Annotated in this window: 68 protein-coding genes and 11 pseudogenes (2 of these 79 only partly in view); 56 read left to right on the top strand and 23 right to left on the bottom strand. The window is 52.4% G+C overall.

The window, feature by feature from the left end; genetic code table 11:
• On the bottom strand, nt 1-469 hold the 5' portion of the coding sequence (locus KB892_RS30680) for a transglycosylase SLT domain-containing protein (RefSeq protein ID WP_014343495.1). 17 nt of this gene lie to the left of the window's left edge; the window shows 469 of its 486 coding nt (coding positions 1-469); the start codon lies at nt 467-469; its stop codon lies off the left edge, out of view.
• A 390-nt stretch (nt 470-859) separates the two neighbouring features.
• Here KB892_RS30680 and traM (KB892_RS30675) point away from each other — a divergent pair, with 390 nt between their 5' ends.
• Nucleotides 860-1,276: a conjugal transfer relaxosome DNA-binding protein TraM gene (traM, locus tag KB892_RS30675; protein WP_014343494.1), complete on the top strand. Its 417-nt coding sequence runs from the start codon at nt 860-862 to the stop codon at nt 1,274-1,276.
• A gap of 199 nt (nt 1,277-1,475) precedes the next feature.
• Nucleotides 1,476-1,833, top strand: a pseudogene (locus tag KB892_RS30670) (conjugal transfer protein TrbJ); the annotation flags it as partial.
• Here KB892_RS30670 and KB892_RS31610 read toward each other — a convergent pair.
• Nucleotides 1,791-1,994 carry a hypothetical protein gene (locus KB892_RS31610; protein ID WP_323129908.1) on the bottom strand — a complete coding sequence of 68 codons (204 nt, stop codon included), beginning with the start codon at nt 1,992-1,994 and terminating at the stop codon, nt 1,791-1,793. The pseudogene KB892_RS30670 and the gene KB892_RS31610 overlap by 43 nt on opposite strands.
• Nucleotides 1,976-2,956, bottom strand: a complete 981-nt coding sequence (locus KB892_RS30665; RefSeq protein WP_000019445.1) for an IS5-like element ISKpn26 family transposase — start codon at nt 2,954-2,956, stop codon at nt 1,976-1,978. The genes KB892_RS31610 and KB892_RS30665 overlap by 19 nt, the downstream gene beginning before the upstream one ends.
• A gap of 68 nt (nt 2,957-3,024) precedes the next feature.
• On the opposite strand from KB892_RS30665, the pseudogene KB892_RS30660 reads away from it, so the two are divergent.
• The 3 genes and pseudogenes from KB892_RS30660 to KB892_RS30650 all read left to right on the top strand — a co-directional run.
• Nucleotides 3,025-3,417 (top strand): annotated as a pseudogene (locus tag KB892_RS30660) (3'-5' exonuclease); the annotation flags it as partial.
• A gap of 52 nt (nt 3,418-3,469) precedes the next feature.
• Nucleotides 3,470-3,865 carry a hypothetical protein gene (locus tag KB892_RS30655; RefSeq protein ID WP_015493087.1) on the top strand — a complete coding sequence of 132 codons (396 nt, stop codon included), beginning with the start codon at nt 3,470-3,472 and terminating at the stop codon, nt 3,863-3,865.
• Nucleotides 3,862-4,473 carry a DUF2913 family protein gene (locus tag KB892_RS30650; RefSeq protein WP_015493086.1) on the top strand — a complete coding sequence of 204 codons (612 nt, stop codon included), beginning with the start codon at nt 3,862-3,864 and terminating at the stop codon, nt 4,471-4,473. Before KB892_RS30655 ends, KB892_RS30650 begins: the two co-directional genes overlap by 4 nt.
• Here KB892_RS30650 and KB892_RS30645 read toward each other — a convergent pair.
• The 3 genes from KB892_RS30645 to KB892_RS30635 form a co-directional block, all read right to left on the bottom strand.
• Nucleotides 4,470-5,420 (bottom strand): Rpn family recombination-promoting nuclease/putative transposase, encoded by a 951-nt coding sequence (locus KB892_RS30645; protein ID WP_015493085.1) that lies wholly within the window; start codon nt 5,418-5,420, stop codon nt 4,470-4,472. The genes KB892_RS30650 and KB892_RS30645 overlap by 4 nt on opposite strands.
• A gap of 146 nt (nt 5,421-5,566) precedes the next feature.
• A complete protein-coding gene (locus KB892_RS30640; RefSeq protein ID WP_040219232.1) occupies nt 5,567-5,767 on the bottom strand; it encodes a hypothetical protein in 201 nt (66 codons plus the stop codon).
• Between the two features lie 53 nt (nt 5,768-5,820).
• Nucleotides 5,821-6,453 carry a recombinase family protein gene (locus KB892_RS30635; protein ID WP_022652286.1) on the bottom strand — a complete coding sequence of 211 codons (633 nt, stop codon included), beginning with the start codon at nt 6,451-6,453 and terminating at the stop codon, nt 5,821-5,823.
• A gap of 362 nt (nt 6,454-6,815) precedes the next feature.
• Here KB892_RS30635 and KB892_RS30630 point away from each other — a divergent pair, with 362 nt between their 5' ends.
• Both KB892_RS30630 and KB892_RS30625 read left to right on the top strand, forming a co-directional pair.
• Nucleotides 6,816-8,021, top strand: a complete 1,206-nt coding sequence (locus KB892_RS30630) for an AAA family ATPase (protein ID WP_015493083.1) — start codon at nt 6,816-6,818, stop codon at nt 8,019-8,021.
• The gene (locus KB892_RS30625; protein ID WP_016479949.1) at nt 8,018-8,989 is read left to right on the top strand and encodes a ParB family protein; all 972 of its coding nucleotides are present in this window, start codon (nt 8,018-8,020) and stop codon (nt 8,987-8,989) included. Before KB892_RS30630 ends, KB892_RS30625 begins: the two co-directional genes overlap by 4 nt.
• Nucleotides 8,990-9,124: 135 nt before the next feature.
• Here KB892_RS30625 and KB892_RS30620 read toward each other — a convergent pair whose 3' ends face one another.
• The 3 genes from KB892_RS30620 to KB892_RS30610 all read right to left on the bottom strand — a co-directional run bounded on the left by KB892_RS30620 (nt 9,125) and on the right by KB892_RS30610 (nt 11,669).
• Nucleotides 9,125-10,396 carry a Y-family DNA polymerase gene (locus KB892_RS30620; RefSeq protein WP_015493081.1) on the bottom strand — a complete coding sequence of 424 codons (1,272 nt, stop codon included), beginning with the start codon at nt 10,394-10,396 and terminating at the stop codon, nt 9,125-9,127.
• A complete protein-coding gene (gene umuD, locus KB892_RS30615) occupies nt 10,396-10,818 on the bottom strand; it encodes a translesion error-prone DNA polymerase V autoproteolytic subunit (RefSeq protein ID WP_015493080.1) in 423 nt (140 codons plus the stop codon). The genes KB892_RS30620 and umuD (KB892_RS30615) overlap by 1 nt, the downstream gene beginning before the upstream one ends.
• Before the next feature lie 179 nt (nt 10,819-10,997).
• A complete protein-coding gene (locus KB892_RS30610) occupies nt 10,998-11,669 on the bottom strand; it encodes an SOS response-associated peptidase family protein (protein ID WP_015493079.1) in 672 nt (223 codons plus the stop codon).
• 358 nt (nt 11,670-12,027) lie between these two features.
• Between KB892_RS30610 and KB892_RS30605 the strand changes: the two genes are divergently transcribed.
• The 8 genes and pseudogenes from KB892_RS30605 (at nt 12,028) to KB892_RS30570 (ending at nt 16,133) form a co-directional block, all read left to right on the top strand.
• Nucleotides 12,028-12,705, top strand: coding sequence for a DNA methylase (locus KB892_RS30605; protein WP_002211749.1), 678 nt, complete (start codon nt 12,028-12,030; stop codon nt 12,703-12,705).
• On the top strand, nt 12,705-12,926 hold the full coding sequence (locus tag KB892_RS30600) for a hypothetical protein (RefSeq protein WP_015493077.1): 222 nt from the start codon (nt 12,705-12,707) through the stop codon (nt 12,924-12,926). Before KB892_RS30605 ends, KB892_RS30600 begins: the two co-directional genes overlap by 1 nt.
• Nucleotides 12,927-12,936: 10 nt before the next feature.
• A complete protein-coding gene (locus KB892_RS30595) occupies nt 12,937-13,356 on the top strand; it encodes a DUF1380 family protein (RefSeq protein WP_015493076.1) in 420 nt (139 codons plus the stop codon).
• A 53-nt stretch (nt 13,357-13,409) separates the two neighbouring features.
• Complete coding sequence (locus tag KB892_RS30590; protein ID WP_015493075.1) at nt 13,410-14,189, top strand: hypothetical protein; 780 nt, start codon at nt 13,410-13,412, stop codon at nt 14,187-14,189.
• 404 nt (nt 14,190-14,593) lie between these two features.
• A complete protein-coding gene (locus KB892_RS30585; RefSeq protein WP_015493074.1) occupies nt 14,594-15,100 on the top strand; it encodes an antirestriction protein ArdA in 507 nt (168 codons plus the stop codon).
• A gap of 42 nt (nt 15,101-15,142) precedes the next feature.
• Complete coding sequence (locus KB892_RS30580) at nt 15,143-15,334, top strand: hypothetical protein (protein WP_015493073.1); 192 nt, start codon at nt 15,143-15,145, stop codon at nt 15,332-15,334.
• Nucleotides 15,335-15,526: 192 nt separating this feature from the next.
• The gene (locus tag KB892_RS30575) at nt 15,527-15,781 is read left to right on the top strand and encodes a DNA polymerase III subunit theta (protein WP_015493072.1); all 255 of its coding nucleotides are present in this window, start codon (nt 15,527-15,529) and stop codon (nt 15,779-15,781) included.
• A gap of 34 nt (nt 15,782-15,815) precedes the next feature.
• Nucleotides 15,816-16,133, top strand: a pseudogene (locus KB892_RS30570) (hypothetical protein).
• Nucleotides 16,134-16,250: 117 nt separating this feature from the next.
• Here the strand turns inward: KB892_RS30570 and KB892_RS31775 are convergent.
• Nucleotides 16,251-16,474, bottom strand: a pseudogene (locus KB892_RS31775) (hypothetical protein); the annotation flags it as partial.
• A gap of 284 nt (nt 16,475-16,758) precedes the next feature.
• Here KB892_RS31775 and KB892_RS30565 point away from each other — a divergent pair.
• The 8 genes and pseudogenes from KB892_RS30565 (at nt 16,759) to KB892_RS30530 (ending at nt 22,839) form a co-directional block, all read left to right on the top strand.
• Entirely contained in the window at nt 16,759-16,989 is a 231-nt protein-coding gene (locus KB892_RS30565) for a DUF905 domain-containing protein (protein WP_015493071.1), read from the top strand.
• Nucleotides 16,990-17,059: 70 nt separating this feature from the next.
• Nucleotides 17,060-19,069, top strand: a pseudogene (locus KB892_RS30560) (ParB/RepB/Spo0J family partition protein).
• Between the two features lie 42 nt (nt 19,070-19,111).
• Nucleotides 19,112-19,543, top strand: coding sequence for a conjugation system SOS inhibitor PsiB (gene psiB / locus KB892_RS30555; RefSeq protein WP_008324186.1), 432 nt, complete (start codon nt 19,112-19,114; stop codon nt 19,541-19,543).
• Nucleotides 19,540-20,268 carry a plasmid SOS inhibition protein A gene (locus KB892_RS30550; RefSeq protein ID WP_008324185.1) on the top strand — a complete coding sequence of 243 codons (729 nt, stop codon included), beginning with the start codon at nt 19,540-19,542 and terminating at the stop codon, nt 20,266-20,268. The genes psiB and KB892_RS30550 overlap by 4 nt, the downstream gene beginning before the upstream one ends.
• Nucleotides 20,265-20,588, top strand: coding sequence for a hypothetical protein (locus tag KB892_RS30545; RefSeq protein WP_008324183.1), 324 nt, complete (start codon nt 20,265-20,267; stop codon nt 20,586-20,588). The genes KB892_RS30550 and KB892_RS30545 overlap by 4 nt, the downstream gene beginning before the upstream one ends.
• Nucleotides 20,589-20,649: 61 nt before the next feature.
• Nucleotides 20,650-21,009, top strand: a complete 360-nt coding sequence (locus tag KB892_RS30540; RefSeq protein ID WP_015493069.1) for a hypothetical protein — start codon at nt 20,650-20,652, stop codon at nt 21,007-21,009.
• A 625-nt stretch (nt 21,010-21,634) separates the two neighbouring features.
• A complete protein-coding gene (locus KB892_RS30535; protein WP_008324180.1) occupies nt 21,635-22,009 on the top strand; it encodes a hypothetical protein in 375 nt (124 codons plus the stop codon).
• A gap of 125 nt (nt 22,010-22,134) precedes the next feature.
• Nucleotides 22,135-22,839: an IS6-like element IS26 family transposase gene (locus KB892_RS30530; protein ID WP_001067855.1), complete on the top strand. Its 705-nt coding sequence runs from the start codon at nt 22,135-22,137 to the stop codon at nt 22,837-22,839.
• Nucleotides 22,840-22,971: 132 nt separating this feature from the next.
• Here KB892_RS30530 and KB892_RS30525 read toward each other — a convergent pair whose 3' ends face one another.
• Both KB892_RS30525 and KB892_RS30520 read right to left on the bottom strand, forming a co-directional pair.
• The gene (locus KB892_RS30525; protein ID WP_001011939.1) at nt 22,972-23,613 is read right to left on the bottom strand and encodes a type A-2 chloramphenicol O-acetyltransferase CatII; all 642 of its coding nucleotides are present in this window, start codon (nt 23,611-23,613) and stop codon (nt 22,972-22,974) included.
• Between the two features lie 149 nt (nt 23,614-23,762).
• Nucleotides 23,763-24,263, bottom strand: a complete 501-nt coding sequence (locus KB892_RS30520; protein WP_001239317.1) for a hypothetical protein — start codon at nt 24,261-24,263, stop codon at nt 23,763-23,765.
• Nucleotides 24,264-24,342: 79 nt separating this feature from the next.
• On the opposite strand from KB892_RS30520, the gene KB892_RS30515 reads away from it, so the two are divergent.
• From KB892_RS30515 to KB892_RS31375, 5 genes and pseudogenes are all read left to right on the top strand, one after another.
• Nucleotides 24,343-25,047: an IS6-like element IS26 family transposase gene (locus KB892_RS30515; RefSeq protein ID WP_001067855.1), complete on the top strand. Its 705-nt coding sequence runs from the start codon at nt 24,343-24,345 to the stop codon at nt 25,045-25,047.
• A gap of 5 nt (nt 25,048-25,052) precedes the next feature.
• Entirely contained in the window at nt 25,053-25,193 is a 141-nt protein-coding gene (locus KB892_RS30510) for a hypothetical protein (protein ID WP_001044210.1), read from the top strand.
• Nucleotides 25,194-25,678: 485 nt separating this feature from the next.
• Nucleotides 25,679-26,416 (top strand): recombinase family protein, encoded by a 738-nt coding sequence (locus KB892_RS30505; protein ID WP_001446887.1) that lies wholly within the window; start codon nt 25,679-25,681, stop codon nt 26,414-26,416.
• On the top strand, nt 26,413-26,637 hold the full coding sequence (locus KB892_RS30500) for a hypothetical protein (protein ID WP_000743213.1): 225 nt from the start codon (nt 26,413-26,415) through the stop codon (nt 26,635-26,637). The genes KB892_RS30505 and KB892_RS30500 overlap by 4 nt, the downstream gene beginning before the upstream one ends.
• A gap of 121 nt (nt 26,638-26,758) precedes the next feature.
• Nucleotides 26,759-26,863: pseudogene (locus KB892_RS31375) on the top strand (Arm DNA-binding domain-containing protein); the annotation flags it as partial.
• A gap of 253 nt (nt 26,864-27,116) precedes the next feature.
• On the opposite strand, the pseudogene KB892_RS30490 reads toward KB892_RS31375, so the two are convergent.
• Nucleotides 27,117-27,877: pseudogene (locus tag KB892_RS30490) on the bottom strand (IS110 family transposase); the annotation flags it as partial.
• Between KB892_RS30490 and KB892_RS30485 the strand changes: the two are divergent.
• The 3 genes and pseudogenes from KB892_RS30485 to KB892_RS30475 form a co-directional block, all read left to right on the top strand.
• Nucleotides 27,877-28,164, top strand: a pseudogene (locus KB892_RS30485) (plasmid SOS inhibition protein A); the annotation flags it as partial. The pseudogenes KB892_RS30490 and KB892_RS30485 overlap by 1 nt on opposite strands.
• Nucleotides 28,161-28,487, top strand: a complete 327-nt coding sequence (locus KB892_RS30480) for a hypothetical protein (RefSeq protein WP_013023807.1) — start codon at nt 28,161-28,163, stop codon at nt 28,485-28,487. The pseudogene KB892_RS30485 and the gene KB892_RS30480, both read left to right, overlap by 4 nt.
• Before the next feature lie 55 nt (nt 28,488-28,542).
• A complete protein-coding gene (locus KB892_RS30475; protein ID WP_014343510.1) occupies nt 28,543-28,917 on the top strand; it encodes a hypothetical protein in 375 nt (124 codons plus the stop codon).
• A 183-nt stretch (nt 28,918-29,100) separates the two neighbouring features.
• Here KB892_RS30475 and KB892_RS30470 read toward each other — a convergent pair whose 3' ends face one another.
• Complete coding sequence (locus tag KB892_RS30470) at nt 29,101-30,174, bottom strand: IS481-like element ISKpn28 family transposase (protein ID WP_211778031.1); 1,074 nt, start codon at nt 30,172-30,174, stop codon at nt 29,101-29,103.
• A gap of 110 nt (nt 30,175-30,284) precedes the next feature.
• Between KB892_RS30470 and KB892_RS30465 the strand changes: the two genes are divergently transcribed.
• The 12 genes and pseudogenes from KB892_RS30465 (at nt 30,285) to KB892_RS30415 (ending at nt 36,541) form a co-directional block, all read left to right on the top strand.
• Nucleotides 30,285-30,404 (top strand): type I toxin-antitoxin system Hok family toxin, encoded by a 120-nt coding sequence (locus KB892_RS30465; RefSeq protein ID WP_159376494.1) that lies wholly within the window; start codon nt 30,285-30,287, stop codon nt 30,402-30,404.
• Nucleotides 30,405-31,096: 692 nt separating this feature from the next.
• Nucleotides 31,097-31,369, top strand: coding sequence for a hypothetical protein (locus KB892_RS30460; protein ID WP_040245921.1), 273 nt, complete (start codon nt 31,097-31,099; stop codon nt 31,367-31,369).
• Nucleotides 31,366-31,716 (top strand): hypothetical protein, encoded by a 351-nt coding sequence (locus KB892_RS30455; protein WP_040245917.1) that lies wholly within the window; start codon nt 31,366-31,368, stop codon nt 31,714-31,716. The genes KB892_RS30460 and KB892_RS30455 overlap by 4 nt, the downstream gene beginning before the upstream one ends.
• Nucleotides 31,717-31,730: 14 nt before the next feature.
• Nucleotides 31,731-32,048, top strand: a complete 318-nt coding sequence (locus KB892_RS30450) for a hypothetical protein (protein ID WP_014343505.1) — start codon at nt 31,731-31,733, stop codon at nt 32,046-32,048.
• A gap of 840 nt (nt 32,049-32,888) precedes the next feature.
• On the top strand, nt 32,889-33,245 hold the full coding sequence (locus KB892_RS30445) for a hypothetical protein (RefSeq protein ID WP_014343501.1): 357 nt from the start codon (nt 32,889-32,891) through the stop codon (nt 33,243-33,245).
• Nucleotides 33,246-33,305: 60 nt separating this feature from the next.
• Nucleotides 33,306-33,518 carry a hypothetical protein gene (locus KB892_RS30440; RefSeq protein ID WP_014343500.1) on the top strand — a complete coding sequence of 71 codons (213 nt, stop codon included), beginning with the start codon at nt 33,306-33,308 and terminating at the stop codon, nt 33,516-33,518.
• A 10-nt stretch (nt 33,519-33,528) separates the two neighbouring features.
• Nucleotides 33,529-33,753: a hypothetical protein gene (locus tag KB892_RS30435; RefSeq protein WP_014343499.1), complete on the top strand. Its 225-nt coding sequence runs from the start codon at nt 33,529-33,531 to the stop codon at nt 33,751-33,753.
• Nucleotides 33,754-33,833: 80 nt separating this feature from the next.
• The gene (locus tag KB892_RS30430; protein WP_014343498.1) at nt 33,834-34,154 is read left to right on the top strand and encodes a type II toxin-antitoxin system RelE/ParE family toxin; all 321 of its coding nucleotides are present in this window, start codon (nt 33,834-33,836) and stop codon (nt 34,152-34,154) included.
• Nucleotides 34,144-34,422 carry a helix-turn-helix domain-containing protein gene (locus KB892_RS30425; protein WP_004152721.1) on the top strand — a complete coding sequence of 93 codons (279 nt, stop codon included), beginning with the start codon at nt 34,144-34,146 and terminating at the stop codon, nt 34,420-34,422. Before KB892_RS30430 ends, KB892_RS30425 begins: the two co-directional genes overlap by 11 nt.
• Before the next feature lie 3 nt (nt 34,423-34,425).
• Nucleotides 34,426-34,530, top strand: a pseudogene (locus KB892_RS31365) (transcriptional regulator); the annotation flags it as partial.
• A gap of 827 nt (nt 34,531-35,357) precedes the next feature.
• Nucleotides 35,358-36,179 carry a DUF932 domain-containing protein gene (locus KB892_RS30420; protein WP_004152492.1) on the top strand — a complete coding sequence of 274 codons (822 nt, stop codon included), beginning with the start codon at nt 35,358-35,360 and terminating at the stop codon, nt 36,177-36,179.
• 32 nt (nt 36,180-36,211) lie between these two features.
• Nucleotides 36,212-36,541, top strand: coding sequence for a DUF5983 family protein (locus KB892_RS30415; RefSeq protein WP_013214015.1), 330 nt, complete (start codon nt 36,212-36,214; stop codon nt 36,539-36,541).
• A gap of 32 nt (nt 36,542-36,573) precedes the next feature.
• On the opposite strand, the gene KB892_RS30410 is transcribed toward KB892_RS30415, so the two are convergent.
• Complete coding sequence (locus KB892_RS30410) at nt 36,574-37,059, bottom strand: transglycosylase SLT domain-containing protein (RefSeq protein WP_014343495.1); 486 nt, start codon at nt 37,057-37,059, stop codon at nt 36,574-36,576.
• A gap of 390 nt (nt 37,060-37,449) precedes the next feature.
• Here KB892_RS30410 and traM (KB892_RS30405) point away from each other — a divergent pair, with 390 nt between their 5' ends.
• The gene (gene traM / locus KB892_RS30405; protein WP_014343494.1) at nt 37,450-37,866 is read left to right on the top strand and encodes a conjugal transfer relaxosome DNA-binding protein TraM; all 417 of its coding nucleotides are present in this window, start codon (nt 37,450-37,452) and stop codon (nt 37,864-37,866) included.
• Between the two features lie 199 nt (nt 37,867-38,065).
• Nucleotides 38,066-38,423 (top strand): annotated as a pseudogene (locus KB892_RS30400) (conjugal transfer protein TrbJ); the annotation flags it as partial.
• Here the strand turns inward: KB892_RS30400 and KB892_RS31605 are convergent.
• Both KB892_RS31605 and KB892_RS30395 read right to left on the bottom strand, forming a co-directional pair.
• Nucleotides 38,381-38,584, bottom strand: coding sequence for a hypothetical protein (locus tag KB892_RS31605; RefSeq protein WP_323129908.1), 204 nt, complete (start codon nt 38,582-38,584; stop codon nt 38,381-38,383). The pseudogene KB892_RS30400 and the gene KB892_RS31605 sit on opposite strands and share 43 nt — an antisense overlap.
• Nucleotides 38,566-39,546 (bottom strand): IS5-like element ISKpn26 family transposase, encoded by a 981-nt coding sequence (locus tag KB892_RS30395; protein WP_211778030.1) that lies wholly within the window; start codon nt 39,544-39,546, stop codon nt 38,566-38,568. The genes KB892_RS31605 and KB892_RS30395 overlap by 19 nt, the downstream gene beginning before the upstream one ends.
• 68 nt (nt 39,547-39,614) lie before the next feature.
• Here KB892_RS30395 and KB892_RS30390 point away from each other — a divergent pair.
• From KB892_RS30390 to KB892_RS30380, 3 genes and pseudogenes are all read left to right on the top strand, one after another.
• Nucleotides 39,615-40,007: pseudogene (locus KB892_RS30390) on the top strand (3'-5' exonuclease); the annotation flags it as partial.
• Nucleotides 40,008-40,059: 52 nt separating this feature from the next.
• Nucleotides 40,060-40,455 (top strand): hypothetical protein, encoded by a 396-nt coding sequence (locus tag KB892_RS30385; RefSeq protein ID WP_015493087.1) that lies wholly within the window; start codon nt 40,060-40,062, stop codon nt 40,453-40,455.
• Nucleotides 40,452-41,063: a DUF2913 family protein gene (locus KB892_RS30380; RefSeq protein ID WP_015493086.1), complete on the top strand. Its 612-nt coding sequence runs from the start codon at nt 40,452-40,454 to the stop codon at nt 41,061-41,063. Before KB892_RS30385 ends, KB892_RS30380 begins: the two co-directional genes overlap by 4 nt.
• Here the strand turns inward: KB892_RS30380 and KB892_RS30375 are convergent.
• From KB892_RS30375 to KB892_RS30365, 3 genes are all read right to left on the bottom strand, one after another.
• Nucleotides 41,060-42,010, bottom strand: a complete 951-nt coding sequence (locus tag KB892_RS30375) for an Rpn family recombination-promoting nuclease/putative transposase (RefSeq protein WP_015493085.1) — start codon at nt 42,008-42,010, stop codon at nt 41,060-41,062. The two genes, KB892_RS30380 and KB892_RS30375, sit on opposite strands and share 4 nt — an antisense overlap.
• Before the next feature lie 146 nt (nt 42,011-42,156).
• Nucleotides 42,157-42,357: a hypothetical protein gene (locus KB892_RS30370; RefSeq protein WP_040219232.1), complete on the bottom strand. Its 201-nt coding sequence runs from the start codon at nt 42,355-42,357 to the stop codon at nt 42,157-42,159.
• Between the two features lie 53 nt (nt 42,358-42,410).
• Nucleotides 42,411-43,043, bottom strand: coding sequence for a recombinase family protein (locus tag KB892_RS30365; RefSeq protein WP_022652286.1), 633 nt, complete (start codon nt 43,041-43,043; stop codon nt 42,411-42,413).
• 362 nt (nt 43,044-43,405) lie between these two features.
• Here KB892_RS30365 and KB892_RS30360 point away from each other — a divergent pair, with 362 nt between their 5' ends.
• Complete coding sequence (locus KB892_RS30360; protein WP_015493083.1) at nt 43,406-44,611, top strand: AAA family ATPase; 1,206 nt, start codon at nt 43,406-43,408, stop codon at nt 44,609-44,611.
• Nucleotides 44,608-45,579 carry a ParB family protein gene (locus tag KB892_RS30355; RefSeq protein WP_016479949.1) on the top strand — a complete coding sequence of 324 codons (972 nt, stop codon included), beginning with the start codon at nt 44,608-44,610 and terminating at the stop codon, nt 45,577-45,579. Before KB892_RS30360 ends, KB892_RS30355 begins: the two co-directional genes overlap by 4 nt.
• A gap of 135 nt (nt 45,580-45,714) precedes the next feature.
• Here the strand turns inward: KB892_RS30355 and KB892_RS30350 are convergent, their stop codons facing one another.
• From KB892_RS30350 to KB892_RS30340, 3 genes are all read right to left on the bottom strand, one after another.
• Nucleotides 45,715-46,986, bottom strand: coding sequence for a Y-family DNA polymerase (locus KB892_RS30350; RefSeq protein WP_015493081.1), 1,272 nt, complete (start codon nt 46,984-46,986; stop codon nt 45,715-45,717).
• The gene (umuD, locus tag KB892_RS30345; RefSeq protein ID WP_015493080.1) at nt 46,986-47,408 is read right to left on the bottom strand and encodes a translesion error-prone DNA polymerase V autoproteolytic subunit; all 423 of its coding nucleotides are present in this window, start codon (nt 47,406-47,408) and stop codon (nt 46,986-46,988) included. The genes KB892_RS30350 and umuD (KB892_RS30345) overlap by 1 nt, the downstream gene beginning before the upstream one ends.
• A 179-nt stretch (nt 47,409-47,587) precedes the next feature.
• Nucleotides 47,588-48,259 carry an SOS response-associated peptidase family protein gene (locus KB892_RS30340; protein ID WP_015493079.1) on the bottom strand — a complete coding sequence of 224 codons (672 nt, stop codon included), beginning with the start codon at nt 48,257-48,259 and terminating at the stop codon, nt 47,588-47,590.
• Nucleotides 48,260-48,617: 358 nt separating this feature from the next.
• On the opposite strand from KB892_RS30340, the gene KB892_RS30335 reads away from it, so the two are divergent.
• The 6 genes from KB892_RS30335 to KB892_RS30310 all read left to right on the top strand — a co-directional run.
• Nucleotides 48,618-49,295 (top strand): DNA methylase, encoded by a 678-nt coding sequence (locus KB892_RS30335; protein ID WP_002211749.1) that lies wholly within the window; start codon nt 48,618-48,620, stop codon nt 49,293-49,295.
• Nucleotides 49,295-49,516, top strand: a complete 222-nt coding sequence (locus KB892_RS30330; RefSeq protein ID WP_015493077.1) for a hypothetical protein — start codon at nt 49,295-49,297, stop codon at nt 49,514-49,516. Before KB892_RS30335 ends, KB892_RS30330 begins: the two co-directional genes overlap by 1 nt.
• A gap of 10 nt (nt 49,517-49,526) precedes the next feature.
• A complete protein-coding gene (locus KB892_RS30325) occupies nt 49,527-49,946 on the top strand; it encodes a DUF1380 family protein (protein ID WP_015493076.1) in 420 nt (139 codons plus the stop codon).
• A gap of 53 nt (nt 49,947-49,999) precedes the next feature.
• Nucleotides 50,000-50,779, top strand: a complete 780-nt coding sequence (locus KB892_RS30320; protein WP_015493075.1) for a hypothetical protein — start codon at nt 50,000-50,002, stop codon at nt 50,777-50,779.
• A 404-nt stretch (nt 50,780-51,183) separates the two neighbouring features.
• Entirely contained in the window at nt 51,184-51,690 is a 507-nt protein-coding gene (locus KB892_RS30315) for an antirestriction protein ArdA (RefSeq protein ID WP_015493074.1), read from the top strand.
• Nucleotides 51,691-51,732: 42 nt separating this feature from the next.
• Nucleotides 51,733-51,913 carry the 5' portion of a hypothetical protein gene (locus KB892_RS30310; RefSeq protein WP_015493073.1) on the top strand. It continues 11 nt past the right edge of the window, so only the first 181 of its 192 coding nucleotides appear in the window; it begins with the start codon at nt 51,733-51,735; its stop codon lies beyond the right edge, outside the window.

The following is a 51,913-nucleotide window of genomic DNA, read 5'->3' as shown; positions in this document are numbered from 1 at the left end:
TCTGATCTTTAGAAGAAGTTCGTTTGCTTGCTTTGATAGCCGTGTAGTAGTAATGGATCTTCTTCGCATACTCGTAACGTCTTGCTGCCTGGCGCGGGGTCTTTTTGAAGCCTGCATTGTATGCCCCGACTGCATCCCACGAAACGCCCCACTTTTTAAACGCCTGAGCCAGATAATAGGCTCCGGTGTAGATGTTAAGACAAGCATCGCTAAGAAGATGATCCGGTTTTATTCCATATCGCGACAGTTCGTTGAAATGCTGCGAGTCAATTTGCATCAAGCCTGATCCATAACCCGTAACAGGATTACGCCCAATCGCATCAATTTTAAATCCTGATTCTTGCCATGATATAGCACGCAGGAGATCCGGATCAATTTTGTAATCCCTGCCAGCCATATCAAAGCAGTCTGCTGCCATTGATGACAATGGTATTAAAGACAGGATGATACCAAACGCTACTCCCTTCATGAATTCCCCTCCGTGCCAAATCCCGGAATAACCTTAACCCATCCAAGACCGAGACTCAACATATATGCACTCCTCACCACAAAATCACCACACACTACGCAAAATTAAAATTTTGCAGATTTCACTTTAGCTTCAGTGGCTTAACTGTAGTTATATTACATTATGTTATTTTTCTTTATATATATGTGAGTTGCCGGTGAGTCAGTAGTAAGTCGTCGGTAAGTCTATAGCGACTCGTTTATGACTCACTCTTTTATAATCATATATTTAAAGCGACTTAACTCTAGACTTAAGTCGCCATATGACTCGTAATGCAACTTTCTTAGACTCTAGACTTAAGTTTAGAGTTGTAAAGAAGGTAAACTCGCGTTATCTTCTCGCCATAATAACTTGTTTGATGCTGTTTTTAATAAAGGAACCGATATGGCCAGGGTACAAGCTTATGCTAGTGATGAAGTTGCAGAGAAAATTAATGCAATAGTGGAAAAGCGAAGGGCTGAAGGGGCAAAGGAAAAGGATGTCAGTTTTTCAAGTGTCGCTTCGATGCTCCTTGAATTAGGGCTTAGGGTTTATGAGGCTCAAATGGAAAGAAAAGATTCAGGGTTTAACCAAACTGAGTTTAATAAGATTTTGCTTGAGAATGTCATGAAGACTCAGTTTACCGTATCCAAACTTTTGGCTATTGGCTCTCTAAGCCCTCATGTTACAGGTGATGAACGATTCGAGTTCCGCAGCATGGTGAGTAACATTCGAGAAGATGCAAAAGATGTTATTTCTCACTTCTTCCCCGAGCAGGAAGAAGAGTAAGAACTGGTGTGTGTTTATGGTGGTTTGTAATTAATTCAGCAGTAAAAAAAGAATAATGATCTAGCTTTAAAAAGTGACATGGAAGTATAAGGAATATAGAATACTTACAGGGTTGTACTAAAATTTGTTGAAGCGTTGACGTCCGGGGCTTGTCCCCCCGAACGTCAACTATCCATAGTGTCCTTTCCAGGAGGCGCCTATGTGTGCGAAGGATCGTAGTCATATTGCTGTGCGCAGTCAAACAGATTCCATTCATTCTATGCGCGAGATGCTTAATATTTCATCTTGCCCTGCTTTTATTCGTGATTCCCGGGGCGAAGTAATTCACACCAGCCCAACCTTTGACAAAATTTTCTTAACATCTGGTGGAACTGGAGCATTTGATACACCCAGAGCACCGGGAAGCTGGTTTCTGGATCTCTCCCTGGAGATCAAACTGGAACTGATGCAGTCAGAACTGAAATCGTTTTCAGAAGGTTCTGCTGTACTTGTTAAAAATATTTGGTTGGCAGGTTCACTTTGGACTGTTTTTATTGAAACGTTCTCGATTAAGGAAAGTGCGAATAAGCAGGTCATTTCTTCCCAAGCTGACTCGTTGATTAAAATTTCGCGGATCTGGGCCGATTTTTTTCCCGCAAACACATCGAATCAGCCTATTTAGGCTATTTTTTCCACCATTTCTGGCGTTATTTCCGGTTTTTACTGAGATCTCTCCCACTGACGTATCATTTGGTCCACCCGAAACAGGTTGGCCAGGGTGAATAACATCGCCAGTTGGTTATCGTTTTTCAGCAGCCCCTTGTATCTGGCTTTCACGAAGCCGAACTGCCGCTTGATGATGCGAAACGGGTGCTCCACCCTGGCACGGATGCTGGCTTTCATGTATTCGATGTTGATGGCCGTTTTGTTCTTGCGCGGATGCTGCTTCAAGGTTTTTACCTTGCCGGGACGCTCGGCGATCAGCCAGTCCACATCCACCTCGGCCAGCTCCTCGCGCTGTGGCGCTCCTTGGTAGCCGGCATCGGCTGAGACAAATTGCTCCTCTCCATGCAGCAGATTACCCAGCTGATTGAGGTCATGCTCGTTGGCCGCGGTGGTGACCAGGCTGTGGGTCAGGCCACTCTTGGCATCGACACCAATGTGGGCCTTCATGCCAAAGTGCCACTGATTGCCTTTCTTGGTCTGATGCATCTCCGGATCGCGTTGCTGCTCTTTGTTCTTGGTAGAGCTGGGTGCCTCAATGATGGTGGCATCCACCAAAGTGCCTTGGGTCATCATGACGCCTGCTTCGGCCAGCCAGCGATTGATGGTCTTGAACAATTGACGGGCCAGTTGATGCTGCTCGAGCAGGTGGCGGAAATTCATGATGGTGGTGCGATCCGGCAGGGCGCTATCCAGGGATAATCGGGCAAACAGGCGCATGGAGGCGATTTCGTACAGGGCATCTTCCATGGCACCGTCGCTCAGGTTGTACCAATGCTGCATGCAGTGAATACGCAGCATGGTCTCCAGCGGATAGGGCCGTCGGCCATTGCCCGCCTTGGGATAAAACGGCTCGATGACAGCGGTCATATTCTGCCATGGCAGAATCTGCTCCATGCGGGAGAGGAAAATCTCTTTTCGGGTCTGACGGCGCTTAGTGCTGAATTCACTATCGGCGAAGGTGAGTTGATGGCTCATGATGTCCCTCTGGGATGCGCTCCGGATGAATATGATGATCTCATATCAGGAACTTGTTCGCACCTTCCATCAGTGACGATGATCTGGTCAGTGCGCCATCGTGGCCCGATATTGCGCAGCAGCTGCAGCACCATATCGGCCGGCGCCCGCTGGTTATTTTCAATGCTGAGTTTGATACGCGCATTCTGAAGCAGACAGCGGCAGCGCATAACGACCGTGCCAGCTGGCTGGACTCTCTGACGGTGTACTGCGCCATGCGACTTGCAGCGGGGTATTACGGCCCCACCAATCGCTACGGTACCATATCGCTTTCCGGCGCTGTCAGTCAGGCTGGGCTGAGCTGGGCCGGGGAGGCACACTCCGCCGTCACTGACGCAGTTATGACGGCTCGGGTGGTAAACAATATTGCCGGATACTGGCGTGAGATCCAGTGTGAAATGAATGATGGCGCAGGGAGATAACGCTGCTCTCTGGCTGGTCAGACAGCTGCAGGTATTAATTCAGGAGTCTGGAATGGAAAATATGATGAAAACTATGCGTGAGCATTTTCCCACGAGAACAGTGGTGATCGAGCAGTCTCTGGATATGTTTGGCGTCAAACGAAATGAGGACGGGACGTTACTCTTCCCCCGTCACTCCGATAAACGTTTTCCCATTGCACGTATCCGTAAGCGACTGGCGGCTTATGGCTGGCGAGGCGAACGTCTGAATAAGGAGGTAGCGCGTATCGTCGCGGGCCCTGATATTTACGCTGAGAGAAATGAATACAACATTATTTTCCCTTACGGATGGGAGAAGAAGCAGCTGACGCGTGAGATGCGGCGAATGTTTCCCCGTAAGACGGGCCGACGTGTGCTGATTATGCTGGATGAATTACATCATTTTTCTGACTTGCGGGAGAAGCCGTGACGCTGACAGAAAAATCGGGCCATCTGGCATGGTGTGCCCTGGTGGCGCTTGCGCTGGCCAGGCAGGAGGGTGGCGTTCTCTCGCCGGCACAGGAAAATCTCTTTCTCATCCGCTGGCTGGCGACTGCGCTGAAGCAACGGCGTTTCCCCCGGGAGATAAATCCGGACATCGAGTGGCTGTTGAAACAGAGGCGCCAGCTGGGCGTCAGCGCGAAGCTGGCCAGCAAGCTGAATTACCTCTGGCGTTCCTGCACCGGCGAGTTGTCCGAGCAGAACGACCTGTTCCGGCTGACGTATGCTCTGGAAACAGCGAAAGATATGCACTGGAACTACCGTCTGCTGAGCGATCGGGAATGGTCAGGCCGAAATGCTGTGGCGCTCAGTGCGGGCGTGAACGGCATTTATCTCTCACGGGCCAACCTCGATGTCGCTTTTGACGACAGCGGCCGACAGATAAATCCGCTTACAGCACGTCTGACGGGTAACGTAGTGGGGGTGATGAAGGTGTTTAATCGCTGTGGCTGGCAGGCAGAGCCTGAGTCTGGTGCCTCCCTGCCCCACCAGTATTCTCTGATGGCCGGACAGGGAGTGCCAGGAAAGGGGGATTAGTGGCGGATCTGCGCTAGTTCGTCTTCAGTCAGACCGGTCATTTTCATGACGGTATTGCGGTCAATTCCGTTCTGCAGCATGGTTCGTGCAATTTTAAGGGTGGCTTCGCGCTCGCCTTTTTCAATACCGCGTTGTTCACCTAACTGCAGGCCCTGCTGCAGACCCTGCTGCAGGCCCTTCTCGATGCCAATCTGTTCAAGCTGTTGTGCGATGGTCATCAGTTCATCCTCGTGTTGCGGCAGACGCTCTGCCAGCGCCCGCATAAATTCAGGTGCAGGCGCTTCACCTGCATTTACCATGTAGTTTATCAGAACGCGCACCTGTTCGGGGGAAATCCATTCCACCATTACCCGGGGTAGCCTGTCCAGCAGTTCCATCATGTCCCGCTGGCGGATATGTTTCATCAGCAGGGTCAGTGCGGCCATCCGTCTGTGGTTCATTATCTCATCATCATCGATGACGGTGACATCAACCAGCGGGAATCCTGTCGTGTATACTTTTCCGGCCTGTTCCGGGTTACTGAAACAATCCAGCCAGTTCGTGGAGAACGGGTACGGACTCCGGCTGCCGTGGTAAAACAGAACCGGGATGACCAGCGGCAGTTTTTTATGACCCGCTTCAAGATGACGTTGCATGGCGGCGACAGCATATCTGAGCTGACGAAAGGCCATATTTTTATCCGCCGAACTCTGGTGTTCCAGAAGCAGATGGATGTACCCGTCATCGCCGGTGGTGGTTTTCATGCTCCAGAGAATGTCGCTGACGTACTGACGTAAGTCGTCCTCAACGAAGGTACCGGACTCCAGCTTCAGCGTGGTCAAATCGCACAGCGCGCGTAATTCAGCCGGGAGATGTAACATCATGAAGTCACGGGCGACATCGGGATTCGCCAGGAACTGGCGAAATGTCGCGTCATGGGGTGTGGGTGTACCTGGTTTCTTCTTCATCAGTCCTGGGCTCTGAAAAATGACCCGGAGATGTTATCACAGCCCGGGAAAAGCTAATATTGGCGGTGAACGGAATTGCCATTCCTTCAGGGGACCGTTCCGGGGTGGTTCGGTCCCCTTCCTAAACCATCTTTACTCATCATCAATTACTGCCTTAGCAACTTTCTTCCCTCTCTCAGATATTCTAAAGCCTCTTCTCTCCGTCCTTCTGTGGCAGCTGTATATAATGTCGCGATACCGCTGACAGCCTGATGGTGGGTTATACTGCCTTTACTGAAATCATCCAGAACAGTACAAAGGAATTCCTCCAACAACTCCTGTTCTCTTTGAGATATTCTTTCAGCCATATTCGCTCCATAAGCTTAATTGTTTGTTCTGAACCTAACGTGAATAAGTATCGTCAATCAGTATCCTGCTTATGATTGCCGTTACAGACCCTGATTACTGTCATCTTTGATACGCCAGCCAGGCGGGCTGTTTCACGCAGTGATTTTCCGTGGGCCAGACGCAGAGTACGTATCAGTTCATGTTTCTGTGCATCGGCCACCCTGCCCCGGTATTTTCCTTCAGTTTTCGCTTTACAGATTCCCTCTGCCTGGCGACGTCGACGGTCTTCGTAGTCTTTTCTGGCAATAGCGGCGAGCATATCCAGCATCATGCCATTTACGGCCTTCAGCATGCTTCGGGTGAAGTCATCACTTACTGTGCTGGATAGCGCCAGATGGCTGGTTGGTAAATCAAGACTGACGATGGCCAGCTGCTTGTCGGTGATTTGCTTTCTGAGTGTCTCCCAGCCTGCATCATCCAGTCGAGTAAGCCTGTCGACCTGTTCAATGAGAATCACATCACCAGGTTCCGCATCACCAAGAAGCCTGATCAGTTCAGGACGGTTCATTGTCGTACCGGAGACATTGTCGATATACCAGCCAGCAATACGGTGGCCATTTTGGTTTGCAAATGCCTTCAGTGCATTTTTTGCCCGGCTGGCATTCTGCTCTGAAGTGGATGCCCGGAGGTAACCAAAAACGAACATATTTTGTCCTTCTGGTAACTTTTAAGTGGTCTTGCTTATGATGGTATCACTTATGTGGTAACAATAATATTCGCCGGTATTTTTTCGGGTGGTATATATAGAGCATACCCCAATGTGACAGGCTGACGCGCCCACGGAGCTTGTCCAACCCCTCGCCTGCTCAGATGCAAGCTCTGAACAGACTCACGGTTTTTTCTTTGAGTACAGCCTCAGTTGTCTTTTTGAGCTACGTGATAGGTAGGTATTAACGTACAATAATTTAATGTCGTATCATTATATGTTGTACGTTATTATTTATTGTGTACAATGGCGTGAGCTTCTACGCCATCAATGTGCAAGGATTCCATCTTTAGGGGACAAAAATGAAACGCGATTACGGTAGTGTGGGTACCATAGCTCTTAGAGCAAGCGCTTTACTTCAGGCTATGAGTAGGGATATTGAGGAACAAAGGAAAGAATTTAATCTGACAGATTATCATCAGACATATACTCGTAACGCTGTCGCAAAACTACCAAAGCTGAGCCGGCGTATCGTAGAACTGGCCATGAAAGAAATGGAAGAAGACGGCTATATATTTAATAAAAAGCAGATTGGTAACGTCGAACAATATGCTCTGACGATAAAGAATGTTATCGATATCTACGCCCACCGACAGATACCTAAATATCGCGATATCCATAAAGAACCCTACGTTATTTTCGTTGTAAACCTTAAAGGTGGTGTATCAAAAACAGTCAGTACAGTTACTCTTGCACATGCGTTGCGTGTACATCAGGACCTGCTGCGGCATGATCTTCGCATCCTTGTAATAGACCTCGACCCACAGGCCTCCAGTACTATGTTCCTGGATCACACCCATAGCATTGGTACAGTCCTTGAAACAGCTGCTCAGGCAATGCTGAATGATCTCGATGTTGAAACATTGCGAGAAGCAGTTATTCGCCCCACCATTATTCCTGGTGTTGATGTCATCCCTGCTTCTATTGATGACGGCTTTGTGGCGAGCCAGTGGGAGTCTTTAGTAGCAGAACATTTACCAGGACTTAAACCTTCTGAAGTCCTCAGGAAAACAATTATTGACCGTATCGCTGGTGACTATGATTTTGTCTTCATAGATACTGGCCCCCATCTTGATCCGTTCCTTCTGAATGGTCTGGCAGCGAGTGATTTGCTTCTGACCCCTACTCCACCGGCACAGGTTGATTTCCATTCAACCCTTAAATATCTGACACGTTTGCCTGAAATGCTGGAGCGTCTTGAAGACGAAGGTGTGGAACCACGCCTGAGCGCGAGTATCGGTTTCATGTCAAAAATGACTAATAAGCGTGATCACGAAACTTCGCATAGCCTGGCCCGCGAAGTGTATGCAAGTAATATTCTGGACTCGTCACTGCCACGTTTGGATGGATTCGAACGATGTGGTGAATCTTTTGACACTATTATTAGTGCTAACCCTGTTTCATACCCTGGTAGTGCTGAAGCGTTGAAAAAGGCACGTACTGAAGCAGAACGGTTTACGAAAGCAGTTTTTGACCGCATTGAATACATCCGGGGAGAGTCTAAATGAAAAAGGTTTTAGCTCGTGGGCGAGTTCTCGGTAATAGCAATTCAGAGTTTGCCCGTATGCTTGAAGGTGACGGAGATGTCAAAACGTTTACTCTTAAATCCGGCAAGCAGGCCAAATTTGTCAAAACGGTTGTATTAAGCGGAGAGATTGAATCAAAGACGTTCGTTGATGCATCGGTCAATGGACGAGATCAGGCTATGCTTACGCGTGAGTCCGTTAGTGATATTTCCCGGACGATAAAGCTGCAGCAATTCTTCCCGGCTATTGGACGGGAGGTTAATGGACGAATTGAGATATTAGATGGGACCCGACGCCGTGCCGCCTGCATATTTAATAACGTTAAATTCGAAATCCTAGTAACTAAAGATGATATATCACTCGCCGATGCACGGCAGTTAGCGCAAGATATCCAGACAGCTAGAGAACATAGCCTTCGAGAGTTGGGGAAACGACTTGAAGTCACCTATGGAACTAGCATGACGAAAGAAGAGATTGCGTTGAAAGAGAATCTCTCTCCGGCGAAAGTGACTCGCGCGTTTCAGGCCGCAGCAGTGCCAGATGAAATGGTTGCAGTATTCCCGGTGATAAATGATATTTCTTTGTCGGATTATCAGTTTTTGCTAAAACTGGCTGAAGAAGCAAACAACAAGCAAACATCCGTAACAGAACTGATGGAAAAAGTTCAACATCGGTTGAAGACCATGCCAGATTATCCGGCAATTGATAAAAGCAAAATTCTGGCGGCTATCAGGGTTGAGAGCAAATCGTTGACAACCCGCCCTACCAGAACGGTTCAAACTGAGAAGCTGAGAGAATTTTCAGATCGCAATCAGTTTGCCAGAAAGAAAACTGATTCAAAGAAGCGACTGGTTGTTTATGAGTTTTCCCGCATTTCCGCTGAGGCACAGTCGGAGATTGATGATGCAATAAAACGTATTCTGAAAAGACTTCCTGAGTCAAGTGAGTAAGGGAAAAGGATGCCGGAGAGCATCCTTTTTTTATGTTTTTCACCATGCCGATTTCAATGTTATTATTATGATTGTAAAGGAAAATTTTAAATTCTTTCACACTGAAATCACCAAGTTTTTCAACCTTTTCGTGACTCATAATTTCGCTACTGGCAGTTCAGACCAGCGAGTTGTATAGGCCGGTGAAAGCATCTCCCGTTTCATTTGCCACTCAGGTGCGATACCTCGTCCCGCAAACCATACTTTCCCCAGACCGGAATGGTTAATACCGTCCATGACTTTCATCAGCTGATTACTGTTGCTTCGGGGCTGAGTATCATCGAACAGGTTCAACTGCGAAACCCCGGTAGGAGTGAAATCATTGAGCATGCAACCCGCTTTTGCATATCGATGGCCATTCACCCAGATCCGATCCAGTGCTTTCACCGCTGCGGCTATGATGTCCCTGGTATCCTGCGTGGGAGTCATCAACTTCTCACTGGCCACATTCCCGTAATACGGTTCGTTCACCGCGAACGGTGACGTCTTCACAAATACAGCAATGTGCCTGCAGAACTGTCGCTCGCCGCGCAGTTTTTCAGCTGCACGCTCAGCATACTGACAAACTGCCTGGCGCATGGCTTCATACGTCGTGACACGCTCCCCAAAGGACCGGCTGCAGACAATCTGCTGTTTTGGCGGCGGCGCTTCTTCAAGCGAAATACAGCTTTCTCCGTTGAGTTCACGGACGGTTCTCTCCAGCACAACGCTGAAATTCTTCCTGATAAATACAGGGTTCGCGCGCGCCAGCTGCAGTGCCGTAGTGATGCCCATCGTATTAAGCGTTTTTGAGATCCTGCGACCTACTCCCCAGATTTCTTCCACCGGCTGTCGTGAGAGCAGTTTATCCGTTCGCTTTGGATTGCCTGAAGTCAGAGCAAGCACGCCCCCAAACTGCCGCCATTCCTTAGACGCCCATTGTGCGCTTTTAGCCAGCGTTTTGGTCGGCCCCATCCCGACGCCGATTGTCAGCCCCGTACCGGAGCGCACGTGCTCGCGCAGCTGCCGGCCGAAGTCCTCATAATTGATGCAGCTGTCTATACCGCGGATATCCAGAAACATCTCGTCGATGCTGTACTGCTCCACGCGCGGCGCCAGTTCTTCGAGATGAGACATAACTCTGTTCGACATAGACGCATAGAGCTCGTAATTGCACGAGAACGTGATGACCGGCTCCGGGAATTGTGCCGTCTTCAGCTGGAACCAGGGGACGCCCATTTTAATACCCAGCCGTTTCGCTTCGGCACTGCGCGCGATGACGCAGCCATCATTGTTACTGAGCACCACAACGGGCCTGTTACGCAGGTCCGGACGAAATACTTTCTCACAGCTGGCGTAGAAGCTGTTGACGTCAGCCAAAGCGAACATCAATTCGTACCCCGCGTCTTATGTATGAATGCCATCACCACGCCGAATATCTGCAGTTCTTCCGGATAAAGAGTGGGGTAGGCGGGATTCATCGGCAGCAGGGCGATACGGGGTTTAAGCTGCAGGCGCTTAACGGTGAATTCGCCATCTGTTTCCGCGATGACAATATCCCCCTGCATGGGTTTTTCAGCTTTGTCGACAACCATGAGATCGCCGGAGTGCAGGCCCATATCTTTCATCGAATCGCCAATGGCCCGGACAAAGTAGGTCGCGCTGGGGCGACGGATACAGTAGGCGTTCAGATCCAGTTCGTCTTCGGTATAGTCCGCGGCCGGTGACGGAAAACCAGCCGGACAGCGCTCTGTGAAAAGTGGTGCGGTGGACAGTGCTGGCTCTGATGCGGGAGTGACAAAAAGGATCATGGCATACCTCTTAAAATACCTGTTTTTACATACAGTGTTATTTAAGATATTTCCCGTCCTGCAAGGAGAATTTTTCCTGTTCCTGCCAGGTTATTGTTCTGGCAGATAAAACAGGCAGTGGGTTATCCACAGAAACGGTGCATAACCCTGTGAGTCGATGCCGGGTATCTCACCGTCTGCTAAGTCAGTGGCTCTATAAGTTCCCGGCCCTGGTTCCCGGGATTGCCAACAGCCCGGCTGACGGGGTGCCATGTGAAATCTTCGGCGGGAAGACTGCCCTCACGGGCAATGTCTTCCGCCTCTTTACCGGTTGTGTTTTCGCTGAGCCATTTACGTGCGGCATCCGGTGAGTACACGAGTGGTCGCCGGTCGTGAATGTCCAGCAGTTCCTCATCCGCAGCGGCCGTGACGATCAGGAATCCTTCCTGGTCATTGCCGTTCTCAAAAGGTGGTTTCCCGATGGCAGCGAGCAGGAGCGGATTTCCGTCCTTACGGTAAATGAAAAACGGCTGTTTCACGCCGTTTTGCTGTTTCCACTCAAACCAGCCGTCAGCAAAAACAATGGCCCGTCCGTGCTCCCAGAGTGGCCTGAACATCCGGCTGCCGGCCGCAGTTTCACTTCTGGCGTTGATGAGAGCGGGCTTGTTCCACCACTCCGGCGCATAACCCCAGTGAACAGGATCAAGATGCAGCTGCGAGCGGCGTTCACTCAGCAGTAATACACGGGTTCCGGGCGCAACGTTGTAGCGGCCGACGGGCTCCGGATCATACGGGATGTCCCGTTCTGCTTCTTCTCCGAGAAAGGCCAGGTACTCCTCGCGGGAGTTGTACTGCGTAAACCGACCGCACATTATCGTTTCTCCGGTGTAGATTTCGCATGCGAAATCTGTGTTTTCATCAGTTCAGAAAATAGGCCGTTTTTCAGGTTCCTGCCATCGTGTGGCCGCCGTGCCGCTACTGTAGCCGGGCCGCTTCGAATGCAAGGGTTCGCTCTGCCGGTGTCCTCACCCGGTCGCAGTTTATTTCAAAGGCTTTACCCGCTGTCTTCCCGTCGTTTTCCGTCTCAATTTTCGCCGTCAAACCGTCCAGCCAGCGTGGGCTTTTTCACTGCGCTGCGGCTTGCGGCACCGCCCCTGCATTCTCCACTTTTCGCCCGGCTGTCGTATCGGCACGGCGTAACTGGCGCCGCTTTGAGAAAGGAGAACTACTATGTCCCGATTTATCCAGGGTAATTGCGTCCATATCATGTCCGGCTTTCCGGATAATGCTGTCGATTTCATTCTCACCGACCCGCCATATCTCGTCGGTTTTCGTGACCGTCAGGGGCGTACCATCGCCGGCGATAAAACTGATGAATGGCTGCAACCCGCCTGCCATGAGATGTATCGCGTGCTGAAAAAAGACGCGCTGATGGTGAGCTTCTACGGCTGGAACCGCGTCGATCGCTTTATGGCCGCCTGGAAAAATGCGGGATTCAGCGTTGTCGGCCACCTGGTGTTTACCAAAACCTACACATCGAAGGCCGCATATGTGGGCTATCGCCACGAATGCGCCTACATCCTTGCAAAAGGCCGTCCGCCCCTGCCGCAAAACCCGTTGAATGACGTAATTGCGTGGAAATATTCAGGCAACCGGCACCACCCGACCGAAAAACCCGTAACCAGCCTGCAACCGTTGATTGAGTCCTTCACACATCCCGGCGCGATTGTGCTCGACCCCTTTGCCGGCAGTGGCTCCACCTGCGTGGCCGCCCTCCAGGCTGGCCGTCGTTACATCGGTATTGAATTGCTTGAGCAGTATCACCGGGCCGGACAGCAGCGTCTGGCCGCCGTCCGGCGCGCCATGCAGTACCCGGCCGCTAACGACGAGTTCCCGGAGGCCGCGTAATGAACTATGCAGGACACGAAAAACTCCGCGCAGAAGTGGCGGAAGTCGCCAACAGCATGTGTGACCTGCGGGCGACGCTGAACGGGATGGAGCACCGCTATCGCTTTGACTCTGATGTGCTGGCCGAACGCCTGACCCGTCAGACCCTTTTTCGCATCAATGCCCTGTTTATGGCGGCATACAACGAAATGCTTGAGCTGGATGCCTGCTTTAAGGACTAAGGAGAAAAACATGTACGGAACCTGTGAAACCCTCTGCCGCTTGTTGCGTGAGCAGTATCCCGCAGAAACCCCTTTGAACCTCATTGTCTGGTCCCCGGCGGATATCGAAGCACTGGCCGACGGAATGGAATATGCCGTTTCGGAGCAGGACACAAGGGCGGTACTGGCGCGTATGGACGCCATTCCGGAGGAACAACGGCTTGAGTCGGGCGTGTCTGCCGGTGCGGTGATGGATCTGATTGAACAGGTGAAAGAGGCCGTTCCGGCGGTGATGGTGCCGGCGGACCTGCTTGAAACCCTGCTGACCACTGCCGAACAGGCGTTATGGCACAGAGAATGGACCGCCCGTGACTGCAATCATCCGGTCCCGGAAAGCGTTACCCGTCGCCTGGCTGATGCGGCGAAAGTTCGCGCCTTACTGAAAAAATGAAATCAACACGCCGCCCGGGCGGCGTGTACTGACCCCGTTCAGAGGAACCCATTATGCAGGAAACCACCACGTTAAACGCCCTTGTTATGCGCCGTGCGCGCGATTTGATTGCTGATTATGGATGGCCTGACCATACCGATGTTGATCAGCGTGATCCGGTCAATAAACCGGGCTGGATAAGCATTTATGTCCGTCTGGATGCGGCAAATATTGTTCATCTGCTGCCTTTGCTTTGTACCGGTGACGTACCCGCAGATCTGCAAAGTGCCATGACAAAAATATCCGGGACGCCAGCGCAGATTATTTTATCCGGCAGCCGCTATGCCGACGCGCCGCAGCTTCCGGAGGACGGAACACAGATAGCTTTCCCCTGGGCCGGGGAATGGCTGACGGAGCCGGAGATTCAGGCTGTAACGGATTGCCTGTCCCGCGCCGTGCGGGATGTATCCCGGCAGGTATGGGAGGATGCGCGCCGGATAAAGGCGGCACTGAACACGCGCGGGGAAACGCTGTTTTATCGCCAGACCCGAAACTTCCGTCTGGTTGTGAAGGAAAATGATATGCCCTGCTGGCTGGACGATGATGACAATTTGCCGGTGGTGCTCGATGCCATCCTGAACAAAGGGGCACGCTACAGTAGCGTCGAGTTCTTTGTTATCAGCGACAAAGTGGATCAAATCCTGGCATGTGGCCAGATGTGCGATGTGCTGCGTATTCCGGGCGAGCCTCCGCGCCGGTGGATGGATTTAACCCTGTTACATGAGGTCATGGCAGAAGCGCGTGCAGAAATCAGTCTTGTCCGCAATGCCCTGTCAGCAATCCGGCCAGTTTAGCGAACAGCAGGGGGCGGCGGCCCCCTGAATCTGGCACGAAGGATAAGGATGTCGCCGGCTCCGCTTTTACGGCTCTTCCTCCACGTTGTTCCGGCTTCGCGTTGAGTAACGTCCCGTGCGGCCTGCGGCAAACGCCGTGCCTCTACTGTAGCCGGGCCGCGGCTGATGCAAGGGAAGCGTAAACGCCGTCACCTTCACCCGGTCGCAGTTTATTTCATACGTTATCCGCCGTCTTCCCGTCGTTTTCCGGCTCAGTTTTCGCCGTCAAACCGTCCAGCCTGCTCCTGCTTTTTTACTGCGCTGCGGCTTCGGTGACGCCCTTGCATCCTCCGCTTTTCGCCCGGCTGTCGTGTCGGCACGGCGTAAGCCGGAACTCAGACGACATCGACTAGGGAGGATTTTTTATGCGCACTACAACCACCACACCCGCTGTTTACGTGGGCACGTATCACAAATACAACTGCGGCAGCATTTTCGGCAAATGGTTTGATCTGACGGAATTTGACGGCAGGGAGGATTTTTACGAGGCCTGTCAGGCGCTGCATGCCGATGAATGGGATGCCGAGTTTATGTTTCAGGACTGGGAAGGTATCCCGTCGCAGTTCGTCTCTGAATGCTCCATTGACTGGGATTTTATCGCCGCTTACAAACGCGCCGAAGAAGAGGGCAGGGAAGCCGCTTTTATCGCCTGGGCGGAGTATACCGGCGAATGTGACTATGACGCGTTTGATGATGCGTACCGCGGCGAGGCGGAAAGCGAGGAAGACTATGCGCGGGAGATGGTGGAGGACAACGGCCTGTTAAATGAGGTGCCGGAGCCGTTGCGCAGCTATTTCGATTTTGAAGCCTGGGCGCGTGACCTGTTCAGCAGCGGTTATGTGTTCCATGACGGCTATGTCTTCAGCAACTGATTAATGTCCGGCGGGCAAACCCGCCGGTTAAGGAGAAAACGTATGAAACTTGCACCGGAAACCCGCGAGATCCTGCGACAGTACAAAGCCCTGATTAATGCCCGCCGACGTGATGCCGGTCAGCGGGAACTGACCACCGCGCAGGTGATGGATGAAATCTGCGAATACATGACCTGTCAGTGTGCCGTGTACATCGGCGGTCATTTCATCTTACAGGGTGGAAAAGGCCAGTAAGTATGATGGCAGGCGTCCGGGCCGGAGGGCGCCTGTCAGCCCGCGCGAAAAACCGGGCAGGCTGCGCCTGCCGGAGAGAAACTTCGCCGCGCCTGCGGCGCCGCGCACTCTCCTCTCCATTGTCAGTCGCTGTTGCCCGGGAATGTGCGTATTATCAGGGATATCTTCCTGTAAAGCAGACCGGTGATGCATATGTCGAAGTGGAATATCGCCTCTTTCTCAAAAGAAGATCAGGATAAGGTCTCGGTCGATAAAGTCGCCGCTGCCGTTGCCTGGCAGGAAAGGATGAACAGGCCCGTGGTGCCGGAGCTGGCTGAACGGGAACAGCCTGAACATCTTCGCCAGTATTTCCGTGAACGGCTTGACGTTCATCGGCAGAACAGTCAGCAGCTGCCGCGCGCAAATGCGCCCGAATATCATAAACCCGGAGATGAGCAGCAGAAGTGATTCTTATAGTCAGTGTGTCCAGGGAGGAAATTTTATGCGTATGTCTCTGATGTTTGCGGCCGTGACTCTTTTAACCGGTATTAACCTGTTGTTTATTCCGTTTCAGCCTGTACCGGCTCTATGGGGGGGAATCTTGGCCGTTGCTTTTATCCTGATTAATGTCGCGGCGGATAAACTGCGTCTCTGAGGTGGCGTTGCATGGATTATCGTTGCCGGCATCATCATAATGTTGATGCTGAAGGGGAAGGAACCGGGGGACGAATTAAGAGTGCTGATCACCGTTTTTGCTTTCCTGGCTTCGGCCTGGTATAGCGTTGTGCAGTACAGAAAAGAAAAGCATTTTCGCTCCTGATGTTCCCGGCTGGCATCAAGCTGGATGATCGTCAGCCATCATTTTAGCCGCATGTAATCCATTCTTATCCTCCCGTTTTCTGTTTTCTGCCCGTTCCCGTTTTCATTGCGGGCGTCCGGGCGGGCTGTCGTGAACGGAGCCGGTAAACCGTCTCCGCCCTTCGGGCTTCCATCCCATGACGCAACACCAGGGCTTGCAGCATCCTTATCAGGATGCGCCGCCTCTGTCGCGCCGTGGCCTGCGCTCCCTGCACCCCGGCGAAAATCAACGGCCGCCGGGCTGTAAGGGGCAACGCCGTTTCGCGCCCGCGCTTTCCGTCGTTGCGGCGGGTTCCTGCTCATTCCTTGCCTGGTTTTTTCACCCTTTTGAGTCCTTTCGCCGGGGCTGAGACAAGCACAGCCGCTGTCAGCTGTCCAGGGTAAATGGCACGCGGTAAACCGCGCCCCGGACATCCGCCATCGCCCGCGCTGGTTTACGCCCCTGCGGCGAACGGCTCTCAAACGGGTGAAGGTAACAACCAGCGTGGGCGTTCAGCAGGTCCCCGCAAAACGTCAAAACCGCGGCCCCGGCAACTCAACGGGTGATGGTTTTTTAAAAGCAAAACAGGTTCAGAAGGAGGGGCAACATGAGCGAGGCGCTGGCGGTTTTACCCGACGACACCTTTACCCGCGAACAGGCTGAGGTCGTTGCGGCGCAGTACACCAACGTGGCAATTGAGGACGATCAGGGTACACATTTTCGTCTGGTCGTTCGTCAGAACGGCGTAATGGTCTGGCGCGCGTGGAATTTTGAAGCGGATACCGGGAAATGGCTCAACCGTTACATCGAACGTTACGGTATTCGTAAACAGCAGTAAATAAGAAGGTGCCCTGCCGGAGCGGTAACTCCGCAGGGCCGGACAATCATCAATCAGTGAGGTATCAACTATGTCAGTAACCGATGTTAAAGCAAAAGCACCCAAAAAAGCGAGCAGCAAAAAAATTACGAAGGCACAGGAGGCTGCCCTGAAGATCGCCCTTGAGGCCGCTGCGGTCGAGTACGTTCCGCTGTCCGATCTCGTTAAATCCCCGCTGAACGTGCGCTCCATCCCCTATTCCGTGGACAGCGTTCGCGGTCTGGCCGACTCCATCGAGACGCTCGGACTGCTGCAGAACCTTATTGTTCACACCCTCGCGGACGGACAATCCGGCGTGGCCGCAGGTGGCCGCCGATTAACTGCCCTGCAACTGCTGGCGCAGGAAGGGCGTCTCGCTGCTGACCATACCGTTATGGTGAAGCGTGTTTCCGACGACATTGCCGCCCTTGCCTCCGTCGCCGAGAACGAGCAGCGCGCCGCCATGCATCCCGCCGAGCAGATTGCAGGTTTCCGTACGCTGGCAGGGCAGGGCAAAACCCCCGCGCAGACTGGCGACGCGCTCGGCTTCGGCTCCCGTCACGTGCAGCGCATGCTGAAGCTGGCAAACCTCGCCCCCTCCCTGATGGAGAAGCTTGCACAGGACGAACTGACCGTTGAGCAGTGTCAGGCGCTCTGTCTCGAGGACGATCCTGCCCGTCAGGTCGAGGTATTCGAAAACGTGAAGGCCAGCTAGTCAAACGCGCCCGCACACCTGATTAAACGCGCTATTACCGAAACCGAGATGCGCACCGACAACGCCAAATTTCGTTTTATCGGGCGCGATGCCTACGAGGCGGCAGGGGGTTACGTCCGTGAAGATCTGTTCAGCCAGGACGAGGGCGACGGTACGGCTGACAGCGTGCTGGTTGAGCGTCTGGTGCAGGAAAAGCTGGAGCGTATCGCGCAGGACATTCAGCAGCGGGAGGGCTGGGCATGGAGTCGCGGACGCGCAGCCCGCATCTGGTACCACGGCGAAGACGGTAAGGAGTTCGTGCAGCCTGCTGAACCCGATCCGGTGTACACCCCTGAGCAGCAGCAGCGTCTTGGTGCGCTGCGGGAGCAGTACGATACATATGACAGCGTTTGCGACGAGTCAGATGCGATCGAAGCGGACATCCTCGCCATTCAGGCGGCGGCAGAAGCCAGCGCGTGGACTGACGACATGAAGTCAGGCGCGGGAGTGATGGTCAGCCTGTACGAAGGGCAGGTGTACGTGCAGCGCGGTGTGCGCCTGAAAGCGGATATGCCTGAAGAAACCGTAACCAGCAGCGTAACGGTGCCATTCACCTCACACCAGCCCGACGCCGCAGAGGGGATCAGTGTTCCGCTGCTCACGAAAATGACCTCCGAACGTACGCTGGCAGTCCAGGCGGCGCTGATGCAGCAGCCCGAAAAGGCGGTGGCGCTGATGGTCTGGCGCATGTGTACCTGCGTCTTCTCGGGCTGCCTGACCACGACGCATCCGTTCCGTATCAGCCTCACTGTATCTCACGGCAGCCTGACGGAGAACGCCCCGTCCGGTAAGGATGGCGCAGCGTTTAACATCCTGATGACCGAACGGGCAAGGCTGAAAGCCCTGCTGCCGGAAGGGTGGGAGAAGGACTTCACCACCTTCTTTGCCCTTGACGGCGGGGTGTTGATGTCGCTGATGGCCTTCTGCACGGCCTGTTCCGTTGACGGGGTGCAGACCCGCGATATGGGGCACACCTCGCGCAGTACCCTCGATGCGGTCGAGGCGGCAATCGGCTTCCACCTGCGCGACTGGTGGCAGCCGACGAAGGACAACTACTTCGGCAGCCTGAAACATCCGCAGATTGTCGCCTCCCTGAAAGAGGCGGGGCTGACGGGCGCGGCGGGTGACGCGGAGAAGATGAAGAAGGGCGATGCTGCAGCGCATGCGGAGCACTTTATGCAGCACACCCGCTGGGTTCCGGCATGGCTCAAAGGACCGGAGTCAGCGGGTGAATCCGGTGCAGACGACGCGGCTTCAGATACCGACAGCCCTGACAACGACACCACCAACACGGCACACGCCGCCTGATAACGGAGCGCCGCCCTGCGGGGCGGCGATAAGGAGATACCCATGCGCACTATTCTGACCCCCGATGTACTGAAAACGATGTCCTGTGATGAGTTTGAGGACTGGCGGGACAGCGGCGAAGACTTCCGCCGCGAACTGACCCACGCCGTCATGCGTGACCTGTCCTGCCCTGAAAACTGGGATGTGAACGGCGAGTACCGCAGCGAGTTCGGCGGCTTCTTCCCCGTACAGATACGCTTTACCCCCTCGCACGGCAATTACCATATTGCGGTGTGCAGTCCTGGTGCCATCAGTCCGGCGTGGATGGTGGTGTTCGTGCCCGCCAGCGGTCGCCCGTTCTCCGTCATTCGTACCCTGAGCGGCTACCAGCCGGAGCTTGTCAGCCACACCGTCAGCCTGACGGCGCGTCTCGATGCGGACGGATACAGTCAGGCCAGCATCATCAGTATTCTGGCAGCGGAGGGCGCGGCATGATACCTGCAAACCTGTCACTGGTTCCCTTCAGCCCTGAGCGACGCGCCGCGATGGAGGCCATCGCGGAGGTTGAACGCCGGCGGTCGCGCGGCGCGGTGTCCACGATGTATCCGTATGCCAGCGCCTTTTTCCGGCGGCTCACGGGCAGCACGCGCATCACTATCAGGGAAATCCATCATTTTGCGCCGGTGCTGACGGCGCGGGAGCTGCGGGGCAGCAGGGACAGCTGGCTCAGTGCCATCGATGCGCTGATTGAAAGTCGCGGGACGCGTTGCTGGCTGCCGCTTCCCGTTGGTGCGGGTCAGCGCCTCTTTCCGGAGGTGGCCTTTCAGCAGACCGAGCGGGTTCGCTGTCAGGACGCCCTGCGGGATGAAAAATACACCCGACAGCGTCACAAAGAACGGTGCCAGCGTGAGCAGGCGTACCAGGCGCTGGCGGGGCAGGCGGAGATTGAGCTGGCATTCCATACGCCTGAAACGGTCAGCAGCTGGAGCGCACGCTGGTCGGGGACTGAACTGCGCCAGTACGACCTGGAAGAGATGTTCTGGCGCTGGAGCGAGCGTTTCCCGTCACTGGAGCCAATGGAGCGCTGGACGATGGAGAGTCAGCCTTTCTGGACGGTGATGGCTGAAACGAATGCGCTGGCAAGGGAAAGTCCGGGATCTGTCCGGCAGCTGGAGCGCTGGATGGTACCCAACAAGCTGACAGCGCGGAGTCAGGTATGAAGTGGCGTTACTCGCTGCGCTGGAAGCGTCCCGGTCCCTGTCCCGGTGAACCTGAACTGGCGTCAGAAGTGGTGGAGGCCGGGAAGCCAGCCCCTGAGTCCGTGATGTCACTGTGGGTGGCAGGAGCCGGATATGCTGTCTGCGTTGATTTTCTGTATGAACGGCCGATCAGGCGCTGGAGCGATGAGCGAAAGGCGGCCACGCGGCGACGGAATCTGGCGCGTCGTGTTAACAGGATCGCGCCCCTGTTTGCAGATGAACTCATTGAGCGGGAACTGACGGTGCGACCGGATTATTTTCGGGGAAAGTCGCCTCACTGAGTCTGATATCATATCCTGCCAGAATACGGTCGGCAGGGTGCTTAAAAGGGATAATTTAGAGATGAGATACTGGATACTGGTCGCGCTGTTAAATGGCCTGTTTACGCTGGTCATACATTACGCGGCGCCGGAGATGTTGGGAGGCACGGCGTACTATGCCGGGGTGGCAATCTGTGCCCTGATTGCGCTGGTTATCACCTGGCGCGATCCGCCAGGTATGCTGGACAACGTGCTCTTGTTTCTCCTTAAGTGGGGAATTGTGGCTTCAGGTCTGGCGTTTTTTATCTGGGGTATCGGATACAAGCTGGAATTCTGGGGAGATCATAACCCCGATGAAATTGGCGGTGCTGAGCGGTGTTCTGCTTCTGGTCAGTGGCTGGGTGTACTGGAGGCGAAGGTAACAAACTATACGCCAGCGTGAGGCAGGAAAGTAAAAAGAGCGGTTATGCCTGCGGTATAACTGCTCTTTTATATGGTCCTCACGCTTTGTAATTTCCTGCTGTGAATCACCTCTGAAGAACGAACGCTGCGAATTATGGTGGCAGTTGTCTGTATCATCTTTTCAAATTTGCCTGCTGTCTGACGGGGTCACTGGCCATGACTGCGGGCGACCTCCCTGACGGGAACCGGGGCTGTCGTAAACGGAGCCGGTAAACCGTCTCCGCCCTGACGGGCTTCCATCCCACTGTCGCAACGTCAACACCGGCTCGCAGTGACCGTTCCGGTCACGCCGCTTTCACCATGCCGGCGATAAAGCCGCCGGCACTCAGGTGACGCCACGTCGTTCCGCCGTGTCGGGTGTGTTCATCCTCTCCCCGTACCTCTGGCGAGCCCTCTCCCGTTAAGTCCCCGGGCGGAGGGCTTGTCGTAGCACCGTCGTGTCGTCATCCGAAGGGTGAAATGCACTCCGCCAAAACTTTTTGCGAGGGACCGCAAAAACTTTAGTCTCCGCCCTTCTCCTGCCGCCCCGCCGTTGCTCCTTTGCCCTTTGCCGCCAGGGAACTCACCGAGAGATGGATAAACCACCAGACAGGAGGAAAAGCAGGATGAACACACAGAACGTCAACGTCAAAACCGCCACCAAAGAATCTTCCGAAAGATGGGTGAAAACCTCGTCCCTGCGTACTGATGGCTTTGTGCGCAATATCCATTCCCGTAACCCGTTCGATGTTATTCGCGCGGACGTGGTGCTGGCCCGTATGGAAATACAGGCTAACCGGGGATGTGGCCTGCACTACGAGATTTATGAGTCCCGTCTGCTGGGTATGGCTATGCATTACCTGGCAGAACTGCCACTGAAAGACCGTCCGGCGTTTATGGGGGCGGCAGCGAAACGGGGTTACATGCTGACGACTGCGGAAGAAGAACGTGCCGATGGTGAATGTGCTGACCTGATGATCGAGCTGGCGGCGGATTACTGATTACTTAACCGGCTGGCGGCAGGGGATGCCGCCAGTCACACCGGAGAAACATTATGAGCAACGGCACTGTTGCAAATAGTCGGTGGTGATAAACTTATCATCCCCTTTTGCTGATGGAGCTGCACATGAACCCATTCAAAGGCCGGCATTTTCAGCGTGACATCATTCTGTGGGCCGTACGCTGGTACTGCAAATACGGCATCAGTTACCGTGAGCTGCAGGAGATGCTGGCTGAACGCGGAGTGAATGTCGATCACTCCACGATTTACCGCTGGGTTCAGCGTTATGCGCCTGAAATGGAAAAACGGCTGCGCTGGTACTGGCGTAACCCTTCCGATCTTTGCCCGTGGCACATGGATGAAACCTACGTGAAGGTCAATGGCCGCTGGGCGTATCTGTACCGGGCCGTCGACAGCCGGGGCCGCACTGTCGATTTTTATCTCTCCTCCCGTCGTAACAGCAAAGCTGCATACCGGTTTCTGGGTAAAATCCTCAACAACGTGAAGAAGTGGCAGATCCCGCGATTCATCAACACGGATAAAGCGCCCGCCTATGGTCGCGCGCTTGCTCTGCTCAAACGCGAAGGCCGGTGCCCGTCTGACGTTGAACACCGACAGATTAAGTACCGGAACAACGTGATTGAATGCGATCATGGCAAACTGAAACGGATAATCGGCGCCACGCTGGGATTTAAATCCATGAAGACGGCTTACGCCACCATCAAAGGTATTGAGGTGATGCGTGCACTACGCAAAGGCCAGGCCTCAGCATTTTATTATGGTGATCCACTGGGCGAAATGCGCCTGGTAAGCAGAGTTTTTGAAATGTAAGGCCTTTGAATAAGACAAAAGGCTGCCTCATCGCTAACTTTGCAACAGTGCCAATTACAGATTACGGTTAAAATATAAAAAAAAGCCACCAATCCTGCCGGATACGGTGGCTTAAATACAGAATTAATTAATTTATTTCAGTATGTTATCACACATCAGCTGAAGTGTATTGATAAACCTTGCTGCATGAAAACCATCACAGACTGCATGATGAACCTGTACAGAAACAGGTAATAGTACGCGGTCACCTTCCTGCTGAAACTTTGCCATTGTAAAAACCGGGGAAAAATAATCATCATTTCCGGTGATATTCAGATTAAATCCGTCAAAACTCACCCAGGGTAACGATGATATATTCAGGTGATTCTCCGGTAAATTTCCCTGCGGAAACAACCTGGTATCATGCTGATATTCTGCTGTTACCGCGTTATAACCCGCCATAAACTCACTGAGATCCGGAAAATAACGGCAGGACAGTGCGGAGAATGTTTCGGTTTCTTTATGAAAGACAGTAAAGACCGGGTCTGACTGTTCCCAGTAAATCAGTTCATTATCTTTCATTGCCATCCGGAACTCCGGAAACTGATTAACAGCCCGGGAGATCAGGTAAATCATCAGCGGATAAAACTTATAACCGGTTTTCGCCAGTGCAGTACGCAAAGCGGTAATATCGAGTTTGGTGGTCAGGCTGAATCCGCATTTAATCTGCTGACGATAAAGGGCAAAATGTTCCCTGCGATTCCAGGTATTCAGGTCAATCCGGGTAAAATTCATGGTTATTCCTTCTGATTAATAGTGAAAAATATTAATAATCAGAAGGCAGTCTGGTTGTCTCAATGGGTAACATTCCGTCCTCCGTAAGCTGTCTGGTATTCAGTAATAATACCCGATACGGGCTTAATCTGTATTAAGCCCGGTTTTATTTATTCCGGCCACTCATCCGCAAATACATAGCGGATCAGTTCTGCGGATTCACGGGGCGGTGCTCTCAGCACATCCGCCATTAAATCAATTTCCATCTGACAGGTTTGCAGCTTGTCTTCCGCCAGCACATACGGATCATCCGTCAGGAAACTATCGCCGTATTTATCCACCGACCCCTGTATTTGTGCCGAAAATAATGACTGAATTTCATCAGCGGAATAATGCGCAACCGGAGCCCCTTCACCGGCTGAATTCACCAGATCCAGCAACGCTCTGTTACCGATAATAAAGTCACGGTACCCGGCGGAAGCCTTTTTCATATCCGGCGGGCCAGACACTTCCGGATGCAGCACACGAAAGCAGAAGTCACCGGAGGTATCCTGCGCCAGTGCTTTCTGCAAAAATTCCAGCCGCATTTTCCCGTAATTAATCACCGCGTCATCCCCCGCGAGATAAAGCAGTTTTTTAATATTTTCGGTGGCCCACTGTTGCAGGCGCATATAGTACTCTAAACAGGGCACTGTTGCAAATAGTCGGTGGTGATAAACTTATCATCCCCTTTTGCTGATGGAGCTGCACATGAACCCATTCAAAGGCCGGCATTTTCAGCGTGACATCATTCTGTGGGCCGTACGCTGGTACTGCAAATACGGCATCAGTTACCGTGAGCTGCAGGAGATGCTGGCTGAACGCGGAGTGAATGTCGATCACTCCACGATTTACCGCTGGGTTCAGCGTTATGCGCCTGAAATGGAAAAACGGCTGCGCTGGTACTGGCGTAACCCTTCCGATCTTTGCCCGTGGCACATGGATGAAACCTACGTGAAGGTCAATGGCCGCTGGGCGTATCTGTACCGGGCCGTCGACAGCCGGGGCCGCACTGTCGATTTTTATCTCTCCTCCCGTCGTAACAGCAAAGCTGCATACCGGTTTCTGGGTAAAATCCTCAACAACGTGAAGAAGTGGCAGATCCCGCGATTCATCAACACGGATAAAGCGCCCGCCTATGGTCGCGCGCTTGCTCTGCTCAAACGCGAAGGCCGGTGCCCGTCTGACGTTGAACACCGACAGATTAAGTACCGGAACAACGTGATTGAATGCGATCATGGCAAACTGAAACGGATAATCGGCGCCACGCTGGGATTTAAATCCATGAAGACGGCTTACGCCACCATCAAAGGTATTGAGGTGATGCGTGCACTACGCAAAGGCCAGGCCTCAGCATTTTATTATGGTGATCCACTGGGCGAAATGCGCCTGGTAAGCAGAGTTTTTGAAATGTAAGGCCTTTGAATAAGACAAAAGGCTGCCTCATCGCTAACTTTGCAACAGTGCCGCGCGACGAGCAGCAGCACCAGGAGCAGAAGCACGTCGAGAAAAAGCAACAGCAGATCGAGCAGCGCCCACGGCGGGCCGCTCGCATCGGATAAGTCGAAAAATCCGGCTAAAGTGGCCGAGCTGCACATCAGGCCGCGCGGTTTTCCTCCCTGATCGCCGGCGCGGTTTCTTCCTCCCTGAACCGCATGCAGACTTGCCGCCTCGGACACCCCGAGGCGGTTTTTTTTCGCCTCGCTCGAGCATCGCCGCATCCGACGATGCCGAGACGACCAGGCCGCGCACGTCGAGCTGCAGCATCGCCATTGCCGACGATGGCACCAGGTCGCCGGCGGTGGCCACCGACCTCGAGCTCGCATCGCCACATCCGACGATGCGCGCCGGCGTCGACCATCGCCAGGTCTGACGATGGCGGCCGCCCTGCCCTGGATCTCGCATCGCCATTTCTGGCGATGAGATCCACGGAGCGGCCATTTAGACCCGCCAATAACGACCCGGCCAAGATAAATCGCATGACGGCCTTTTTGGCCGGGGGTAGCATGACCGGACACTTTGCGTATGCCCAAAGGAGCCCGCAAGTATGCGCAGGACGAAGCCAGTAGCCGCGCCGATGGTGGCGCGGGTCTATCTGCGCGTCAGCACCGACGCGCAGGACTTGGAACGCCAAGAGGCGATCACTACGGCCGCGAAGGCCGCCGGCTACTACGTCGCCGGCATCTACCGTGAGAAGGCATCCGGCGCACGCGCCGACCGGCCTGAGCTGCTGCGCATGATCGGCGACCTACAGCCCGGCGAGGTGGTCATTGCCGAGAAGATCGACCGCATCAGCCGCCTACCTTTGCCCGAGGCCGAGCGCCTGGTGGCCTCGATACAGGCCAAAGGCGCAAGCCTGGCCGTCCCTGGCGTGGTCGATCTATCCGACCTGGCGGCCGAGGCCCAGGGCGTCGCCAAGATCGTGCTGGAAGCCGTGCAGATCATGCTTTTTCGCCTGGCCTTGCAGATGGCCCGCGACGACTACGAGGACAGGCGCGAACGCCAGCGCCAAGGCATTGAGTTGGCCCGCCAGGCCGGGCGGTACAAGGGCCGCCGTGCTGATCCGAAGCGCCGCGCCCAAGTTGTCGCGCTGCGCAAGTCCGGCTACAGCATCAACAAGACCGCCGAGCTGGCCGGGTACAGTGCGGCCCAGGTGAAACGGATATGGGCCGAGGTCAGCCAGGCCGAAGCGAAGCAGCACGGCGCGTTCGTGGAGGACGCATTGACGGAAGCCGATGCCCTGGCCGCTGTCGGCCAGGATGAGCGCCAGGAGGAAAGGGCATGAAGAAGCCGAACCAAGACGACGAGCCGTTTTTCATCACCGAGGAGATTGCGGCCGAAATGATCGCCGGCGGCTATGAGTTCGAGCTGCCGCCCATTCCTTGCACCATCCGCCTACGCGACGTGCTGGAGCGCATGACCGATGCTGAGCTAGCATTGCAGCCGGGCGAGATCGCCGACCAGGAGCGTGAACGCTGCCGGCGCAAGCCGTGTTCAACCTCATGATCTGGTCATGGTATTTTTCATGGCACTGAGCCTGATAGTTCTTGCAAATTGTTGTCACTAAAGGGTTTTGTGTGCTTGTTTACAATCGAGTGGGTATCGGAGACGAAGAAGGACAAGGTACATGCTGACCGATACCAAGCTGCGCAATCTCAAGCCCAGGGACAAACTCTACAAAGTGAATGACCGGGAAGGTCTCTATGTGGGGGTCGCCTCAGAAAACGGAATCTATGGTCACTCCCGTTTTTGCAACACCGATTTTGACGACAAGTTGGCTTGCTTGAATCTATCCGGCGTCTGAATGGGATTTTATTCCCGCGCCTCGATGAGTTCCGCGCCTGATGAACCTCCAGAAAATATACGGCTTCAATGAGCCTTTCCGTTTTACAGGTTCCTCAACAGGCCGGTGGGCCGTTAGTATCATCAATATCAGTATTCGCAAAACCAGATGAATGATTGTTTAAACTGGTGTATTTCTGCCTTTATGCTTCGTAAGTTTGCTGTCGCGCCGTCAGTGCCCAGGCTATTCTGGCCAGCTTGTTTGCCAGAGCACAGGTGACGACAAAGTTGCTTTTCCGACACAACAACTCCCTGACCCAGTCGGCCAACTTGCCAGACTGGTGTTCCAGTTTTTGTATGAATACCCTGGCACACTGAACCAACAAAGTTCGGATCTTTTTGTTGCCCCGCTTGCTAATCCCTAACAATGTCGTCCGACCTCCCGTGCTGTACTGTCGGGGTACCAGCCCTGTTGCCGCCGCAAAGTCACGGCTGCTGGCGTACTGCTTCCCGTCGCCAATCTCAGTTGAAATAGTACTGGCAGTCAGCGTTCCAACGCAGGGAATACTCAGCAAGCGCTGTCCAACCTCATCTTCGTCCAACTTTCGTTTCAACTGAGATTCCAGATCTTTAATCTGCTCAACAAGATAGTGATAATGCTGTTGTAATTTCAGCAGTAACTGGCTGAGATAAAGAGGCAAACTACTGTCCTCAAGAAGGGTACTCAGTCGACTAATAACGGCAGCACCTCGCGGAACGCTGATACCAAATTCCAGCAGAAAAGCATGCATCTGATTAGTTGTTTTCACCTTATCCTGAACCAGGGATTCACGGACACGATGCAGAGCTCGCATTGCCTGCTGAGATTCGGTTCTGGGCTGCACGAAACGCATAGATGGACGTGATTCTTAAGCTACGGAATGCTTTTAACGAATGGGCGGACAAATTGCGGTGATATCAGCTTTGGAAAAGGCTGTCACAGAACTGAATTTTCAGTCACCGGAAACCGTCTGCACCTGGTACACCCGGTGGAGCGACGAGTTTGACGCGGCAGAGCTTGCAGCACCGTTCTGGCGCTGGCAGTCGCGATTCACATCGCTGAAGGAACTGGACTGGCTTCGCATCAGCGGTGAGCCGCTGTATGCAGTGATGTACGAAATTCCGTTAATTGTCCGGGAAACACCTGAGCATATTCGTGTTGCTGAACGCTGGCAGGTGCCAAATAAGCTGGCTGATCGGAGTGGTGTATGAAGTGGCGCTATTCTCTGCGCTGGAAACTGCCGCACAGGCCCTGCCCGGGTCCACGGGAACTGATTTCCGTTGTCGTGGAGGCTGGGCAGGCGGCACCTGAAGAGGTGATGTCACGCTGGGTGGCTGGCTCAGGTTACGCTGTATGCGTGGATTTTCACGGCCAGAAACAGATCCAACGCTGGAGCGATGAACGGAAAGCTGCGGTGAGAAGGCGCAACATGCAGGCTCGTATTCATCGTGTTGCCCCTTTGTTTGCCGACGAGTTAATCGAGCGTGAACTGGCTGCGCGTCCGGAGTATTTCAATGGCAAGTCCGCCCGATGAATAAGTACAATGCTGTCTGACAACTCAGATGGCCAAATACAAGGAAAGCAGAACTATGAGGTACTGGTTGCTCGTTATCTTAATGAACGTGCTGTTCTGGTTGATCGTGAAGCATGTTGCTCCGGAATGGTATGGTTCCCCTTGTTATTATGCAGGCCAGATTATCTGCACACTAATAGCTGCGGTCATCACATGGCGTGATCCGCCTGACTGGTTAGATGGAATCCTGCTCGGCGTTATAGAATTCGGCGTTCTGATTGCCGGGATTATATTCTTTGTCTGGGGCATCGGGTACAAGCTGGCATTCTGGGGGCAACATGATCCTAATACCATATATGCAAGTGCAAACGATGTGATTTTGCCTAATCTTGCGCTGGGCACGGGCGTCTTGATTGCGGGATGGGTATACATTAGATATTTAAAGCGCTAAGCAGCATAAAGCGTGGATATACCTGGTAAGAAATAGCACCGTCCCGGTATAATCGACGTGGCGCTTGAGGCTTTTTGCCTCATGACGTGAAGGTGGTTTGTTACCGTGTTGTGTGGCAAAAAGCAGAAAGCCCCGTAGTTAATTTTCATTAACCCACGAGGCCACCTGTATGCCTAGACAACATCAGGATAGCCTCTTAGATGCCGCAAGGCAAGGAGATGTATGGGTCCACCACATATTGCAATTTTTACTCTCACGTAAAATATAGTCCACTGGCGTCATCAGTTCGAGTGATTTATGTGGCCTTTTGCTGTTATACAGCACCAGATATTCAGCCATTCTTTGATTAAACAAATTCAGGTCCTCAAAAAGCAACAATTCATTGAATTCAATAAATTGTTCTCTAAGTGTCCGGTTAAATCGCTCACAGGTCGCATTCATTTTCGGTGTGTACGGATAGGTCCAGATGTGTTTAATCGAGGCTTCCTGTAGCGTTTTATCAAAGTTACCGAGGAACTCCTTACCGTTGTCAGTGACAACTTGTCTGATAGCGACAGGAAAGAGCTTTGTGGCCTTGCTGAAGAAATGGCTGGTAATATCGCTGTTGAGTGAAGGGACCGCCAGGGCCAGCGCATAGTCGCTGTGCTCGTCGATCATGGTAATGATATAGCGGCGTAGGTCCCCCATCCTGAGTTCAATCGCGTCCATCCCTATGAGTTCGCCTGTTTTTACCGGGCGGTATTGTTTTGGTCTTCTGGGCTTCACTGAGCGTTTTTTTATCAACCGGGCTTTGCCCCTGGCGCTGAGGCGTACGGGGATCATCCGCATTTTATCGTGAGCACCAGCAATGATTCTTCCAATGGTTGACGTGCTGGGACAGGTAAAATGCCGCGCTTCACACCATGGTTTCAGCCTGACAAAAATCTGCTCTTTGCCGAGATTGGGTAACTCAGTTCTCAGACGCCTGATCTCCTTGAGTACATCAGGATGCCAGTGCCTTGAACGGCGAACCAGAGGGGCTTTGCTTCTTGGAATTAGTGCTTCTGGACCACCGGTGCGCAGTAACCGGCGCCACCAGTAGAGTGTTCGCGTTGATACGTCAAAAGCATCAGCTGCGGCACGGATCCAGTGCTTATCCCAGAAGTTCAGAGCCTTCATTCTTAACATCGCAATCTCGGGCATAAGAGAGTGTTTCATCGCATAAGCAGTTGCTCGGTAATACCCAAAATAGCCGACACCGATATGCTGCATCAACATCTGGCAATCCCTCCTTTAGTGTTCTGAGGCACTTGCAATATCTGTGTGAACTTACACAGGAGAAGAAGGCCATGAAACTGCCGCGAAACACTCTGCTCGGGTGCGTATTAATAGTGTGCCTCACACTGCTGATATTCACTTACCTCACCCGGAAATCACTTTGTGAAATCCGGTACAGGGACACGAACAGGGAGGTGGCGGCTTTTCTGGCTTACGAATCCGCTAAGTAGCTAACCCCGGCGGGGGGAAGCCCCCGCCATTCAGGGGAGATGATGTCTGACAAGCCTGAAGCGCCTTTATGAAGGGGTTACCGTTCACCGGTAGCCCCTTTTTCCTGCTTACAGGAAAAAAAGCCCGCACGACAGGCGGGCAAAAATCTTTCATCTACCTACAACACAGATTCAATGAATCGCAAGTCACATTAACATCCTTCATTCACCGTAACACCCTGTCATCAGTCTGAAAAAAAAGTGATTGATTGTGAACATTTGGGTTCTGGTGATAAGTTCTCTCTGTAGCGTAGCCCTCTTTACGGAGGGGTGGAAACAGCAACGGCAGAGTTAAAAGACCACGAGTCAGTGAGGCTGTCCAAAGGCTCCCCGGGGAAACCCGGCGCTACATCAGGTTGCATAGCACTTAACCCGCCCGCCTGCCGGGTTTTCCTTCCGGAAAAGTGCTGCTATAACTTATTCGTGCAATGCGCGGTATCCGCTTTCCTGGTAAATCAGTCGCCCGGTCTGCCAGGTGATACTGCAGTTCATTCCTTATATGATACAGTGATGTTCGCCTGCTTTTTAAGCAGGCTTTTTTTGTTGATTATGTATGACATCTGTCATACAGTTGATTGCGTAATGAACAGAAATTGTTCCACTTAACTCAGTGAGGCGAAGCGCAGTCGCGGGTGAGCCAAAGGAGAGCCAGCATGAACTTCACGATAAAATCCCGTAAAACCGGCGAAATTTTCAGTTTTTACGCACCCGACAGTGGTGGTTATGTTCACCTGGAGTCCCCGGGGCACCCTGGTAACACCGGCGCCCAGATTTGCCGTGGTGGAGGGTTTATGGGGAGTACGCTTTCCTGTGGCGCTTCTGAGGACGATCTGGCCAGTGTTGCCCGTAAATGGTACCGACAGTTCGTGAGGGAGCGGCGCAAATTCTTAATTATGTCGGGCCAGTATTCTGAGGATAACCAGTGAAAAAAGAGATCTCCCGCAACCCCTCTTTCACACCTTCGCCTAAGCTGCGAGCACATCTGAACTCCCACAGGGAAGGGGTGACTGAACGGCTGAATAATATCTTTGATCGCTATGCGCATCTGGTTCGCGCCTGTGCCCTTCCTCTCGATGACGACGAAACACAGGTTCTGCTTAATGTTCTGAATGGCTCCGTTGTGGAACCCGCCTTTATTGAATATCTGGCTCAGGAAATTCGGGACTCGGATGATTATCTGGAAGGGATACCCGCAGCTAAATCACTGTACGAAAAGTGTCAGTCAGCGACCTATCCGCAATTGCTGGCCACCGTCGAACGGCTCGATCGCTGAAGAAGGTAAATCCGATGAGTGACGTACTTTCCTGCAGACAACTTACGGCTAATCTTAAGATGATTGCCGGGGCGATTGGCTGCCTCAACAGGAACGATGTTGCACAAATTATCAGCCTGGGCGGTGTTCCATGTTCAAAAAGCCGGGCCGACTCGATAATCCGCAGTGCCGGGGCGGAAAAAAATGCATCCGGTAATTCTCATCTTCGCGGAGCCAGAATAAAACGATCCGCAGATGTCACACCGGAAGAATTCAATGCGTTTTGTGCAGGGCTGAAAACATTTCTTGTCTCGTTTGAAACGAATAATGTGAGTGAAAACAATGATAAGTAAGCTCCTGACCTGTCTGTGCTCCGGACAAATGCAGTTTCAGGAATTAATAAATCCCTATATATGGCAGCGTTAATTTTGTGACGCGGATTATTACATCCAGCCCGCTTATTGAGCTGTAGATATTGATTTATGTTGATTGTTCTCGATTCGTCCATTGGATCAGCCCGTTATTTCTCTGCGGGCTTTTGTTCTTATATTCCTCCGTTCCTTCCTGTGATGGCTTTATTTCCTGCTGTGTCCCTTTTTAAAACTGAAAAGGATTAAAAGCACACCCACACTGGACACCTTCGGCTCCTGGCCAGCTGCGCTGTCCAGTCGTCGAGCCACACTCCGCCAGGGCAGCTGCTTCGCACCCGCCGGGCTCCGCCGAACCCGCAAGCGGTTTCGGGCCTGACGGCTAGTGTCTGATGTCTGAGGTCAGGGTCAACGGCAGCGCTTGCTGCGACCGTTCCGGCCGCGCCGCTTTCACCGTGCCGGCGATAAAGCTGCCGGCACTCTGCAGGGCAACGCCGTTTCGCGCCCGCGCTCTTCGTCGTTGCGGCGGATGCCTGCTCCTTTCCCCTGGCGCCGTATCACCCGTTTGAGTCCATTCGCCGGGGCTGAGACAAGCACAGTCGCCATCATCCGTCCAGGGTAAATGGCACGCGGTAAACCGCGCCCTGGACAGCTGCTGTCGCCCGTGCTCGTTTACGCCCTCGCGGCGAACGGCTCTCAAACGGGTGAAGGTTTTATCCAGGGGGCAGGTTCAGCAGGTCCCCGCACAAAGTCAAAACCGCGGCCCCGGCAACTCAACGGGTGATGGTTTTAAAAGGCAGAAAAACAGACAAAGGAGAAAGCTGGATGAGCACACAAAACGTCAACGTAAAACCCTCCACCAAAGAAAGCACAACCCTCCGGACTGACGGTTTTGTGCGCAACATTCATTCCCGAAACCCGTTCGATGTTATCCGCGCCGATGTAGTGCTGGAACGTATCGAGAAAGAGGCTGGTTGGTGCTGCGGGATGCATTACGAGCTGTATCAGGCCCATCTGCTGGGTGGTGCGCTGGATTATCTGGATGCGCTGCCGTTGAAAGACCGTCCGGTGTTAATGGGCGCTGCGGCAAAGCGCGGCTATCTGCTGACGCTAGCCGAAGAGGAACGCGCGCTGGAAGCACGGGATGTACTGATGAGTGAACTGGCGGCAAACGACTGCTGAGAAATAAACACGGATGGCGGCGTATCGCTGCCATCCCTTAAAGACCAGAGGTAACGCAAAATGAAAGTATACGGCCATCAACACTCATCAGAGGTTTTCTCCCGGGAAACTTCCCCATCCTGTTTTGAACCAAAAGCGGAAAAGTTGATCGCTTTTCATGGAAAGGATGCCAGTTACGCCTATAACGTGCTGGCCGATCTGAAAGCCGCAGGTGCTTCATATACGCGCCGGAATATCATCGCCGATATGTTCCGCCGTCTGGGTGTGGAATGAGGTCTGGGCAATGGAACACGTGAAAAGACAAATCCAGCAGGGGGCAGGGAACGCCTATTATGCGGGGATGCAGTGGCGCGGTATTACACTCGGACACGCCGATGCTGCAGCGCTTAATCAGTTTGATATCGATATCAGCAAAGCTCAGGCACCCGAAGCACGCACCTGGTTGCTTCAGAACAAAGCGGAATTCATAGCTCTTATGCTGGGTATTGAGATTGTAAAGATCGGGTAGTGAGAAGTTAGCTAACTTAGCTCTTGAGCTAAGTTAGCTTTTAAGCTAAAGTATACACATACGGACCAGAGATTACATTCATGTTCACAGTCATCTTTCATGATGAGGCTGAAAAAGAGTTTACGGCTCTGCCTGCTGCCATTCGTGCAAAAATGGCCAGGCTACTCATGAAGCTGGAAGCAAACCCTCGCCAGCTACGCGAGCCAGATACCAAGCCGCTTGGAAACGGCCTTTTCGAAATACGTACAATGGGGGCAGATATCGCCCGCGGAATCTGGGTATATCAGAGTGGTGAACGTATTTTTCTACTTCGGATCTTTATCAAAAAATCGCCAAAAACGCCCCCGGCAGAAATAGATCTGGCACTTCGCAGACTGGAGGAAATGCAGAATGAAATATAAAACCCTTAGCCAGGTTCATACCGAAGCAATGAACGATCATGAGTACAGCGCGGCATTCGAGGCAGAAGAAGCCTCGGAGCTACTTCGGGAAACCTTAGCAACATGGAGAAAAGAAGCGGGTTTGACGTCGGCACAGGTTGCAGAACGTATGGGCATCAAAGCGCCTACTATCTCACGTATGGAGAAGAACGCTTCGCGAATGAGTATTCAGACGCTGGTTCGGTACGCCAGAGCCTGCGGTGTTAACTTTAAAATTCAGCAGGTTTGAATGTCACTCGTCAGCCGGATCCTCAGTGGTGAACGCAGTCTGACCCTCGATCACATGCGGGCGCTGGCAAATCGATTTCAAATCCCGGTCTCGATGTTTGTTGACTGATTCGGGAACAGAGCAGGCGAAGGGGGCATCTGTCCCCGTCTGGCCGCGCCTCGAAAGGCCGCGCGCCTGCGGCGCCGGGAAAACCGGGCCGCGCTGACGCGCCGCCCGCATTTCCTTTCCGCGTCTTCCCGGTTTGCTGCCTGCTGTCTGTCTGCTTCCTCTTCTTCTCCCTGCTGTGATGCCTCTTTTTAACCCTTAAAGGCTTTAAAAGCACACCCATACTGGACACCTTCGGCTCCTGGCCAGCTACGCTGTCCAGTCGTCGAGCCACACTCCGCTAACCGCGAAAAGACGCGGTAAGCTCCGCCGAACCCGCAAGCGGTTTCGGGCCTGACGGCTAGTGTCTGATGTCTGAAGTCAAGGTCAACGGCAGCGCTTGCTGCGACCGTCCCGGTCGCGCCGCTTTCACCGTGCCGGCGAAGGACTGCCGGCACTCTGCAGGGCAACGCCGTTTCGCGCCCGCGCTCTTCGTCGTTGCGGCGGGTGCCTGCTCCTTTCCCCTGGTACCCGTATCACCCGTTTGAGTCCATTCGCCGGGGCTGAGACAAGCACAACCCGTCTTGCTGTCCAGGGGACGGCAGAGCCTTTCGCAATAAATTTTTCCCGGCCATTCCGCTGCGCTTCATTAGACCGAAAAAAATTTCCCGCTCACCCCCGGACATCTGCACCGGGCCGTGCTCGTTTACGCCCTCGCGGCGAACGGCTCTCAAACGGGTGAAGGTTATATCCAGGGGCAGGTTCAGCAGGTCCCCGCACAAAGTCAAAACCGCGGCCCCGGCAACTCAACGGGTGATGGTTAAAAAATTAAACAGGTGAAGGAGAATAATATGCGTTTAGCATCCCGATTTGGACTTACTCATTCCATTCGTCAGGAACGCCCACTGACTAACGATGAATTAGTCAAGGTTGTACCTTCTGTGTTTTCAGAAGAAAAGCATAATTCACGTAGTGATCGCTATACCTATATTCCAACCATTACACTGCTGGATAAATTACGTGAAGAAGGTTTCCAGCCATTTTTTGCCTGTCAGTCACGAGTAAGGGATGAGGATAAACGGGGGCATACTAAGCATATGGTAAGACTTCGCCGTGAAGGGGCCAATAAAGGAACAGAAGTACCCGAAATCATTCTTCTTAACTCGCATGATGGATCGTCCAGTTATCAAATGATCCCGGGTATGTTCCGTTTTGTATGCACAAATGGCCTTGTGTGCGGTACGTCGTTTGGTGAGATTCGTGTACCTCATAAAGGTGATATTGTTGGAAGGGTTATCGAAGGTGCTTACGAAGTTCTGGGAATTTTCGATAAAATAACTGAAGGCGTTGATGTCATGAAGTCTATTGCCTTAACCAAGGAAGAACAGCGTCTGTTTGGACAAGCTGCATTAACCTACCGATATGAAGATGAAAATAAATCTCCGGTCAGTATTGAACAGATAATTCATCCGCGCCGTTATGAAGATAAAAAAGATGACATCTGGACTACATATCAAAGGGTCCAGGAAAATCTGATTAAAGGCGGTTTGCCTGGCCGAACTGAAAAAGGGAAAAGAACAACAACCCGGCCAGTAAAAGCAATCGATGGTGATGTTAAACTCAATAAGGCATTGTGGTTAATTGCGGAGAAATTCCGCACTCTTAAAGGCTAATTATAAGCGCCGGGCAGCTGTCCGGCGTTTTGATGGTGGGAATACTTATGTTTGAATTTAAAGCTGTCTGTATCAGTATTTCACATATGGAAGAAGGTGATATCAGAGTTCTTCAGGTGCTTTCATCAACAACCAATTATCTAACTTGCGATAGTTACTTAGAGTGGATACATGATACACCTTATGGTTGTGTTATAAGGATGTATGATTTCAAACGCCATCTTCTGGCGCTAAAAAGAGGTGGGGTGTCAAAATTTTTACGCAAAACTCTTATACTAATGCACCGGGAGGGTGGGTATCTGCTTTTTCATTTTGATAGTGATGCCGATTATTATCCAGGTATAGATGCCGTAGATTTTTAAGAAATTCAAGCCTTCTTATATCAGAAGGCTTTTTAGTTCATGGCGATTTTCTGATCTTTAGAAGAAGTTCGTTTGCTTGCTTTGATAGCCGTGTAGTAGTAATGGATCTTCTTCGCATACTCGTAACGTCTTGCTGCCTGGCGCGGGGTCTTTTTGAAGCCTGCATTGTATGCCCCGACTGCATCCCACGAAACGCCCCACTTTTTAAACGCCTGAGCCAGATAATAGGCTCCGGTGTAGATGTTAAGACAAGCATCGCTAAGAAGATGATCCGGTTTTATTCCATATCGCGACAGTTCGTTGAAATGCTGCGAGTCAATTTGCATCAAGCCTGATCCATAACCCGTAACAGGATTACGCCCAATCGCATCAATTTTAAATCCTGATTCTTGCCATGATATAGCACGCAGGAGATCCGGATCAATTTTGTAATCCCTGCCAGCCATATCAAAGCAGTCTGCTGCCATTGATGACAATGGTATTAAAGACAGGATGATACCAAACGCTACTCCCTTCATGAATTCCCCTCCGTGCCAAATCCCGGAATAACCTTAACCCATCCAAGACCGAGACTCAACATATATGCACTCCTCACCACAAAATCACCACACACTACGCAAAATTAAAATTTTGCAGATTTCACTTTAGCTTCAGTGGCTTAACTGTAGTTATATTACATTATGTTATTTTTCTTTATATATATGTGAGTTGCCGGTGAGTCAGTAGTAAGTCGTCGGTAAGTCTATAGCGACTCGTTTATGACTCACTCTTTTATAATCATATATTTAAAGCGACTTAACTCTAGACTTAAGTCGCCATATGACTCGTAATGCAACTTTCTTAGACTCTAGACTTAAGTTTAGAGTTGTAAAGAAGGTAAACTCGCGTTATCTTCTCGCCATAATAACTTGTTTGATGCTGTTTTTAATAAAGGAACCGATATGGCCAGGGTACAAGCTTATGCTAGTGATGAAGTTGCAGAGAAAATTAATGCAATAGTGGAAAAGCGAAGGGCTGAAGGGGCAAAGGAAAAGGATGTCAGTTTTTCAAGTGTCGCTTCGATGCTCCTTGAATTAGGGCTTAGGGTTTATGAGGCTCAAATGGAAAGAAAAGATTCAGGGTTTAACCAAACTGAGTTTAATAAGATTTTGCTTGAGAATGTCATGAAGACTCAGTTTACCGTATCCAAACTTTTGGCTATTGGCTCTCTAAGCCCTCATGTTACAGGTGATGAACGATTCGAGTTCCGCAGCATGGTGAGTAACATTCGAGAAGATGCAAAAGATGTTATTTCTCACTTCTTCCCCGAGCAGGAAGAAGAGTAAGAACTGGTGTGTGTTTATGGTGGTTTGTAATTAATTCAGCAGTAAAAAAAGAATAATGATCTAGCTTTAAAAAGTGACATGGAAGTATAAGGAATATAGAATACTTACAGGGTTGTACTAAAATTTGTTGAAGCGTTGACGTCCGGGGCTTGTCCCCCCGAACGTCAACTATCCATAGTGTCCTTTCCAGGAGGCGCCTATGTGTGCGAAGGATCGTAGTCATATTGCTGTGCGCAGTCAAACAGATTCCATTCATTCTATGCGCGAGATGCTTAATATTTCATCTTGCCCTGCTTTTATTCGTGATTCCCGGGGCGAAGTAATTCACACCAGCCCAACCTTTGACAAAATTTTCTTAACATCTGGTGGAACTGGAGCATTTGATACACCCAGAGCACCGGGAAGCTGGTTTCTGGATCTCTCCCTGGAGATCAAACTGGAACTGATGCAGTCAGAACTGAAATCGTTTTCAGAAGGTTCTGCTGTACTTGTTAAAAATATTTGGTTGGCAGGTTCACTTTGGACTGTTTTTATTGAAACGTTCTCGATTAAGGAAAGTGCGAATAAGCAGGTCATTTCTTCCCAAGCTGACTCGTTGATTAAAATTTCGCGGATCTGGGCCGATTTTTTTCCCGCAAACACATCGAATCAGCCTATTTAGGCTATTTTTTCCACCATTTCTGGCGTTATTTCCGGTTTTTACTGAGATCTCTCCCACTGACGTATCATTTGGTCCACCCGAAACAGGTTGGCCAGGGTGAATAACATCGCCAGTTGGTTATCGTTTTTCAGCAGCCCCTTGTATCTGGCTTTCACGAAGCCGAACTGCCGCTTGATGATGCGAAACGGGTGCTCCACCCAGGCACGGATGCTGGCTTTCATGTATTCGATGTTGATGGCCGTTTTGTTCTTGCGCGGATGCTGCTTCAAGGTTTTTACCTTGCCGGGACGCTCGGCGATCAGCCAGTCCACATCCACCTCGGCCAGCACCTCGCGCTGTGGCGCTCCTTGGTAGCCGGCATCGGCTGAGACAAATTGCTCCTCTCCATGCAGCAGATTACCCAGCTGATTGAGGTCATGCTCGTTGGCCGCGGTGGTGACCAGGCTGTGGGTCAGGCCACTCTTGGCATCGACACCAATGTGGGCCTTCATGCCAAAGTGCCACTGATTGCCTTTCTTGGTCTGATGCATCTCCGGATCGCGTTGCTGCTCTTTGTTCTTGGTAGAGCTGGGTGCCTCAATGATGGTGGCATCCACCAAAGTGCCTTGGGTCATCATGACGCCTGCTTCGGCCAGCCAGCGATTGATGGTCTTGAACAATTGACGGGCCAGTTGATGCTGCTCGAGCAGGTGGCGGAAATTCATGATGGTGGTGCGATCCGGCAGGGCGCTATCCAGGGATAATCGGGCAAACAGGCGCATGGAGGCGATTTCGTACAGGGCATCTTCCATGGCACCGTCGCTCAGGTTGTACCAATGCTGCATGCAGTGAATACGCAGCATGGTCTCCAGCGGATAGGGCCGTCGGCCATTGCCCGCCTTGGGATAAAACGGCTCGATGACAGCGGTCATATTCTGCCATGGCAGAATCTGCTCCATGCGGGAGAGGAAAATCTCTTTTCGGGTCTGACGGCGCTTAGTGCTGAATTCACTATCGGCGAAGGTGAGTTGATGGCTCATGATGTCCCTCTGGGATGCGCTCCGGATGAATATGATGATCTCATATCAGGAACTTGTTCGCACCTTCCATCAGTGACGATGATCTGGTCAGTGCGCCATCGTGGCCCGATATTGCGCAGCAGCTGCAGCACCATATCGGCCGGCGCCCGCTGGTTATTTTCAATGCTGAGTTTGATACGCGCATTCTGAAGCAGACAGCGGCAGCGCATAACGACCGTGCCAGCTGGCTGGACTCTCTGACGGTGTACTGCGCCATGCGACTTGCAGCGGGGTATTACGGCCCCACCAATCGCTACGGTACCATATCGCTTTCCGGCGCTGTCAGTCAGGCTGGGCTGAGCTGGGCCGGGGAGGCACACTCCGCCGTCACTGACGCAGTTATGACGGCTCGGGTGGTAAACAATATTGCCGGATACTGGCGTGAGATCCAGTGTGAAATGAATGATGGCGCAGGGAGATAACGCTGCTCTCTGGCTGGTCAGACAGCTGCAGGTATTAATTCAGGAGTCTGGAATGGAAAATATGATGAAAACTATGCGTGAGCATTTTCCCACGAGAACAGTGGTGATCGAGCAGTCTCTGGATATGTTTGGCGTCAAACGAAATGAGGACGGGACGTTACTCTTCCCCCGTCACTCCGATAAACGTTTTCCCATTGCACGTATCCGTAAGCGACTGGCGGCTTATGGCTGGCGAGGCGAACGTCTGAATAAGGAGGTAGCGCGTATCGTCGCGGGCCCTGATATTTACGCTGAGAGAAATGAATACAACATTATTTTCCCTTACGGATGGGAGAAGAAGCAGCTGACGCGTGAGATGCGGCGAATGTTTCCCCGTAAGACGGGCCGACGTGTGCTGATTATGCTGGATGAATTACATCATTTTTCTGACTTGCGGGAGAAGCCGTGACGCTGACAGAAAAATCGGGCCATCTGGCATGGTGTGCCCTGGTGGCGCTTGCGCTGGCCAGGCAGGAGGGTGGCGTTCTCTCGCCGGCACAGGAAAATCTCTTTCTCATCCGCTGGCTGGCGACTGCGCTGAAGCAACGGCGTTTCCCCCGGGAGATAAATCCGGACATCGAGTGGCTGTTGAAACAGAGGCGCCAGCTGGGCGTCAGCGCGAAGCTGGCCAGCAAGCTGAATTACCTCTGGCGTTCCTGCACCGGCGAGTTGTCCGAGCAGAACGACCTGTTCCGGCTGACGTATGCTCTGGAAACAGCGAAAGATATGCACTGGAACTACCGTCTGCTGAGCGATCGGGAATGGTCAGGCCGAAATGCTGTGGCGCTCAGTGCGGGCGTGAACGGCATTTATCTCTCACGGGCCAACCTCGATGTCGCTTTTGACGACAGCGGCCGACAGATAAATCCGCTTACAGCACGTCTGACGGGTAACGTAGTGGGGGTGATGAAGGTGTTTAATCGCTGTGGCTGGCAGGCAGAGCCTGAGTCTGGTGCCTCCCTGCCCCACCAGTATTCTCTGATGGCCGGACAGGGAGTGCCAGGAAAGGGGGATTAGTGGCGGATCTGCGCTAGTTCGTCTTCAGTCAGACCGGTCATTTTCATGACGGTATTGCGGTCAATTCCGTTCTGCAGCATGGTTCGTGCAATTTTAAGGGTGGCTTCGCGCTCGCCTTTTTCAATACCGCGTTGTTCACCTAACTGCAGGCCCTGCTGCAGACCCTGCTGCAGGCCCTTCTCGATGCCAATCTGTTCAAGCTGTTGTGCGATGGTCATCAGTTCATCCTCGTGTTGCGGCAGACGCTCTGCCAGCGCCCGCATAAATTCAGGTGCAGGCGCTTCACCTGCATTTACCATGTAGTTTATCAGAACGCGCACCTGTTCGGGGGAAATCCATTCCACCATTACCCGGGGTAGCCTGTCCAGCAGTTCCATCATGTCCCGCTGGCGGATATGTTTCATCAGCAGGGTCAGTGCGGCCATCCGTCTGTGGTTCATTATCTCATCATCATCGATGACGGTGACATCAACCAGCGGGAATCCTGTCGTGTATACTTTTCCGGCCTGTTCCGGGTTACTGAAACAATCCAGCCAGTTCGTGGAGAACGGGTACGGACTCCGGCTGCCGTGGTAAAACAGAACCGGGATGACCAGCGGCAGTTTTTTATGACCCGCTTCAAGATGACGTTGCATGGCGGCGACAGCATATCTGAGCTGACGAAAGGCCATATTTTTATCCGCCGAACTCTGGTGTTCCAGAAGCAGATGGATGTACCCGTCATCGCCGGTGGTGGTTTTCATGCTCCAGAGAATGTCGCTGACGTACTGACGTAAGTCGTCCTCAACGAAGGTACCGGACTCCAGCTTCAGCGTGGTCAAATCGCACAGCGCGCGTAATTCAGCCGGGAGATGTAACATCATGAAGTCACGGGCGACATCGGGATTCGCCAGGAACTGGCGAAATGTCGCGTCATGGGGTGTGGGTGTACCTGGTTTCTTCTTCATCAGTCCTGGGCTCTGAAAAATGACCCGGAGATGTTATCACAGCCCGGGAAAAGCTAATATTGGCGGTGAACGGAATTGCCATTCCTTCAGGGGACCGTTCCGGGGTGGTTCGGTCCCCTTCCTAAACCATCTTTACTCATCATCAATTACTGCCTTAGCAACTTTCTTCCCTCTCTCAGATATTCTAAAGCCTCTTCTCTCCGTCCTTCTGTGGCAGCTGTATATAATGTCGCGATACCGCTGACAGCCTGATGGTGGGTTATACTGCCTTTACTGAAATCATCCAGAACAGTACAAAGGAATTCCTCCAACAACTCCTGTTCTCTTTGAGATATTCTTTCAGCCATATTCGCTCCATAAGCTTAATTGTTTGTTCTGAACCTAACGTGAATAAGTATCGTCAATCAGTATCCTGCTTATGATTGCCGTTACAGACCCTGATTACTGTCATCTTTGATACGCCAGCCAGGCGGGCTGTTTCACGCAGTGATTTTCCGTGGGCCAGACGCAGAGTACGTATCAGTTCATGTTTCTGTGCATCGGCCACCCTGCCCCGGTATTTTCCTTCAGTTTTCGCTTTACAGATTCCCTCTGCCTGGCGACGTCGACGGTCTTCGTAGTCTTTTCTGGCAATAGCGGCGAGCATATCCAGCATCATGCCATTTACGGCCTTCAGCATGCTTCGGGTGAAGTCATCACTTACTGTGCTGGATAGCGCCAGATGGCTGGTTGGTAAATCAAGACTGACGATGGCCAGCTGCTTGTCGGTGATTTGCTTTCTGAGTGTCTCCCAGCCTGCATCATCCAGTCGAGTAAGCCTGTCGACCTGTTCAATGAGAATCACATCACCAGGTTCCGCATCACCAAGAAGCCTGATCAGTTCAGGACGGTTCATTGTCGTACCGGAGACATTGTCGATATACCAGCCAGCAATACGGTGGCCATTTTGGTTTGCAAATGCCTTCAGTGCATTTTTTGCCCGGCTGGCATTCTGCTCTGAAGTGGATGCCCGGAGGTAACCAAAAACGAACATATTTTGTCCTTCTGGTAACTTTTAAGTGGTCTTGCTTATGATGGTATCACTTATGTGGTAACAATAATATTCGCCGGTATTTTTTCGGGTGGTATATATAGAGCATACCCCAATGTGACAGGCTGACGCGCCCACGGAGCTTGTCCAACCCCTCGCCTGCTCAGATGCAAGCTCTGAACAGACTCACGGTTTTTTCTTTGAGTACAGCCTCAGTTGTCTTTTTGAGCTACGTGATAGGTAGGTATTAACGTACAATAATTTAATGTCGTATCATTATATGTTGTACGTTATTATTTATTGTGTACAATGGCGTGAGCTTCTACGCCATCAATGTGCAAGGATTCCATCTTTAGGGGACAAAAATGAAACGCGATTACGGTAGTGTGGGTACCATAGCTCTTAGAGCAAGCGCTTTACTTCAGGCTATGAGTAGGGATATTGAGGAACAAAGGAAAGAATTTAATCTGACAGATTATCATCAGACATATACTCGTAACGCTGTCGCAAAACTACCAAAGCTGAGCCGGCGTATCGTAGAACTGGCCATGAAAGAAATGGAAGAAGACGGCTATATATTTAATAAAAAGCAGATTGGTAACGTCGAACAATATGCTCTGACGATAAAGAATGTTATCGATATCTACGCCCACCGACAGATACCTAAATATCGCGATATCCATAAAGAACCCTACGTTATTTTCGTTGTAAACCTTAAAGGTGGTGTATCAAAAACAGTCAGTACAGTTACTCTTGCACATGCGTTGCGTGTACATCAGGACCTGCTGCGGCATGATCTTCGCATCCTTGTAATAGACCTCGACCCACAGGCCTCCAGTACTATGTTCCTGGATCACACCCATAGCATTGGTACAGTCCTTGAAACAGCTGCTCAGGCAATGCTGAATGATCTCGATGTTGAAACATTGCGAGAAGCAGTTATTCGCCCCACCATTATTCCTGGTGTTGATGTCATCCCTGCTTCTATTGATGACGGCTTTGTGGCGAGCCAGTGGGAGTCTTTAGTAGCAGAACATTTACCAGGACTTAAACCTTCTGAAGTCCTCAGGAAAACAATTATTGACCGTATCGCTGGTGACTATGATTTTGTCTTCATAGATACTGGCCCCCATCTTGATCCGTTCCTTCTGAATGGTCTGGCAGCGAGTGATTTGCTTCTGACCCCTACTCCACCGGCACAGGTTGATTTCCATTCAACCCTTAAATATCTGACACGTTTGCCTGAAATGCTGGAGCGTCTTGAAGACGAAGGTGTGGAACCACGCCTGAGCGCGAGTATCGGTTTCATGTCAAAAATGACTAATAAGCGTGATCACGAAACTTCGCATAGCCTGGCCCGCGAAGTGTATGCAAGTAATATTCTGGACTCGTCACTGCCACGTTTGGATGGATTCGAACGATGTGGTGAATCTTTTGACACTATTATTAGTGCTAACCCTGTTTCATACCCTGGTAGTGCTGAAGCGTTGAAAAAGGCACGTACTGAAGCAGAACGGTTTACGAAAGCAGTTTTTGACCGCATTGAATACATCCGGGGAGAGTCTAAATGAAAAAGGTTTTAGCTCGTGGGCGAGTTCTCGGTAATAGCAATTCAGAGTTTGCCCGTATGCTTGAAGGTGACGGAGATGTCAAAACGTTTACTCTTAAATCCGGCAAGCAGGCCAAATTTGTCAAAACGGTTGTATTAAGCGGAGAGATTGAATCAAAGACGTTCGTTGATGCATCGGTCAATGGACGAGATCAGGCTATGCTTACGCGTGAGTCCGTTAGTGATATTTCCCGGACGATAAAGCTGCAGCAATTCTTCCCGGCTATTGGACGGGAGGTTAATGGACGAATTGAGATATTAGATGGGACCCGACGCCGTGCCGCCTGCATATTTAATAACGTTAAATTCGAAATCCTAGTAACTAAAGATGATATATCACTCGCCGATGCACGGCAGTTAGCGCAAGATATCCAGACAGCTAGAGAACATAGCCTTCGAGAGTTGGGGAAACGACTTGAAGTCACCTATGGAACTAGCATGACGAAAGAAGAGATTGCGTTGAAAGAGAATCTCTCTCCGGCGAAAGTGACTCGCGCGTTTCAGGCCGCAGCAGTGCCAGATGAAATGGTTGCAGTATTCCCGGTGATAAATGATATTTCTTTGTCGGATTATCAGTTTTTGCTAAAACTGGCTGAAGAAGCAAACAACAAGCAAACATCCGTAACAGAACTGATGGAAAAAGTTCAACATCGGTTGAAGACCATGCCAGATTATCCGGCAATTGATAAAAGCAAAATTCTGGCGGCTATCAGGGTTGAGAGCAAATCGTTGACAACCCGCCCTACCAGAACGGTTCAAACTGAGAAGCTGAGAGAATTTTCAGATCGCAATCAGTTTGCCAGAAAGAAAACTGATTCAAAGAAGCGACTGGTTGTTTATGAGTTTTCCCGCATTTCCGCTGAGGCACAGTCGGAGATTGATGATGCAATAAAACGTATTCTGAAAAGACTTCCTGAGTCAAGTGAGTAAGGGAAAAGGATGCCGGAGAGCATCCTTTTTTTATGTTTTTCACCATGCCGATTTCAATGTTATTATTATGATTGTAAAGGAAAATTTTAAATTCTTTCACACTGAAATCACCAAGTTTTTCAACCTTTTCGTGACTCATAATTTCGCTACTGGCAGTTCAGACCAGCGAGTTGTATAGGCCGGTGAAAGCATCTCCCGTTTCATTTGCCACTCAGGTGCGATACCTCGTCCCGCAAACCATACTTTCCCCAGACCGGAATGGTTAATACCGTCCATGACTTTCATCAGCTGATTACTGTTGCTTCGGGGCTGAGTATCATCGAACAGGTTCAACTGCGAAACCCCGGTAGGAGTGAAATCATTGAGCATGCAACCCGCTTTTGCATATCGATGGCCATTCACCCAGATCCGATCCAGTGCTTTCACCGCTGCGGCTATGATGTCCCTGGTATCCTGCGTGGGAGTCATCAACTTCTCACTGGCCACATTCCCGTAATACGGTTCGTTCACCGCGAACGGTGACGTCTTCACAAATACAGCAATGTGCCTGCAGAACTGTCGCTCGCCGCGCAGTTTTTCAGCTGCACGCTCAGCATACTGACAAACTGCCTGGCGCATGGCTTCATACGTCGTGACACGCTCCCCAAAGGACCGGCTGCAGACAATCTGCTGTTTTGGCGGCGGCGCTTCTTCAAGCGAAATACAGCTTTCTCCGTTGAGTTCACGGACGGTTCTCTCCAGCACAACGCTGAAATTCTTCCTGATAAATACAGGGTTCGCGCGCGCCAGCTGCAGTGCCGTAGTGATGCCCATCGTATTAAGCGTTTTTGAGATCCTGCGACCTACTCCCCAGATTTCTTCCACCGGCTGTCGTGAGAGCAGTTTATCCGTTCGCTTTGGATTGCCTGAAGTCAGAGCAAGCACGCCCCCAAACTGCCGCCATTCCTTAGACGCCCATTGTGCGCTTTTAGCCAGCGTTTTGGTCGGCCCCATCCCGACGCCGATTGTCAGCCCCGTACCGGAGCGCACGTGCTCGCGCAGCTGCCGGCCGAAGTCCTCATAATTGATGCAGCTGTCTATACCGCGGATATCCAGAAACATCTCGTCGATGCTGTACTGCTCCACGCGCGGCGCCAGTTCTTCGAGATGAGACATAACTCTGTTCGACATAGACGCATAGAGCTCGTAATTGCACGAGAACGTGATGACCGGCTCCGGGAATTGTGCCGTCTTCAGCTGGAACCAGGGGACGCCCATTTTAATACCCAGCCGTTTCGCTTCGGCACTGCGCGCGATGACGCAGCCATCATTGTTACTGAGCACCACAACGGGCCTGTTACGCAGGTCCGGACGAAATACTTTCTCACAGCTGGCGTAGAAGCTGTTGACGTCAGCCAAAGCGAACATCAATTCGTACCCCGCGTCTTATGTATGAATGCCATCACCACGCCGAATATCTGCAGTTCTTCCGGATAAAGAGTGGGGTAGGCGGGATTCATCGGCAGCAGGGCGATACGGGGTTTAAGCTGCAGGCGCTTAACGGTGAATTCGCCATCTGTTTCCGCGATGACAATATCCCCCTGCATGGGTTTTTCAGCTTTGTCGACAACCATGAGATCGCCGGAGTGCAGGCCCATATCTTTCATCGAATCGCCAATGGCCCGGACAAAGTAGGTCGCGCTGGGGCGACGGATACAGTAGGCGTTCAGATCCAGTTCGTCTTCGGTATAGTCCGCGGCCGGTGACGGAAAACCAGCCGGACAGCGCTCTGTGAAAAGTGGTGCGGTGGACAGTGCTGGCTCTGATGCGGGAGTGACAAAAAGGATCATGGCATACCTCTTAAAATACCTGTTTTTACATACAGTGTTATTTAAGATATTTCCCGTCCTGCAAGGAGAATTTTTCCTGTTCCTGCCAGGTTATTGTTCTGGCAGATAAAACAGGCAGTGGGTTATCCACAGAAACGGTGCATAACCCTGTGAGTCGATGCCGGGTATCTCACCGTCTGCTAAGTCAGTGGCTCTATAAGTTCCCGGCCCTGGTTCCCGGGATTGCCAACAGCCCGGCTGACGGGGTGCCATGTGAAATCTTCGGCGGGAAGACTGCCCTCACGGGCAATGTCTTCCGCCTCTTTACCGGTTGTGTTTTCGCTGAGCCATTTACGTGCGGCATCCGGTGAGTACACGAGTGGTCGCCGGTCGTGAATGTCCAGCAGTTCCTCATCCGCAGCGGCCGTGACGATCAGGAATCCTTCCTGGTCATTGCCGTTCTCAAAAGGTGGTTTCCCGATGGCAGCGAGCAGGAGCGGATTTCCGTCCTTACGGTAAATGAAAAACGGCTGTTTCACGCCGTTTTGCTGTTTCCACTCAAACCAGCCGTCAGCAAAAACAATGGCCCGTCCGTGCTCCCAGAGTGGCCTGAACATCCGGCTGCCGGCCGCAGTTTCACTTCTGGCGTTGATGAGAGCGGGCTTGTTCCACCACTCCGGCGCATAACCCCAGTGAACAGGATCAAGATGCAGCTGCGAGCGGCGTTCACTCAGCAGTAATACACGGGTTCCGGGCGCAACGTTGTAGCGGCCGACGGGCTCCGGATCATACGGGATGTCCCGTTCTGCTTCTTCTCCGAGAAAGGCCAGGTACTCCTCGCGGGAGTTGTACTGCGTAAACCGACCGCACATTATCGTTTCTCCGGTGTAGATTTCGCATGCGAAATCTGTGTTTTCATCAGTTCAGAAAATAGGCCGTTTTTCAGGTTCCTGCCATCGTGTGGCCGCCGTGCCGCTACTGTAGCCGGGCCGCTTCGAATGCAAGGGTTCGCTCTGCCGGTGTCCTCACCCGGTCGCAGTTTATTTCAAAGGCTTTACCCGCTGTCTTCCCGTCGTTTTCCGTCTCAATTTTCGCCGTCAAACCGTCCAGCCAGCGTGGGCTTTTTCACTGCGCTGCGGCTTGCGGCACCGCCCCTGCATTCTCCACTTTTCGCCCGGCTGTCGTATCGGCACGGCGTAACTGGCGCCGCTTTGAGAAAGGAGAACTACTATGTCCCGATTTATCCAGGGTAATTGCGTCCATATCATGTCCGGCTTTCCGGATAATGCTGTCGATTTCATTCTCACCGACCCGCCATATCTCGTCGGTTTTCGTGACCGTCAGGGGCGTACCATCGCCGGCGATAAAACTGATGAATGGCTGCAACCCGCCTGCCATGAGATGTATCGCGTGCTGAAAAAAGACGCGCTGATGGTGAGCTTCTACGGCTGGAACCGCGTCGATCGCTTTATGGCCGCCTGGAAAAATGCGGGATTCAGCGTTGTCGGCCACCTGGTGTTTACCAAAACCTACACATCGAAGGCCGCATATGTGGGCTATCGCCACGAATGCGCCTACATCCTTGCAAAAGGCCGTCCGCCCCTGCCGCAAAACCCGTTGAATGACGTAATTGCGTGGAAATATTCAGGCAACCGGCACCACCCGACCGAAAAACCCGTAACCAGCCTGCAACCGTTGATTGAGTCCTTCACACATCCCGGCGCGATTGTGCTCGACCCCTTTGCCGGCAGTGGCTCCACCTGCGTGGCCGCCCTCCAGGCTGGCCGTCGTTACATCGGTATTGAATTGCTTGAGCAGTATCACCGGGCCGGACAGCAGCGTCTGGCCGCCGTCCGGCGCGCCATGCAGTACCCGGCCGCTAACGACGAGTTCCCGGAGGCCGCGTAATGAACTATGCAGGACACGAAAAACTCCGCGCAGAAGTGGCGGAAGTCGCCAACAGCATGTGTGACCTGCGGGCGACGCTGAACGGGATGGAGCACCGCTATCGCTTTGACTCTGATGTGCTGGCCGAACGCCTGACCCGTCAGACCCTTTTTCGCATCAATGCCCTGTTTATGGCGGCATACAACGAAATGCTTGAGCTGGATGCCTGCTTTAAGGACTAAGGAGAAAAACATGTACGGAACCTGTGAAACCCTCTGCCGCTTGTTGCGTGAGCAGTATCCCGCAGAAACCCCTTTGAACCTCATTGTCTGGTCCCCGGCGGATATCGAAGCACTGGCCGACGGAATGGAATATGCCGTTTCGGAGCAGGACACAAGGGCGGTACTGGCGCGTATGGACGCCATTCCGGAGGAACAACGGCTTGAGTCGGGCGTGTCTGCCGGTGCGGTGATGGATCTGATTGAACAGGTGAAAGAGGCCGTTCCGGCGGTGATGGTGCCGGCGGACCTGCTTGAAACCCTGCTGACCACTGCCGAACAGGCGTTATGGCACAGAGAATGGACCGCCCGTGACTGCAATCATCCGGTCCCGGAAAGCGTTACCCGTCGCCTGGCTGATGCGGCGAAAGTTCGCGCCTTACTGAAAAAATGAAATCAACACGCCGCCCGGGCGGCGTGTACTGACCCCGTTCAGAGGAACCCATTATGCAGGAAACCACCACGTTAAACGCCCTTGTTATGCGCCGTGCGCGCGATTTGATTGCTGATTATGGATGGCCTGACCATACCGATGTTGATCAGCGTGATCCGGTCAATAAACCGGGCTGGATAAGCATTTATGTCCGTCTGGATGCGGCAAATATTGTTCATCTGCTGCCTTTGCTTTGTACCGGTGACGTACCCGCAGATCTGCAAAGTGCCATGACAAAAATATCCGGGACGCCAGCGCAGATTATTTTATCCGGCAGCCGCTATGCCGACGCGCCGCAGCTTCCGGAGGACGGAACACAGATAGCTTTCCCCTGGGCCGGGGAATGGCTGACGGAGCCGGAGATTCAGGCTGTAACGGATTGCCTGTCCCGCGCCGTGCGGGATGTATCCCGGCAGGTATGGGAGGATGCGCGCCGGATAAAGGCGGCACTGAACACGCGCGGGGAAACGCTGTTTTATCGCCAGACCCGAAACTTCCGTCTGGTTGTGAAGGAAAATGATATGCCCTGCTGGCTGGACGATGATGACAATTTGCCGGTGGTGCTCGATGCCATCCTGAACAAAGGGGCACGCTACAGTAGCGTCGAGTTCTTTGTTATCAGCGACAAAGTGGATCAAATCCTGGCATGTGGCCAGATGTGCGATGTGCTGCGTATTCCGGGCGAGCCTCCGCGCCGGTGGATGGATTTAACCCTGTTACATGAGGTCATGGCAGAAGCGCGTGCAGAAATCAGTCTTGTCCGCAATGCCCTGTCAGCAATCCGGCCAGTTTAGCGAACAGCAGGGGGCGGCGGCCCCCTGAATCTGGCACGAAGGATAAGGATGTCGCCGGCTCCGCTTTTACGGCTCTTCCTCCACGTTGTTCCGGCTTCGCGTTGAGTAACGTCCCGTGCGGCCTGCGGCAAACGCCGTGCCTCTACTGTAGCCGGGCCGCGGCTGATGCAAGGGAAGCGTAAACGCCGTCACCTTCACCCGGTCGCAGTTTATTTCATACGTTATCCGCCGTCTTCCCGTCGTTTTCCGGCTCAGTTTTCGCCGTCAAACCGTCCAGCCTGCTCCTGCTTTTTTACTGCGCTGCGGCTTCGGTGACGCCCTTGCATCCTCCGCTTTTCGCCCGGCTGTCGTGTCGGCACGGCGTAAGCCGGAACTCAGACGACATCGACTAGGGAGGATTTTTTATGCGCACTACAACCACCACACCCGCTGTTTACGTGGGCACGTATCACAAATACAACTGCGGCAGCATTTTCGGCAAATGGTTTGATCTGACGGAATTTGACGGCAGGGAGGATTTTTACGAGGCCTGTCAGGCGCTGCATGCCGATGAATGGGATGCCGAGTTTATGTTTCAGGACTGGGAAGGTATCCCGTCGCAGTTCGTCTCTGAATGCTCCATTGACTGGGATTTTATCGCCGCTTACAAACGCGCCGAAGAAGAGGGCAGGGAAGCCGCTTTTATCGCCTGGGCGGAGTATACCGGCGAATGTGACTATGACGCGTTTGATGATGCGTACCGCGGCGAGGCGGAAAGCGAGGAAGACTATGCGCGGGAGATGGTGGAGGACAACGGCCTGTTAAATGAGGTGCCGGAGCCGTTGCGCAGCTATTTCGATTTTGAAGCCTGGGCGCGTGACCTGTTCAGCAGCGGTTATGTGTTCCATGACGGCTATGTCTTCAGCAACTGATTAATGTCCGGCGGGCAAACCCGCCGGTTAAGGAGAAAACGTATGAAACTTGCACCGGAAACCCGCGAGATCCTGCGACAGTACAAAGCCCTGATTAATGCCCGCCGACGTGATGCCGGTCAGCGGGAACTGACCACCGCGCAGGTGATGGATGAAATCTGCGAATACATGACCTGTCAGTGTGCCGTGTACATCGGCGGTCATTTCATCTTACAGGGTGGAA

The sequence above is a fragment of the Klebsiella sp. P1927 genome (genome assembly GCF_018204675.1).
Lineage (GTDB): Bacteria > Pseudomonadota > Gammaproteobacteria > Enterobacterales > Enterobacteriaceae > Klebsiella > Klebsiella pneumoniae.
Note: the sequence above shows the minus strand (reverse complement) of the source record. Positions and strands in the feature narration are given on the sequence as shown.

What these genes read in the sequence shown, in the direction of transcription:
- KB892_RS30470 (WP_211778031.1), bottom strand. Translation starts at nt 30,174, where the DNA reads ATGTTGATGCAGCATATCGGTGTCGGCTATTTTGGGTATTACCGAGCA.
- KB892_RS30550 (WP_008324185.1), top strand. Translation starts at nt 19,540, where the DNA reads ATGATACCTGCAAACCTGTCACTGGTTCCCTTCAGCCCTGAGCGACGC.
- KB892_RS30395 (WP_211778030.1), bottom strand. Translation starts at nt 39,546, where the DNA reads ATGAGCCATCAACTCACCTTCGCCGATAGTGAATTCAGCACTAAGCGC.
- KB892_RS30545 (WP_008324183.1), top strand. Translation starts at nt 20,265, where the DNA reads ATGAAGTGGCGTTACTCGCTGCGCTGGAAGCGTCCCGGTCCCTGTCCC.
- KB892_RS30500 (WP_000743213.1), top strand. Translation starts at nt 26,413, where the DNA reads ATGAAGAAGCCGAACCAAGACGACGAGCCGTTTTTCATCACCGAGGAG.
- KB892_RS30565 (WP_015493071.1), top strand. Translation starts at nt 16,759, where the DNA reads ATGAGCGAGGCGCTGGCGGTTTTACCCGACGACACCTTTACCCGCGAA.
- KB892_RS30375 (WP_015493085.1), bottom strand. Translation starts at nt 42,010, where the DNA reads ATGAAGAAGAAACCAGGTACACCCACACCCCATGACGCGACATTTCGC.
- KB892_RS30360 (WP_015493083.1), top strand. Translation starts at nt 43,406, where the DNA reads ATGAAACGCGATTACGGTAGTGTGGGTACCATAGCTCTTAGAGCAAGC.
- KB892_RS30430 (WP_014343498.1), top strand. Translation starts at nt 33,834, where the DNA reads ATGTTCACAGTCATCTTTCATGATGAGGCTGAAAAAGAGTTTACGGCT.
- KB892_RS30535 (WP_008324180.1), top strand. Translation starts at nt 21,635, where the DNA reads ATGAACACACAGAACGTCAACGTCAAAACCGCCACCAAAGAATCTTCC.
- KB892_RS30475 (WP_014343510.1), top strand. Translation starts at nt 28,543, where the DNA reads ATGAGGTACTGGTTGCTCGTTATCTTAATGAACGTGCTGTTCTGGTTG.
- KB892_RS30340 (WP_015493079.1), bottom strand. Translation starts at nt 48,259, where the DNA reads ATGTGCGGTCGGTTTACGCAGTACAACTCCCGCGAGGAGTACCTGGCC.
- KB892_RS30575 (WP_015493072.1), top strand. Translation starts at nt 15,527, where the DNA reads ATGTCGAAGTGGAATATCGCCTCTTTCTCAAAAGAAGATCAGGATAAG.
- KB892_RS30420 (WP_004152492.1), top strand. Translation starts at nt 35,358, where the DNA reads ATGCGTTTAGCATCCCGATTTGGACTTACTCATTCCATTCGTCAGGAA.
- KB892_RS30385 (WP_015493087.1), top strand. Translation starts at nt 40,060, where the DNA reads ATGGAAAATATGATGAAAACTATGCGTGAGCATTTTCCCACGAGAACA.
- KB892_RS30350 (WP_015493081.1), bottom strand. Translation starts at nt 46,986, where the DNA reads ATGTTCGCTTTGGCTGACGTCAACAGCTTCTACGCCAGCTGTGAGAAA.
- KB892_RS30525 (WP_001011939.1), bottom strand. Translation starts at nt 23,613, where the DNA reads ATGAATTTTACCCGGATTGACCTGAATACCTGGAATCGCAGGGAACAT.
- KB892_RS30520 (WP_001239317.1), bottom strand. Translation starts at nt 24,263, where the DNA reads ATGCGCCTGCAACAGTGGGCCACCGAAAATATTAAAAAACTGCTTTAT.
- KB892_RS30435 (WP_014343499.1), top strand. Translation starts at nt 33,529, where the DNA reads ATGGAACACGTGAAAAGACAAATCCAGCAGGGGGCAGGGAACGCCTAT.
- KB892_RS30600 (WP_015493077.1), top strand. Translation starts at nt 12,705, where the DNA reads ATGAACTATGCAGGACACGAAAAACTCCGCGCAGAAGTGGCGGAAGTC.
- KB892_RS30355 (WP_016479949.1), top strand. Translation starts at nt 44,608, where the DNA reads ATGAAAAAGGTTTTAGCTCGTGGGCGAGTTCTCGGTAATAGCAATTCA.
- KB892_RS30425 (WP_004152721.1), top strand. Translation starts at nt 34,144, where the DNA reads ATGAAATATAAAACCCTTAGCCAGGTTCATACCGAAGCAATGAACGAT.
- KB892_RS30330 (WP_015493077.1), top strand. Translation starts at nt 49,295, where the DNA reads ATGAACTATGCAGGACACGAAAAACTCCGCGCAGAAGTGGCGGAAGTC.
- KB892_RS30445 (WP_014343501.1), top strand. Translation starts at nt 32,889, where the DNA reads ATGAGCACACAAAACGTCAACGTAAAACCCTCCACCAAAGAAAGCACA.
- KB892_RS30325 (WP_015493076.1), top strand. Translation starts at nt 49,527, where the DNA reads ATGTACGGAACCTGTGAAACCCTCTGCCGCTTGTTGCGTGAGCAGTAT.
- KB892_RS30480 (WP_013023807.1), top strand. Translation starts at nt 28,161, where the DNA reads ATGAAGTGGCGCTATTCTCTGCGCTGGAAACTGCCGCACAGGCCCTGC.
- KB892_RS30610 (WP_015493079.1), bottom strand. Translation starts at nt 11,669, where the DNA reads ATGTGCGGTCGGTTTACGCAGTACAACTCCCGCGAGGAGTACCTGGCC.
- KB892_RS30505 (WP_001446887.1), top strand. Translation starts at nt 25,679, where the DNA reads ATGCGCAGGACGAAGCCAGTAGCCGCGCCGATGGTGGCGCGGGTCTAT.
- umuD (WP_015493080.1), bottom strand. Translation starts at nt 10,818, where the DNA reads ATGATCCTTTTTGTCACTCCCGCATCAGAGCCAGCACTGTCCACCGCA.
- KB892_RS30415 (WP_013214015.1), top strand. Translation starts at nt 36,212, where the DNA reads ATGGTGGGAATACTTATGTTTGAATTTAAAGCTGTCTGTATCAGTATT.
- KB892_RS30655 (WP_015493087.1), top strand. Translation starts at nt 3,470, where the DNA reads ATGGAAAATATGATGAAAACTATGCGTGAGCATTTTCCCACGAGAACA.
- KB892_RS30595 (WP_015493076.1), top strand. Translation starts at nt 12,937, where the DNA reads ATGTACGGAACCTGTGAAACCCTCTGCCGCTTGTTGCGTGAGCAGTAT.
- KB892_RS30370 (WP_040219232.1), bottom strand. Translation starts at nt 42,357, where the DNA reads ATGGCTGAAAGAATATCTCAAAGAGAACAGGAGTTGTTGGAGGAATTC.
- KB892_RS30630 (WP_015493083.1), top strand. Translation starts at nt 6,816, where the DNA reads ATGAAACGCGATTACGGTAGTGTGGGTACCATAGCTCTTAGAGCAAGC.
- umuD (WP_015493080.1), bottom strand. Translation starts at nt 47,408, where the DNA reads ATGATCCTTTTTGTCACTCCCGCATCAGAGCCAGCACTGTCCACCGCA.
- psiB (WP_008324186.1), top strand. Translation starts at nt 19,112, where the DNA reads ATGCGCACTATTCTGACCCCCGATGTACTGAAAACGATGTCCTGTGAT.
- KB892_RS30460 (WP_040245921.1), top strand. Translation starts at nt 31,097, where the DNA reads ATGAACTTCACGATAAAATCCCGTAAAACCGGCGAAATTTTCAGTTTT.
- KB892_RS30410 (WP_014343495.1), bottom strand. Translation starts at nt 37,059, where the DNA reads ATGAAGGGAGTAGCGTTTGGTATCATCCTGTCTTTAATACCATTGTCA.
- KB892_RS30645 (WP_015493085.1), bottom strand. Translation starts at nt 5,420, where the DNA reads ATGAAGAAGAAACCAGGTACACCCACACCCCATGACGCGACATTTCGC.
- KB892_RS30450 (WP_014343505.1), top strand. Translation starts at nt 31,731, where the DNA reads ATGAGTGACGTACTTTCCTGCAGACAACTTACGGCTAATCTTAAGATG.
- KB892_RS30540 (WP_015493069.1), top strand. Translation starts at nt 20,650, where the DNA reads ATGAGATACTGGATACTGGTCGCGCTGTTAAATGGCCTGTTTACGCTG.
- KB892_RS30625 (WP_016479949.1), top strand. Translation starts at nt 8,018, where the DNA reads ATGAAAAAGGTTTTAGCTCGTGGGCGAGTTCTCGGTAATAGCAATTCA.
- KB892_RS30640 (WP_040219232.1), bottom strand. Translation starts at nt 5,767, where the DNA reads ATGGCTGAAAGAATATCTCAAAGAGAACAGGAGTTGTTGGAGGAATTC.
- KB892_RS30585 (WP_015493074.1), top strand. Translation starts at nt 14,594, where the DNA reads ATGCGCACTACAACCACCACACCCGCTGTTTACGTGGGCACGTATCAC.
- KB892_RS30605 (WP_002211749.1), top strand. Translation starts at nt 12,028, where the DNA reads ATGTCCCGATTTATCCAGGGTAATTGCGTCCATATCATGTCCGGCTTT.
- KB892_RS30620 (WP_015493081.1), bottom strand. Translation starts at nt 10,396, where the DNA reads ATGTTCGCTTTGGCTGACGTCAACAGCTTCTACGCCAGCTGTGAGAAA.
- KB892_RS30365 (WP_022652286.1), bottom strand. Translation starts at nt 43,043, where the DNA reads ATGTTCGTTTTTGGTTACCTCCGGGCATCCACTTCAGAGCAGAATGCC.
- KB892_RS30590 (WP_015493075.1), top strand. Translation starts at nt 13,410, where the DNA reads ATGCAGGAAACCACCACGTTAAACGCCCTTGTTATGCGCCGTGCGCGC.
- KB892_RS30440 (WP_014343500.1), top strand. Translation starts at nt 33,306, where the DNA reads ATGAAAGTATACGGCCATCAACACTCATCAGAGGTTTTCTCCCGGGAA.
- KB892_RS30320 (WP_015493075.1), top strand. Translation starts at nt 50,000, where the DNA reads ATGCAGGAAACCACCACGTTAAACGCCCTTGTTATGCGCCGTGCGCGC.
- KB892_RS30665 (WP_000019445.1), bottom strand. Translation starts at nt 2,956, where the DNA reads ATGAGCCATCAACTCACCTTCGCCGATAGTGAATTCAGCACTAAGCGC.
- KB892_RS30530 (WP_001067855.1), top strand. Translation starts at nt 22,135, where the DNA reads ATGAACCCATTCAAAGGCCGGCATTTTCAGCGTGACATCATTCTGTGG.
- KB892_RS30635 (WP_022652286.1), bottom strand. Translation starts at nt 6,453, where the DNA reads ATGTTCGTTTTTGGTTACCTCCGGGCATCCACTTCAGAGCAGAATGCC.
- KB892_RS30335 (WP_002211749.1), top strand. Translation starts at nt 48,618, where the DNA reads ATGTCCCGATTTATCCAGGGTAATTGCGTCCATATCATGTCCGGCTTT.
- KB892_RS30515 (WP_001067855.1), top strand. Translation starts at nt 24,343, where the DNA reads ATGAACCCATTCAAAGGCCGGCATTTTCAGCGTGACATCATTCTGTGG.
- KB892_RS30315 (WP_015493074.1), top strand. Translation starts at nt 51,184, where the DNA reads ATGCGCACTACAACCACCACACCCGCTGTTTACGTGGGCACGTATCAC.
- KB892_RS30580 (WP_015493073.1), top strand. Translation starts at nt 15,143, where the DNA reads ATGAAACTTGCACCGGAAACCCGCGAGATCCTGCGACAGTACAAAGCC.